Origin of the sequence: Paraburkholderia piptadeniae, assembly GCF_900007165.1 — a bacterium.
GTDB classification, from domain to species: domain Bacteria; phylum Pseudomonadota; class Gammaproteobacteria; order Burkholderiales; family Burkholderiaceae; genus Paraburkholderia; species Paraburkholderia piptadeniae.
Map to the genome: position 1 here is coordinate 1 of NZ_CYGY02000033.1, position 57,671 is coordinate 57,671.

Sequence of the window (57,671 nt, forward strand, 5' to 3'; positions counted from 1 at the left end):
CAAACTGGCTCCACGTCCGAGGGTAGTCGACGCCGGCGGTCGGGGTAGGCTGGAATTCGCTCACACCGACATTTTCTCTCAGGTGGTGCTAAGTGGATAGCCCTTATAAACATACAGTATAGTATTCACCTATCCGGAACCGCGGAAGACAGTTCGAGAACAGGCCGCGCGCCTGTATCCGTCTCGCGGTGCGCAGCCGTGGCCGCAACCCTACGGCCAGCATGCCCCGGCAACTCACTCAGACGGACAGTCAAATTGTCATCTAGCGGAACGATCCGAATTCGAGGCGCACGCCAGCACAACCTGAAGAACGTCGATCTCGACCTGCGCACGGGCGAAATGACCGTCGTGACGGGACCGTCGGGCTCGGGCAAGTCAAGCCTCGTGTTCGATACGCTGTACGCCGAAGGGCAGCGGCGCTACGTCGAAACCTTCAGCGCGTATGCCCGCCAGTTTCTCGACCGGATGGACCGGCCGCAGGTCGACCGCGTCGACGGCGTGCCGCCCGCTATCGCGATCGACCAGACGAACCCGGTGCGTAGCTCGCGTTCGACGGTCGGCACGATGACGGAGCTGAACGACCATCTGAAGCTGCTCTACGCGCGCGCGGCTGAGCTGTTCGATCGCAAGACGGCACAGGCCGTTCGCCACGATTCGCCCGAAACGATTTACGCCGAACTGAGCGCGCGCACGGCGGGCGATGATCCGCGCATCGTCGTCACGTTTCCCGTCGAGCTGCCGGACTCGACGAGCGGAGCGGAAGTCGAGCAATGGCTTTCCGCGAGCGGCTACACGCGCGTCCAGGCACAACGCGAAATTCCGTCGCCGACGGGTATGCGCAAGGTGCTCGACGTCGTCGCCGACCGCTTCCGTCTCCATCAGGTCGAAAAGGCGCGCGTGGTCGAAGCGATCGAGGCGTCGCTGAAGCGCGGCGGCGGGCGCGTGAACATCTATGTGCTGGCGCAGGAAGGTGCGCAAGGCGAGCCGGCTGGGCAGCAAATCTGGCGTTTCTCGACGGGCCTGCACAACCCCGACAGCGACCTTCGCTACGCCGATCCGCAGCCCGCGTTGTTCTCGTTCAACTCGGCCTACGGCGCGTGCGACACCTGCCGGGGCTTCGGGCGCGTGATCGGCGTCGACCTGGGCCTCGTGATTCCCGACGAGCGCAAGACGCTGCGAGGCGGCGCGATCAAGCCGATGCAGACGCCGGCGTGGAAAGAATGCCAGGACGATCTGATGCGCTATTCGGCGAAAGCCGGCATTCGCCGCGACACGCGGTGGTCCGAGCTCACCGAATCCGAGCGCGACTGGGTCATCAACGGCTCGCCGGATTGGGATGGCGATTGGCAGAAGCAGTGGTACGGCGTGAAGCGCTTTTTCGGCTACCTCGAATCGAAAGCGTACAAGATGCACATCCGCGTGCTGCTGTCGAAATATCGCAGCTACACGCCGTGCGAGACATGCGGCGGCGCGCGTCTGAAAACCGAATCGCTGCTGTGGCGCCTCGGCTCGAAACAGAACGCGGACGCCGTGCTTGAACCTGCGCAGCGCTTCATGCCGCGCGGCGTCGACTGGAACCGCGCGCAGCTCGAAGCGTTGCCGGGCCTGACGGTGCATGATCTGATGCTGCTGCCCATAGAGCGTATCCGCCGCTTTTTCGACGAGATCACGCTGCCCAGCGCACTGCTCGACGACGCGCTGAAATTGCTGCTCGCCGAAGTGCGCACACGCCTCAAGTATCTGTGCGATGTGGGGCTGGGCTATCTGACGCTAGATCGCCAGAGCCGCACGCTTTCAGGCGGCGAGGTGCAGCGGATCAACCTGACGACGGCGCTCGGCACGTCGCTGACCAAGACGCTCTTCGTGCTCGACGAGCCGAGTATCGGCCTGCACCCGCGCGACCTGAACCGGATCGTCGAGGCGATGCAACGTCTGCGCGACGCAGGCAATACGCTTGTCGTCGTCGAACACGATCCGTCCGTGATGCTGGCCGCCGATCGCCTGATCGACATGGGACCCGGACCGGGCGAGCGCGGCGGCACGATCATTTACGACGGCACGCCCAACGACATACGCTCGGCCGGAACGCTGACGGGTGAGTATCTGGGCGGTCGGAGGCACGTTGCGGACGCGGCGCACTGGGCGCGGCGACCCGTCGACGAAAGCACGCCGCGCATCGTGCTGGAAGGCGCGCGTCAGCACAATCTGCGCGAAGTGACAGTCGACATTCCGTTGCAGCGTCTTGTGTGCGTGACGGGCGTTTCGGGCTCGGGCAAATCGACGCTGATCCAGGACGTGTTGAATCCGGCGCTGTCGCGGCAACTCGGCAAGGCCACGGAAGCGCCGGGCGCTCACCGAAGCCTGACGGGCATCGAGCAGATCAGCGACGCCGTGTTCGTCGATCAGTCGCCGATCGGCAAGACGACGCGCTCGAACCCGGCAAGCTACGTCGGCGCGTTCGACGAAATCCGCAAGCTGTTCGCGAAGGCGCCGCTTGCGCTGCAACGCGGCTATGGCGCGGGCGTGTTCAGTTTCAATTCGGGCGATGGCCGTTGTCCGACTTGCGGCGGCTCAGGCTTCGAACATATCGAAATGCAGTTCCTGAGCGACGTCTATCTGCGCTGTCCGGACTGCGATGGTAGCCGCTACAGGCCCGAAGTGCTGGAAGTGAAGATCGGGCGCGAAGGGCGTGAGCTAAGCATCGCCGACGTGCTCGAACTGACGGTGCACGAGGCTGTCGGCCTGTTTGCGGGCGACGGCGAAGTGCTGCGCGTGTTGCAGCCCATCGTCGATGTCGGTCTCGAATACGTGAAGCTCGGGCAGCCGGTGCCGACACTCTCGGGCGGCGAGGCGCAGCGGCTCAAGCTCGCTGGCTTTCTCGCGGAAACCGCTCAGGCGCGTACGGGCCGCGGCGGCACGAAGCAGGCGAGCGCGGCGCGTCTCTTCATGTTCGACGAACCGACCACGGGTCTCCATTTCGACGACATCGCCAAGCTGATGCAGGCATTCGGCAAGCTGCTCGCGGGCGGTCATTCGCTGATCGTGATCGAGCACAACCTCGACGTGATTCGCGCGGCCGACTGGCTGATCGATCTCGGACCGGAAGGAGGCGACGGCGGCGGCCTCGTCGTATGCGCGGGCACGCCGGAAGACGTCAAGCGATGCCCCGATTCGCACACGGGCGCAGCGCTCGTGCAATACGACAGCGCGATGGGGCAAACCATCGAGCCGACAGAAGCGGCCGAAAAAGCCGAAGCCGCAACGCAGGGCACGCCGCTGCAAACGGCGCTGAATGCGGCGCGCGCGCGGCGCGCAGTGGAAGGCGAAGACGTCGTGCGCATCGTGAATGCCCGCGAGCACAACCTGAAAGCGCTCGACGTCGACATTCCGCACGGCAAGTTCAACGTGATCACTGGCGTATCGGGTTCCGGCAAGTCGACTCTCGCATTCGACATCCTGTTCCACGAAGGGCAGCGCCGCTATCTGGAGTCGCTGAACGCGTATGCACGCTCGATCGTGCAGCCGGCAGGGCGTCCCGAAGTCGATGCCGTGTACGGCATTCCGCCAACCGTCGCAATCGAGCAGCGTCTGTCGCGCGGCGGCCGCAAGAGCACCGTCGCGACCACATCGGAGGTGTGGCACTTCCTTCGGCTGTTGTATGTGAAGCTCGGCATCCAGCACTGCATCCACGACGGCGCGCCCGTCACGTCGCAAAGCGTCGAATCGATCGTCGCGCAACTGATGCGTGACCACAAAGGCGAACACGTCGGCTTGCTCGCGCCGCTCGTCGTGAACCGCAAGGGCGTCTATACCGACCTCGCGAAGTGGGCGAAGGCGCGCGGCAATACGCATCTGCGCGTCGATGGCGAGTTCGTGCCCGTCGATCCGTGGCCGAAGCTCGACCGCTTCCGCGAACATACGATCGAACTGCCCGTCGGCGACATCGTCGTGTCGGCGGACAAGGAAGCGGAGCTGCGCCGCCTGCTCGACGAATCGCTCGAGGCGGGCAAGGGCGTGATGCATCTGCTCGCGCCGCTCGACGGCCTCGAACATGCGATGACAAGCAACGGCACTACTGCTCACGTCGGCGAAGTGAAGGTGCTCTCCGTCAAGCGGGCGTGCCCGGTGTGCGGCACCAGCTACCCGGAACTCGATCCGCGCATGTTCTCCTATAACAGCAAACACGGGTGGTGCACGACCTGTGTCGGTACGGGGCTCGCGTTGACGCGCGAGCAGCGCGCGGCCTACGACGACACTGTGCTCGTCGACGACAATCGCGGCCGTGAACAGACCTTGCCGTCAGACGAGCAGGAGCCGGAGGGCGTCGGCGAAGAGCCGTGTCCGGATTGCCATGGCACGCGCCTCAATACGTCCGCACGCGCGGTGACTTTCGACGAAACGTCCATCGTCGACGTCGCGCAGTGGACCGTGTCGGACACGCGCCGCTGGATCGATGGGCTCGAACTGGATGGGCGCGGCGCCGAGATTGCGCGCGATGTGATCAGCGAAATCGGCAGCCGGTTGCAGTTTCTCGAAGAAGTGGGCCTTGGCTATCTGAGTCTCGATCGGGCGGCGCCTAGTCTGTCGGGCGGCGAAGCGCAGCGTATCCGTCTCGCCGCGCAACTCGGCAGCAATCTGCAGGGCGTCTGCTATGTGCTCGATGAACCGACAATCGGCTTGCATCCGCGCGACAACCAGATTCTTCTGAACGCGCTGCGCAAGCTTGGCGACAAGGGCAATACGCTCGTCGTCGTCGAGCACGACGAGGACACCATTCGCCGCGCAGATCACATCATCGACATTGGTCCGGGCGCGGGCAAGCGTGGCGGTACGCTGGTCGCGCAGGGGCGTGTCGGCGATCTGTCCGCGCAGTCCAGTTCGCTCACGGGCCAGTTCCTCGCGCAACCGATCCTGCATCCGTTGCAGGCGCGGCGCACTGTATCGGTTGCGACGAAACGCGCGCCCGCCGTGCCCGACAACTGGCTGACCGTGCACGGCGCGACACTGCACAATCTGCGGGACGTGACGGTTGGCATCCCGCTGGGGCGTCTCGTCGCGGTGACGGGTGTGAGCGGATCGGGCAAATCGACGCTCGCTCGCGACGTGCTGATGACGAATCTGCTCGATGCCGTCGGCCGGTCCGTGCTGTCATCGCCGGCGGTGCGGCGCGCCCGCAAGGCCGCGCAAGCCGAACAGACTGAACAGTCCCCCGCGGCGAACCGCCGGTCGAGCGTGCTCGCCCGCAGCGCGCCGAAGCCGTCGCTGAACGTCACGCACGTGTGGCAAGGGTGCGAGGCAATCAGCGGTTTCGAATCGATCGACCGCGTGCTTGAAGTCGATCAGACGCCGATCGGCAAAACGCCGCGCTCGTGTCCCGCCACGTATATCGGCGTGTGGGACACGATCCGGCGTCTCTTTGCCGACACGCTCGAAGCGCGGGCGCGCGGCTATACGGCCTCGCGTTTCTCGTTCAATACGGGCGACGGTCGCTGTCCCGCGTGCGAAGGGCAAGGCGTGCGCACGATCGGCATGAGCTTCCTGCCTGACGTGAAGGTGCCGTGCGACGTATGTCATGGGCAGCGCTTCAACCCGGAAACGCTCGCGGTCACGTGGCGCGGCAAGAACATCGGCGACGTGCTGACGATGGAAATCGACGAGGCGGTCGATTTCTTCGCGTCGATGTCGAACATCTCGCATCCGCTACAGTTGATGAAGGATGTCGGCCTCGGCTATCTGACGCTCGGCCAGCCGTCGCCGACGTTGTCGGGTGGCGAGGCGCAGCGCATCAAGCTCGTTACCGAACTGAGCAAGGTGCGCGACGACATCACCCGGCGCGGACAGAAGGCACCGCATACGCTGTACGTGCTCGACGAGCCGACGGTCGGTCTGCATATGGCCGACGTCGCGAAGCTGATTCGCGTGCTGCACAGGCTGGCCGATGCGGGGCATAGCGTCGTCGTGATCGAGCATGATCTGGACGTGATCGCGGAAGCAGACTGGATCATCGATCTCGGGCCGGAAGGCGGCGTGGGCGGCGGTTCGATCGTCGCGGCGACGGACCCCGAGGGGCTGGTGCGCGTTGCGGCAAGTCATACCGGGCGCGCATTGGAGCCGGTGCTGGCTCGCGCCGCAGTCATGTCCGACCAGGACGCCGACGGCAAGCGAGCCAGTGCAGGGTAAGACGCACAATGGGCAACACGACCATGCACACACGTTACAGCGCGGCTTTCACTGCGATACTGGCGGCCGTCCTCTTCGGCGCGACGACGCCGTTCGCGAAGGCGTTGCTCGGCGCGTTGTCGCCGTTCATGGTGGCGGGGCTGTTCTATCTCGGCAGTGGGGTTGGACTCGCCCTCGCAATCCTCGTCCGGCGATTGTGGCGCGGGAAGGACGTTGATCGTCCAGATGTGCATCCGATGCCTCTGGCAGAAGTGCCCTGGCTGATCGGCGCGATCGCTGCGGGTGGCATGGCCGGACCGGCGCTTCTGATGTTCGGCCTGAACGCGACGCCTGCCGCAACGGCTTCGCTGCTGCTGAACCTCGAGGGCGTGTTCACTGCTCTGATCGCGTGGGTCGTGTTCCGCGAGAACGTCGACGCGCAGGTGTTTCTCGGCATGGTCGCGATCGTCGCGGGCGGCGCGCTGCTATCGTGGGAGCCTGAAGGAGGCGGGCCGGGAGCGGGCGCGACGCTGGTTGCCGGTGCCTGTCTGTGTTGGGCCATCGACAACAATCTGACGCGCAAGGTATCGAACAACGACGCGATGATCATCGCGTGCATCAAGGGGCTGGTCGCGGGCTCCGTCAACACGGGCATCGCGCTGTTGTCGGGCGCGCACGTGCCGGGAGCGGGGCTGATCGTCGCGTCGATGGTAGCGGGGTTTGCGGGCTACGGTGTGAGTCTCGTGCTGTTCGTGGTCGCGCTGCGGCATCTCGGCTCGGCCCGCACGGGCGCGTATTTCTCGGTGGCGCCGTTGTTCGGCGTCGCCATTTCATTTGCGCTGTGGCCCGAGAGGCCGCCTCTATTCTTCTGGATCGCAGCGGCGTTGATGGCGCTTGGCATCTGGCTGCATTTGCGCGAGCGCCATATGCACGAACACACGCACGACGCACTCGAGCACAACCATCGGCATCGGCACGACGAGCATCATCAGCATGCCCACGATTTCGACTGGGACGGCTCGGATCCGCATACACACCCGCACTGTCATGCGCGGATCACGCACACGCACGCTCACTTTCCCGACATCCATCATCGGCATCGGCACTGACTGGAGCTTAACGATGCCGTCGGCACGCACATGTGGGCGGCGAACCGCTGACTGGACACGTCCACGCGGATCCGCGCGCAAGCAAAGACGGCGCAACGCGTCTATATTGACCGTCTGTTTGCCGATCAATGACGAGGACCTTTTATGCCTGACCCATCCGTTTTTCCGATCGCGAAGAAGTGGCCCGCTGAGCATCCCGAGCGCATCCAGCTCTACTCGCTGCCGACGCCCAACGGCGTCAAGGTGTCGATCATGCTGGAGGAGACGGGCCTCGCATACGAGCCGCATCTGGTGCGCTTCGATGCGAGCGATCAGATGTCGACGGAATTCCTGTCGCTCAATCCGAACAACAAGATTCCCGCGATCATCGACCCGAACGGACCCGATGGCGAGCCGCTGCCGCTGTTCGAGTCGGGCGCGATCCTGATCTATCTCGCGGACAAGTCGGGCAAGTTGCTGCCGAAGCGCGCGTCAGCTCGCTACGAGACGATTCAATGGCTGATGTTCCAGATGGCGGGAATCGGGCCGATGTTCGGCCAGGTTGGTTTCTTCCACAAGTTCGCGGGCAAGGAATACGAAGACAAGCGGCCGCGCGACCGCTACATCAATGAATCGAAGCGGCTGCTCAATGTGCTGAACGAGCGGCTCGCGACGCGCAAGTGGATCATGGGCGACGAGTACACGATCGCCGATATCGCGACATTTCCGTGGGTGCGCAATCTGATCGGGTTCTACGAGGCGGCCGATCTCGTCGAGATCGACAACTATCCGCACGTGAAGCGCGCGCTCGATGCGTTCCTCGCGCGTCCCGCTGTCGTGAGGGGGCTGGATATTCCGAAGCGCGGATAAGCACCGATCCGCAAGGATTCGACAAAACAAAGAAGGCCCGCGCCGTTTGCGACGGCACGGGCCTTCTTTTTGAGCTCGGTCCCTGCAGAGCGTTACATGCCGAGCGCCGGATCGCTCATGCTCGCCTTGCCGGTCTCGACGTGACCGGCATAGCGTCGCACGAACGCCGCATCGCTATCGACGGTGATCGTCAGGTCGTACCAGCCGTACACGTGACGCAGATCGAGATACACGGTGTCGCTATCGCCGCCGAGAACCGTGTGCGTGACTGGACTGCCCGCATCGTACGCATTGACGATGGTGAACTGGCAGCGCGCATTGCCGTCGTTCTTCAAGCGCAACTGCAGATTGCCGTTCGCGACATCGTAGCCCTCGACGACTTCCGGCTTCGCCTGATCGTGGCTGTTCCAGAAGTGCTGTGTCGTCTGCTTGCCGGCGAAGCGGCGCAGAAACCCGTTCGGCCCATGCACCGTGAAGTCATATGTACCGTCGGCATTCACGGTGAGCTGATCGACGAGGCGCTTGTTCGCTTCGACCGTGTACGTGCGCGGCGCATTCGCGCTCATCGCCGCGAACACGAGGAAGTTTACGCCGGCCTTGCCCGTGTTGACGAAGCGCATCGAGAGCTTGCCGCTGCTGCTGTCGTCGATGCGCACGAACAGCTCGTACGGCACGGCGCGTGCGGGGCGCACGCCCGATTCCTGCTTCGGCGCCGAGCCGACGAGGGGCGGCACCGGAATATAGTCCGCGTGACGGTTCTGGTCCTGCGGCTTGTATGAGGTCGTCGACGGCAGCGTCGGGAATGTATCGTTCGGATTGTCGAAGTTGAGCGCCGACGTCAGATCGCCGCACACAACGCGACGCCACGGCGTGATGTTCGACTCCGACAGGTTGTGCCCGTGCGCGAAGCGCTTCTCGATGAAGCGGATCACCGACGTGTGATCGAACACCTCCGAGCACACCCAGCCGCCCTTCGACCACGGCGACACGACGAGCATCGGCACGCGCGGCCCGAATCCGTACGGACCGGGCGCGTACTTGCCGCTGTTGCCGCCCGGATAGATTTCGTTTGTCGTATCGACGGTCGAGAGGCCATCCGCATTCGACGACGGCGCGAACGGCGGCGACACGTGATCGAAGAAGCCGTCATTCTCGTCATAGTTGATGAGCAGCACGGTCTTGCTCCACACGTCGGGGTTCGACGTGAGAATCTGCAAGACCTGATCGACGTACCACGCGCCGTAATTCGCCGGCCAGTTCGGATGCTCGGAATACGCCTCGGGCGCGACGATCCACGACACCTGCGGCAACTGGCTGCTCTGCACGTCCTGACGCAGCACGTCGAAATACGTGCCGCCCGCCGACACGTTGGTGCCCGTGCGCGCCTTTTCGTACAGCGGACTTCCGGGCTGCGCGTTGCGATACTGGTTGAAGTAGAGCAGCGAGTTGTCGCCTTAGTTGCCGATGTACGGATTCTGCGTCCAGCCCCACGAGCCGTTCGCGTCCAGACCCGTACCGATGTCCTGATAGATCTTCCACGAGATCCCCGCGGCTTGCAGCACTTCCGGATAGGTCGACCAGCCGTAGCCCAGTTCCGAATTATCGACGACGGGGCCGCCGCCCGAGCCGTCGTTGCCGACCCAGCCGGTCCACATGTAGTAGCGGTTCGGATCGGTCGCGCCCATCAGCGAGCAGTGGTATGCGTCGCAGATCGTGAACGAATCGGCAAGCTGATAGTGGAACGGGATGTCGTCGCGCGTGAGATACGCCATCGTCGTCGTGCCCTTGTTCGGCACCCACTGGTCGTTGCGACCGCCGTTCCATGCACCGTGCGTCGTGGGCCAGTCGTGCGGCAGGTCTTGCAGGAACTGCAAGCCGAGATTCGGCGCAGTCGGACGGAACGGCAGCACCTCGCCGACTCCGCCGACCCCCGGTTGATGCCACACCGGCTTGCCGTTCGGCAGATTGATCGCGCGCGTATCGCCAAAGCCGCGCACGCCTTTGAGCGTGCCGAAGTAGTGGTCGAACGAACGGTTTTCCTGCATCAGCACGACGATGTGCTCGACATCGCGAATGCTGCCCGTCTTGTTGTTGGCGGGAATCGCAAGCGCATTGCGGATGCCGAGGGGCAGCATGCTCAGTGCAGTCGCGCTGCCGGCTGCGTGGGCGGTGGTGCGCAGGAAATCACGGCGGTTCTTTGAGGTCATGTTGGCTTCGATCGTGAAGAAGGAAACGGAAAGGGGCGGCTTCCATGCGGGGGCGGGAGCCGCGCGCTGGGCAGAACTCAATCGACAGTGTGAATCACGGGTGATGCGAGTACGACGGAATCGGTTGCTCTGTTGCCGCGGGGGGATGCGGCCTGTGACTGCGCGGATGTTGACTGCGGGGCTTGAAGCGAGGGATTCGAGGGTGAAGCTGACTGCGATGGGGCGGAGTTGAAAGTCGTCGCGAGGGGCGGTTGCGGCTGACTCTGCGTCTGTTGCTGTTGCTGCGGTTGCTGTGCTTGCGATGCGTTGCTGGAGGTGCCGTCACTGCATGCCGCAACCGCGATCGATGCCGCGACGACGGCGAGCGCAGGACGCAAACGCTTGCGTCGTTGGCGACGTGCGGCGGCGTGCAGAACGGGCATCGTCATCCTCCGGCATCAGGGTGAGAGAGCCGCGAAAGGATAGCCAGTGCGTATGTAGGTATTGTGAAGCGGGAGGTGCGGAAAGAAGCGGGGAAAAAGAAGCAGGAAAGAAGCAGGAAAGAAGCAGGAAAGAAGCAGGAAAGGAGGTGGAGAAAACGGTGGGCGACGTAAAAGTGGGAACGCGCCGAGCGCCACGCGCTGCATGCGATGCAGCGCATATTCCGTGTGACGGCTCAATAACTTGTGTGCGTTATCGGCGTGTTGTCCACAGGGTTGGTCACGGATTCTGTGGAGAACTTCAATGCATGCTGCTATTCGACGGCGCGAAAAGGAAAGGCCTGCTGCCGGACGAAACCATCGGGAACATAGTCGCCGACAACGCCATACTTCTCCGGAAAGTGGCGGCCGGTCGTGACCGCCGTGCCGAACAGATAGTCGATAAACGCGAAGTGTGCAGCATAGTTCCGGTCGATCGCTTCATCCTCGGATGAGTGGTGCCAGTGATGGAAGCACGGCGTGACGAAGATGTAGCGCAGCGGGCCCCACGGGAGACTGACGTTCGCGTGATTGAACACGGCCTGGAAGCCGACGACGATGATATACGCATCGATGACCGCCTTGTCGAAGCCGAGCGCGAATAATGGACCGAGCACGACGACGCGCGTGGCGATCAGTTCGAAAATGTGCTGGCGCGAACCCGCGAGCCAGTCCATCGACTTCACACTGTGATGTACCGCGTGGAAGCGCCAGAGGAACGGTACTTCATGATAAGCGCGGTGCGCGGCATATTCGGCAAGGTCGGCGACGAGCATGCAGAGCAGCAACTGCGGAACGAATGCAATCTGCTGCACCACGTGTTGGAAACCTGCATTGACCATCCAGCCGAACGCACGATGAATCATGAAGTTCACAATCAGCAGTGCAAGGCCGATGATGAAGTGATTGACAGCGAAATGCACCATGTCCGTTTGCCATTCGGCGCGAAACACGGGTTGTTCTCGATGCAAGGGAAAGACTTTTTCGAGCAGCACGAAGATCGTGGTCGAGCCGAGCAGATCGAGAATGAACCAGTCGGCACCCATATACGGCGTGTGATCCGGAAAATCGCCGACGGGCACGCGCGAACCGCCGAACGCGACAGCCGCGATCACGAACATGAACGCGAGTGCGTTGATGTGTCGCCGGTTGCCGACCACGATGCTGCCGAGCGCAAGCCCTCCCGATACGATCAGTGCACTTAATAGTACGTGCCGCATCACATCCACCGAGTAGACATGGCGCAGTTCAGGTGTCGTCAGATACTGCGGGAAGTGAAATGCAAGCACGCCGAGTAGTGACAGGAAGCTCAGTACGAGCGCGAGAATTGTCGCGATGAGGCCATTACCGAACGCGAGCGCCCCGTGGCTCGCGAGCAGCTTTCGGGTGGAGCCGACGACGGCAGGCGCTGCCGCGCGGGGAGATTCGGCTTGTCCGGAGTCTTGATTCTGGTCGCGATTCATGTTTTCGATGACACGTTAATGTGCGCATCAAAGGTGAGCGGAGAGAAGGCCGTGACGCGCAAATGGTCAGGCATCCTATACCTTTATGACGGAGTGCGGACGGGGCGACTGTAAACATTGGTCAAGGCGGCCGACGGTACTTCTGATGAAGTGCCGTCGATCCCTTCATCTCAACGTGGTGAGCCTGCGCGTCTTTCGATGTGGCCTGTGTTGCGCGCGGCGTCAGGTCTGTACAGGGCGGTTGTGCTTGTTGACGAATGCGACGATCGCATCGTTGAGGGCTTGCGGCGCGTCGCGATGAGGCGAATGCCCGCACTTGTCGAGCTTCGTCAGTTGCGTCTGCGACGCGTGTTGCGCGATGGTGTCGATCTGCATCATCGTGCCGTAGTGATCGTCCTGACCCTGCACGGCGAGCAAGGGGCCGCGAATGCGCTTTAGTTCATCGACGATGCTCCACGACCGGAACGCCGCGCTCAGCCACACATCGTTCCAGCCATAGAACGCCGAATCGATATCGTCGTGATAGCGGGCGAGCTTGCTCCGCAGGTCGGATTGCTCATACGCCGTCTTCGCGTCGGCAATGCTCGCGACGGAAATGTCCTCGACGAAGACGTGCGGTGCAATGACGACGGCGCCCGCAAGTGCATCGGGAAAGGCGGCAGCATAAAGCAGTGTGATCGATCCGCCGTCGCTGTGGCCGATCAGCCACATGCATTGCCGTTCCTGAGCGCTGACACCGAGTGCATCGAGCAGCGCGGGCAGTACATCGCGGGCCTGCACCGACATGAAATCGACGGGCAGCTTGACATCGTGCGGACGCGGCGTCGAACGGCCGTAGCCGGGGCGTGAGTACATGAGACCACGCATGCCGAGCCTGTCGCACAGAATCTGTGGCCAGTCTTTCCACATCGCGACCGAGCCCAGCCCTTCGTGCAGGAACACGGCCAGCGGCGCATCGACCAGATGCGCGTTGAGCCAGCGATATTCGATCTCCAACGCGCCCCGGCGCGCATTGGCCGGCAATGCAATCGACGCACTCTTCGCGTCGTCGCGCAAGGTCGTGACAGGTTCGGACATTCCGTTCATCAGCTGATTGGCTGTTCTCGCAGTTTGAAGCGTTGAATCTTACCCGTTGCCGTCTTCGGCAGATCGCCGACGAAGACGATATCACGCGGATACTTGTGCGGCGCCAGCTTGCCCTTGACGAACGACTTCAGTTCATCAGCGAGTGCATCACATGCATCCGCACTTTGCTTCAGCACGACGAACGCGCGCGTTTTCACGAGACCACCATGATCGACGCCGACGACGGCCGCTTCGAGGACGGAAGGATGTTGCACGAGCACCATCTCGACCTCGACGGGCGATACATACTGTCCACTGACTTTCAGCATGTCGTCGCTGCGGCCCGCGTACCGATAGCAGCCGTTCGGCAGACGGCAATACTTGTCGCCGCTGCGTATCCATTCACCCAAAAACGTCGCGCGAGACTTCTCGCGATTGGACCAGTACATCAGCGCCGCGCTCGGTCCTTTGATGAACAGATCGCCTACTTCACCGTCGGGCACGGGATGACCTGCTTCGTCACGCAACTCCACTTCATATCCGGGCACGGGACGGCCCGTCGTTCCATATTCCACTTCACCTGCGCGATTCGACAGGAAGATATGCAGCATCTCCGTCGAGCCGATGCCGTCGAGAATCTCGCAGCCGAAATGCGCGGTGAACCGTTCGCCGATCTCGCGCGGCAACGCTTCACCGGCCGACGCGCAGATGCGCATGGCGACCTGCTCGCGCGGCGGCAGATTGGGCGAGACCAGCATGTTCGCGTACAGCGTCGGCACGCCGTAGAAGATCGTCGGCCGATGTTCGACGAGGCGCCTGAAGATCGCGTCGGGCGTCGGCCGCTCGGCCATCAGCACGGCCGTCGCGCCGACCGAAAGCGGAAACGTCAGCGCGTTGCCGAGGCCATACGCGAAGAACAGCTTGGCGGCCGAGAACACGACGTCCTGTTCGCTGATGCCGAGTACCGGTTTCGCGTAAAGCTCGGCAGTCCAGTACAGGTTGGCGTGCGTGTGCACCGTGCCTTTCGGCTTCCCCGTCGAGCCCGATGAGTACAGCCAGAACGCGATGTCGTCGCCGCTACATGCATTCGGTTTCAGCATGGGTTCGGCGCCGTCGATCAACCGGTTCAACATGTATTCAGGTGGCGGATCGACCTGCACTGGCTGCGCGGCGATTAGCAGGCAGCCATCGTGTTCCGCTTCGCGCATCGCCTTCTCGACGTTCGGCAGCAGTGCTCCAGATGCGATCACGGCGCGCGCGTGGCTGTGCGTGAGCATGTACAGATAGTCTGCGGCCGTGAGCAGCGTGTTCGCGACGACGGGCACGATGCCCGCGTACAGCGCGCCGAGAAATGCGATCGGCAGTTCGGCGGTGTCGAGCATCACGAGCAGGACGCGCTCTTCGGGATGCACGCCGAGCGAGCGCAACGCGGTGGCGAAGCGGCGCGCGCGGTCTTCGAGTTGCGCATAGGTGACGACGCTCGCGTCGTCGATGTAGGCGGGCTTGTCGGGGCGCGCGTCGTTGAGGCGGAACAGATGCGACGCGAAGTTGAATTGCGCGGGCGGCGCTTCGACTCTTGGCGCGGGCTCGCTCGGGCGCGATTCCAGCAAGGCTTCCATGTGTCCTCCGACGAATTGAGGCGGCGTGCGTATTAGTGCAGGTGGGGCGCGGCTGGATACGTTCTCAGGCGCTCGACGCGTCCTGTGTGAATTCGATTGCACCTTGCGGCAGCAGATACAGCACGAGCGCCTGTCCGTTCGCGACGGTCGGCCGATGCGCGCTGCCGGGCGCATAGACGCACCAGCCGGCCGGGTGTCCGTCGAATGTCGCGCTGTCGGTGAGCGGCATGATCAGATCGATTTCGCCATTCGGATGCATGTGATGCGGACCGGCAATGTCCTGCATGTCGACGACGTCAACGGAAAAGCCATGCGTGTCGGCTGTCGGCTTGATGATGCGGCCGTAGCGGATGCCGCCGTGCTCGCGGTTGCACAGCCAGCCTTCGGAGACGCCCGTGCGGCATGCGTCCGCAAGCTTGCGGTATGTATCGCTACTGGAAGGCCAGTTCGCATTGAGCCACGCAGCCAGCGACGCGTCGAGCGGACGGCCCGCGAGTTGCGCGGTGACGTCCGCAATCAGACGCTGAAACTCTTGAGGGAACATGCTTGCCTCCTGTGTCGACCGGAGTTAGCGCTTTAGCGCTTACTCCGGTCCCATGCAGAGCGGTCGACCGGAGTTAGCGCTTTAGCGCTGACTCCCGCCACATGCACAGCATCGACAGGAGCTCACGCTCTCTCGCCTCGCTCCAGTCCCACTTGCACCTGCGGTCGACCAGAGTCGGCGTTTCAACCGGGTTCGCACGCTGGTACGTATTCCGGTCCGATGCCTCCTCTGGTCACATGCAAGATAGTTGCTGCCTATCGACACGCACCTTAGTTCATGTGGCGTGCGACCGATCGTCTCCGATTTCGCCTATGCCATCAGGACGAGGGCTCGCGGCGTTGTTATTGCGTCAATATGCGGCGAAAATTAACCGTTCACCTTGCGTGTGTCAAGCACTATAGTACATATACCTATGCGATGAGGGCTCGCGACATGAATCAAACTTACTCTGCCGTAGCGGCCGGTGCGGCGCCGTCTCAGGGCGCCGACGACGAAGCGCCGAAAGCCGAGCGCGAAGAGCGCGACCCGTTTCTGACCGCGATGGGCGAGCGCGTGCGCCTGCTGCGCGCGCGGCGCGGCATGACGCGCAAGACCCTGGCGGCGGACACGGGCCTGTCCGAGCGGCATCTGGCGAATCTCGAATCGGGTCTGGGCAACGCGTCGGTGCTGGTGCTGCGGCAGATCGCGGCTACGCTGAACTGCCCGCTCGCCGAAGTCATCGGCGACGAAACCACGTCCTCCGCCGAATGGCTGCTGATCCGCGAACTGCTGCAGGGGCGCGACCAGGCGGCATTGCAGCGTGCCCGCGTCGCGCTGTCGGAGATGTTCGCGCAGGCGCCGCGCGACCCGCACCGGAAGGACCGCATCGCGTTGATCGGATTGCGCGGCGCGGGCAAGTCGACGCTCGGCCGCATGCTCGCGCAGGAGCGCAAGGTGCCGTTCATCGAGATCACGCGCGTGATCGAGCAGATGGCCGGCTGTCCGCCGTCGGAGATCCATTCGCTGTACGGAGCGAGCGCTTATCGACGTTACGAACAGCGCGCGCTGGAAGCCGTCATCGGCGAGCATGAGCGGGCCGTGATCGCGTCGCCGGGCGGGCTCGTGTCCGAGCCCGCCACGTTCAACATGCTGCTCGCACACTGCTTCACCGTGTGGCTTCAGGCCAGCCCCGAGGAGCACATGCGCCGCGTCGTCGCGCAAGGCGACCTGCGGCCGATGGCGGGAAGCAAGGAGGCGATGGAGGACCTGAAGCGCATTCTCGCGGGCCGCAGCGAACTGTACGGACGCGCCGACATGAGCTTCGACACCAGCGAGCGCACACTGGCCGACGCCTATTTGCAGTTGCGCGACCGGCTTGCGGCGCGGCTCGCGGCCGAACTAGGCGATGAAGCGTGATGCACTTGGGCGCCATCAGGCGGCGCCCGCCCGCCAGGGATAACCCGCGAACATGAAGTAAAGTGCTTTACATGGCTGTGCTGGTGCACTATTGTGCTTTCAAACAATCTGCATCCGCCTCAGGAGACGCCCCATGTCCTCAGCCATGTCTTCAGCAGACGCCGCGGTCGCGCGAGTCGACTACCGCACCGATCCCTCGCAGTACAAGCATTGGAAGCTTTCGTTCAATGGCCCGGTGGCGACGCTCGGCATCGACATCGCCGAAGACGGCGGCATCCGCGACGGCTACAAGCTGAAGCTCAATTCATACGATCTGGGCGTCGACATCGAACTGCACGATGCGCTTCAGCGCATCCGCTTCGAGCATCCCGAAGTGCGCACGGTCGTCCTCACGAGCCTGAAGGACCGCGTGTTCTGCTCGGGTGCGAACATCTTCATGCTGGGTCTGTCGTCGCATGCATGGAAAGTCAACTTCTGCAAGTTCACGAACGAAACGCGCAACGGCATCGAAGACTCGTCGCGTCATTCCGGCCTGAAGTTTCTTGCAGCCGTCAACGGTGCATGTGCAGGTGGCGGATATGAACTGGCACTCGCATGCGATGAGATCTATCTGGTCGACGACCGCTCGTCGTCGGTCGCGCTGCCGGAAGTGCCGCTGCTCGGCGTGCTGCCCGGCACGGGCGGCCTGACGCGTGTCACCGACAAGCGCAAGGTCCGACACGACCGCGCCGACATTTTCTGCACGCTGGTCGAAGGCATTCGTGGCGCGCGGGCGAAAGAGTGGCGGCTTGTCGATGAAGTCGTGAAGCCGAACCAGTTCGAGCAGACGATCTCGGCACGTGCACTGGAGCTCGCGCAGCAAAGCGATCGTCCGGCGGATGCCAAGGGCGTGGCGCTCACGCGCATCGAGCGCACGGAACGTGAGGACGGCCTCACGTATGTGACGCTCGACGTCACGATCGACCGAGCGAAACGCACAGCCACTTTCACCGCGAAAGCGCCTACGACTGATCAGCCGACCGATATCGAAGCGATCGTCGCGAAGGGCACGAACTGGTGGCCGCTGCAGTTCGCGCGCGAACTCGACGATGCGATCCTGTCGATGCGCACGAACGAGCTGGAGATCGGCACGTGGATTCTGAAGACGGAAGGCGACGCGCGCGCGGTGCTCGCCGCCGATGCAACGCTGCTTCAGCACAAGGACCATTGGTTCGTGCGCGAAACGATTGGCCTCTTGCGCCGCACGCTTGCGCGCATCGACGTATCGTCGCGGTCGCTGTTCGCACTGATCGAGCCGGGTTCGTGCTTTGCCGGCACGTTCGCGGAATTCGCATTCGCCGCCGATCGCACGTATATGGCGGCGCTGCCCGCGAATGAGGACGAAGAGCCTGCAATCACGCTGTCGGAAGTCAATTTCGGCCTGTATCCGATGGTTACGCATCAGTCGCGCCTCGCGCGGCGCTTCTACGAAGAAGCCGAGCCGCTCGATGCCGCGCGCGCGAAGATCGGCCAGCCCGTGAAAGCGGTTGAAGCCGAGCGCCTGGGTCTTGTGACGGCCTCGCCGGACGATATCGACTGGGCCGACGAAATCCGCATTGCGCTCGAAGAGCGCGCGGCGATGTCGCCCGATGCGCTGACGGGCATGGAAGCGAATCTGCGCTTCAACGGACCCGAGACGATGGAGTCGCGCATCTTCGGCCGCCTGACGGCATGGCAGAACTGGATTTTCAACCGGCCGAACGCGGTGGGCGAGAAGGGCGCGCTCAAGGTGTACGGCAAGGGCAGCAAGGCGCAATTCGACGTGTCGCGTGTTTAAGCGCTTTAGCCACGTCATCGCACGCACATCGGCACAACGACACGACGCGTCTCGCCGGACAACACGCACTGCGCTCAAGGAACCGACATGTCCACGATCAACTACAGCGACAAGATTCCCAACAACGTCAACCTCGCCGACGACCGCGCGCTGCAACGCGCGCTCGAGCAATGGCAGCCGAACTTCCTGTCATGGTGGAGCGACATGGGACCGGACGGCTCGCACAACTTCGACGTTTATCTGCGTACCGCGACCAGCGTCGACCCGGGCGGCTGGGCGCACTTCGATTACGTGAAGATGCCCGACTATCGCTGGGGCATCTTTCTGTCGCCCGGCGAGCAGGACCGCAAGATCCATTTCGGCGAGCACAAGGGCGAAGCCGCGTGGCAGGACGTGCCGGGCGAGCATCGGGCGAACCTGCGCCGCATCATCGTCACGCAAGGCGATACGGAGCCCGCTTCCGTCGAGCAGCAGCGTCACCTCGGCCTGACGGCGCCATCGCTTTACGATCTGCGCAACCTGTTCCAGGTGAATGTCGAAGAGGGACGTCACCTGTGGGCGATGGTGTATCTGCTGCATCGCTATTTCGGCCGCGATGGCCGCGAGGAAGCGGAAGCGCTGCTCGGCCGACGCTCGGGCGACGACGACAATCCGCGCATTCTCGGCGCGTTCAACGAGAAGACGCCAGACTGGCTCGCGTTCTACATGTTCACGTATTTCACTGACCGCGACGGCAAGTTCCAGTTGAGCGCGCTCGCCGAATCGGGCTTCGATCCGCTCGCGCGCACGACGAAGTTCATGCTGACGGAAGAGGCGCATCATATGTTCGTTGGCGAATCGGGCGTGTCGCGTGTCGTGCAGCGCACCGCTCAGGTGATGAACGAACTGAAGACCGACGACGTCGGCAAGCTTCGCGCAGCGGGCGTAATCGATCTGCCGACCATCCAGCGCTATCTGAACTTCCACTACTCGGTGACGATCGATCTGTTCGGCGCGGACCAGTCGTCGAATGCGGCGACGTTCTATAGCTCGGGTCTCAAGGGCCGCTATGAAGAAACGAAGCGCGACGACGATCATCAGTTGGGCGGCCTCAACTACAAGCTGCTCGACGTCGAAGACGGCAAGCTCATCGAGCGCGAAGTGCCGATGCTCAACGCGATGAACGAAGTGCTGCGCGACGACTACATCAAGGATTCGATGGCGGGCGTCGGGCGCTGGAACAAGGTGTTGGAAAAGGCCGGTATCGACTTTCGTCTGAGCGTGCCGCACAAGGCGTTCAACCGCCAGATCGGCACGTTCGCGGGCACGCATCTTTCGCCTGATGGCCGCGTGATCGGCGAGGCCGAATGGGCCGCGAACGAATCGAAATGGCTGCCGACCGTGGAAGACCGCGCGTTCGTCGCATCGCTGATGGGGCGCGTCGTCGAGCCGGGCAAGTTCGCGAACTGGATCGCGCCGCCCGTGATGGGCATCAACCGCCAGCCCGTCGACTTTGAATACGTGCGCTTCAACTGAGCAGCACCATGGCAAGAGGGCAGGAGACAGCAATCATGAACGCGCCTGTGTCGATCGAAATCCTGAAGCAGCATCTGATCGATCCGGAGATCTGCATTCGCTGCAACACGTGCGAAGAGACCTGCCCGATCGATGCGATCACGCACGACGGCACGAACTATGTCGTGAAGCCGGACGTGTGCAACGCCTGCATGGCGTGTGTGCCGCCGTGTCCGACGGGCGCAATCGACAACTGGCGCTCGGTGCTCAAGGCCGACGCGTACAGCATCGACGAGCAGTTCACATGGGACGTGTTGCCCGAGCAGGGAACGATGGTGCCGCCGCCGCCCGTCGAGTCGCAAAACGCGCCATCCGCGAGCAGCGACCCTACCGATGAAGCGGACGGCATCGAGGTCGATACGGTGCGCGGCGCCGTGGTGCCGCCGTGGTCAGCGGCGCGTCCGTATGTGAATCTCTACACGCACAAGAATCCGACGACGGCGACCGTCGTCGGCAACTATCGGCTGACGGACGAAGCGACGCAGAGCGACATCCATCATATTGTGATCGATTTCGGTTCGATGCCGTTCCCGGTGCTCGAAGGGCAGTCGATCGGCATTCTGCCGCCCGGCGGCACCGCGGATGGGCGCACGCACCATGCGCGGCAATATTCGATCGCGAGTCCGCGCGATGGCGAACGCCCCGGCTACAACAACGTGTCGCTGACCGTGAAGCGCGTGACGCAGGACTACCAGGGCAATGCGACGAACGGTGTGTGCTCGAACTATCTGTGCGATCTGAAGAAAGGCGATGTCGTCAATGTGATCGGTCCGTTCGGCAGCACGTTCCTGATGCCGAATCATCCGAACTCGCATCTGCTGATGATCTGCACGGGCACGGGTTCCGCACCGATGCGCGCGATGACGGAGTATCGCCGCCGGCGCAGGCTAAAGGGCGCGACGGGCAAGCTGATGCTGTTCTTCGGCGCTCGCACGAAAGAAGAACTGCCTTACTTCGGCCCATTGACGAACCTGCCGAAAGATTTCATCGACACGAACCTCGCGTTTTCACGCACGCCAGGCGAGCCGAAGCGCTACGTGCAAGACGCGATGGGCGAGCGTGCCGCCGACGTCGCGCAGATGCTCAAGGACGACAACACGTACATCTACGTGTGCGGATTGAAGGGCATGGAAGACGGCGTGCTGCAGTCGCTGCAGGATATCGCCGGGCAGCATGGCCTCGAATGGGATGCGCTGTGGCAGAAGCTCAAGCGCGAAGGGCGCCTGCATCTGGAAACGTATTGAACGTGTGAAAAAAGTGATTCAAAGCGCTCAGGTCCTGGCAGATGGAGACCTGGCGCCGCACGCGCGAATCACAAGCTTCACGACCTGCTCAGTCGCCGCATCGAAGGCCTTTTGTGACAATGCCCGTTTGCCGCCCAGCGCGCGTATCTGCGCATCGAAATCCGCGTAGTGCTGCGTCGTCGCCCAGATCATGTACATCAGCGTCTGCGCATCGACGTTCGCGAGCAGTCCGCGCGCGATCCAGTCGTCGATGACCTTCACGCGCGTGTCGAGCCACGGCTTCACGCGTTGATCGAGGATGTCCTGCATGTGCTCGGCGCCGTGGATGATCTCGTTCGCCCACACCTTCGAGCCGAGCGGCCTCCGCCTCGACAACTCCATCTTCGCGCGCACATAGCCGCCGATCGCTTCGACGGGGTCGTCGCTGCCTTCGAACGTATTCGCCGCGCGATGCCAGTCTTCGAACAGGTCTTCGAGCACGCGCCGGTAGAGCGCGAGCTTGGTCGGGAAGTAGTAGTGGACGTTGGCTTTCGGTAAGCCTGCGCGCTCCGCGATCATCGCCGTGCTTGCGCCTTCGAAGCCTCTTTCCGCGAACACCGCCTCGGCGCACGCCAGCAGATGCGCTTCGTTGCTCTCGCGAATATGAGCCTTGCGCCGCCGCAAAGGTCGCGCCGCTTCGTCGTGATCCGTCTCGCTCACCGCTGCGTTTTCCACTGGCTTGTCGTCTCTCATCGTTGGCCTCGCGCGGTCCCGGTGCCGCGTCGCGCTTCATTCTAGCCGCTTGCGCTCACGTCGACATCGACATTCGCACCGTTTCGCAGCGCAAGCGAAAGCGCGTTGCTGCGTTGCAATGGGCATGTTTCTCGCTATGTTCCTGTCCGCACGAAAGAGATTGATTTGCGGATTTTGATCGACTACAACCTGTCCAATCGGACAGGATTCGCAAAGCGCCCCGTGCCCTCAACCGGGCGGGACACGAACGCATTCGCGCGATGCACGTGATGCGTGCATCAATGCCCCAAAACGAATCCGATGACGTAGCCGATGCACCAGTTTCACGTCGTCGCGAGGCATCGCAAGACCGCTCGCGCTTGAACTGCAACGCGTGTTGATCCAGAGGAGCAAGACGAATGAATGCGGTATCCGAAGCGTTGAAACAAGGGCTCGATACGTCGATCGCCGTCAACGGAAAGCGGCTGTGGGACAGCCTGATGACGATGGCGAAAATCGGCGCGACACCGAAGAGCGGCGTCTGCCGTCTTGCGCTCACCGACCTCGACAAGCAGGGACGCGACCTGATCGTCAGCTGGGCGAAGGAGGCCGGCTGCACGGTGAGCGTCGACCAGATGGGCAATGTGTTCATGCGGCGCGCGGGCACGAACCCGAATGCGTTGCCCGTGATGACGGGCTCGCATGCCGACTCGCAACCGACGGGCGGCCGCTTCGACGGCATCTACGGCGTGCTCGGCGGGCTCGAAGTGATCCGCAGCCTCAACGATCGCAACATTCAAACCGGGCACCCCATCGAAGTCGTGATCTGGACCAACGAGGAAGGTTCGCGTTTCGCGCCCGCGATGGTGGCGTCGGGCGTGTTCGCGGGTGTCTTCACGCTCGACTATGGCCTTTCGCGCAAGGACGTCGACGGCAAGACGATCGGCGAAGAACTGCAGCGGATCGGCTATGCGGGCGACGTGCCGTGCGGCGGCCGTCCGCTGCATGCCGCGTTCGAACTGCACATCGAGCAGGGGCCGATACTCGAAGCCGAGCAGAAGACGATCGGCGTCGTCACCGATGCGCAAGGGCAGCGCTGGTACGAAATCACGCTGACTGGGCAGGAAGCGCACGCGGGCCCGACGCCGATGCCGCGCCGCAAGGATGCATTGCTGGGTGCCGCACGCGTCGTCGATCTCGTCAACCGCATCGGCCTCGATCACGCGCCGCTCGCGTGCGCGACGGTCGGCATGATGCAGGTGCATCCGAACTCGCGCAACGTGATTCCCGGCCGCGTGTTCTTCACTGTCGATTTCCGTCATCCCGACGATGCCGTGCTCGCGAAGATGGACGCCGCGCTGCGTGAAGGCGTCGCGAAGATCGCGGGTGCAATCGGCCTCGAAACACAGCTCGAACAGATCTTCTACTACGAACCCGTCAGGTTCGACGCGGCGTGCGTGAAGTCCGTGCGCGCCGCCGCCGAACGCTTCGGCTATTCGCATCGCGAGATCGTGTCGGGTGCGGGGCATGACGCGTGCTATCTCGCGCAAGTCGCGCCTACGTCGATGGTGTTCGTGCCGTGTGTCGACGGGATCAGTCACAACGAAATCGAGGACGCGACGCCCGAATGGATCGAGGCGGGCGCGAACGTGTTGCTGCACGCGATGCTGGAGCGCGCTTGCGAGCCTGCATCGTAAAGCCATGACGCCTTAACGCCTCACCGTTTTACCGATAAAACACATGCCGTCCCGGCTTCGTTGAAGCGAAGCCGGCAGGCACGGCTACGTCCTCACTTTGACGAAGGAACGCGTATGGCCATCAAGCAAACCGGCGACATTGCGGCACAGCGTTTGTCGTCCGAACAGCTTTCGTGCGAGTTCGCCGACATCGCGCCGTTGCTCGATCCCACGGCCGCCGCCGCGGCCGCGAGCCTCTGTCACTACTGCTACGACGCGCCATGCGTGCAGGCGTGTCCGACGCAAATCGACATACCCCGCTTCATCCGCAAGATCGGCAACGGCAATCTGAAGGGCGCCGCCACCGACATTCTTTCGGCCAATCCATTGGGCGGCATGTGCGCGCGCGTCTGTCCGACCGAGATCCTTTGCGAAGGCGCGTGCGTGCGCAATCACCAGGACGCGAAACCCGTGGCGATCGGCGCGTTGCAACGTCATGCGACGGATTGGGCGGTCGCGCGCGACGCCGTGCAGTTCAGGCGCGCTCCCGACAGCGGGCGTCATGTGGCCGTGGTCGGCGCGGGGCCGGCCGGGCTCGCGTGCGCGCATCGTCTTGCCGTGGCGGGCCATCGCGTAACGATTTACGACGCGCGCGATAAAGGCGGCGGGCTCAACGAATACGGGATCGCCGCATACAAGACCGTCGATGACTTTGCGCAGCGCGAAGTGCAATGGCTGCTGTCGGTGGGCGGCATCGAATTGAAGACGGGTGTTGCGTTGGGTCGCGACGTGACGCTCGACGCGTTGCGTCAACAGCACGACGCCGTATTTCTCGCTGTTGGGCTCGCGGGCGTGCGCGCGCTCGAACTCGAAGGAGAGTCGTTGAGCGGCGTGATGAACGCCGTCGATTTCATCGAGCAGGTACGTCAGGCGAAAGACCTGTCGACGGTGCCCGTCGGGCGCCGCGTGGTCGTGATCGGCGGCGGCAATACGGCCGTCGATGCCGCCGTGCAAAGCCGCAAGCTCGGCGCGACGAGCGTGACGATGGTGTATCGGCGCGGCGTCGAATCGATGAGCGCGACATGGGCCGAGCGCGAGTTCGCGCAGACTCAGGGCGTGACGCTCGTCACGCATGCAAGGCCCGTGCGTTTGATCGGCAGCGATGGAACGGTGACGGGCGTCGAATTCGAACGCGTCGCAAACGACGACCGCGCGGAGCGCTTCACCGTCGATGCCGACATGGTGCTCAAGGCGATCGGTCAAACGCTCGTCGCCGTCGGTCTCGATCACGAACTGCTGACACTCAATGGAGGCCGCATTGCCGTCGATGCGGACATGCGCGCGTCGCTCGACAAAGTCTGGGCTGGCGGCGATTGCGCCGCATCGGGTGGCGTCGATCTGACCGTGCAGGCCGTGCAGGACGGCAAGCTCGCGGCGGCGTCGATCGACGCGGCGTTCGCGCTCGCAGTCGTCAAGGCGGCCTGAAACGCGAACACACGCAACGTCACAACACAATCGAATCCCCACGGAGCCGATCATGGCCGATCTACGCTGCACGATTGCCGGCATCAACTCACCGAATCCTTTCTGGCTCGCATCCGCGCCGCCGACCGACAAGGCGTACAACGTGAACCGCGCATTCGAGGCGGGCTGGGGTGGCGTCGTGTGGAAGACGCTCGGGCTCGATCCGCATGTGGTCAACGTCAGCTCGCGTTACGGCGCGGTGCAATGGAACGGCCAGCGCATCGCGGGCCTGAACAACATCGAGCTGATCACGGACCGGCCGCTCGATGTCAACCTGCGCGAAATCACGCAGGTCAAGCGCGACTGGCCTGACCGCGCGCTGATCGTATCGTTGATGGTGCCGTGCAACGAGAGCGACTGGAAATGGATTCTTCCGCTCGTCGAAGACACGGGTGCGGATGCCGTCGAACTGAACTTCGGCTGTCCGCATGGGATGAGCGAACGCGGGATGGGTTCGGCCGTCGGCCAGGTGCCCGAGTATGTCGAGATGGTCACGCGCTGGGTCAAGGAGGGCACGAAGCTGCCGTGTCTCGTGAAGCTCACGCCGAACATCAGCGATATTCGCATGGGCTCGCGCGCCGCGTACAAAGGCGGCGCGGATGGCGTGTCGCTGATCAACACGATCAACTCGATCGTCGCCGTCGATCTCGACCAGATGGCGCCGATGCCGACCGTCGACGGCAAGGGCACGCATGGCGGCTATTGCGGACCCGCCGTGAAGCCGATTGCACTGAACATGGTCGCCGAAATCGCGCGCGATCCGCAGACGCCGGGCCTGCCCATCTCGGGCATCGGCGGCATTTCGTCGTGGCGCGACGCGGCCGAATTCATCGTGCTCGGCGCGGGCAGCGTGCAGGTGTGCACGGCGGCGATGCACTATGGCTTTCGCATTGTGTCCGATCTCGCGGACGGCCTGTCGAACTGGATGGACGAAAAGGGCTACGCGACGCTCGACGACATTCGCGGCCGCGCGGTGCCGAACGTCACCGACTGGAAGTACCTGAACCTGAAGTACGACATCAAGGCGCGCATCGATCAGGACAAGTGCATCCAGTGCGGTCTGTGTCACATCGCATGCGAGGACACGTCGCATCAGGCGATCACGCGCGAGAAGGACGGCAAGCGCCATTTCGAAGTGGTCGACGCGGAGTGCGTCGGGTGCAATCTTTGCATGCATGTGTGCCCGGTCGAGCAATGCATCACGATGGAGCGCGTCGATAGCGGCGAGTATGCGAACTGGACCACGCATCCGAACAATCCGGCGCGCGTCGTCGGCGACGCATCCGAATCAGGCCACGCGCAAGCCGATGCGCAGCACGCGGCGAAAGCAGCCTGATTTGCGGGCCATCTTTGCCGGCCACGTTCCGGTGCGATGCGTTTCAGCGAATCACATCGGAGAACGCGCGGGCTTTCGAAGTCAATGAGCAGTCAACGAGCGATCAAGTGGAGATCCATCGATGAAGCAGACAGCGCAATCCGCCGACGCGGCGCACGCGGCCGGCGCGCACGGCAGCAGTCTCTATAACGACGACCTCGCGCCGACGGGCCCCGCGCAGCGCACATGGAAGTGGTATCACTTCGCGGCGCTGTGGGTTGGCATGGTGATGAACATCGCGTCGTACATGCTCGCGGCCGGCTTGACGGAAGAGGGCATGTCGCCGTGGCAAGCGGTGCTGACGGTCCTGCTCGGCAACGTGATCGTGCTGGTGCCGATGCTCCTGATCGGACACGCGGGCGCGAAGCACGGCATTCCGTATGCGGTGCTCGTGCGCTCGTCGTTCGGCACGCAGGGCGCGAAGCTGCCGGCGATGCTGCGCGCGATCGTCGCGTGCGGCTGGTACGGCATCCAGACGTGGCTCGGCGGCAGCGCGATCTACACGCTGCTCAACATTCTGACGGGCAACGCGCTGCACGGCGCGGCGCTGCCGTTTCTCGACATCTCGGTCGCGCAGCTCGCGTGCTTTCTCGCGTTCTGGGCCTTGCAGATCTACTTCATCGTGCACGGCACCGATTCGATCCGCTGGCTCGAAAGCTGGTCCGCGCCGATCAAGGTCGTGATGTGCATCGCGCTCGTGTCGTGGGCGACGTCGAAGGCGGGCGGCGTCGGCTCGATGCTGTCTGCGCCTTCGCAGTTCGCGCCGGGCGGCAAGAAAGAAGGGCTCTTCTGGGTCACGTTCTGGCCGGGCCTCACGGCGATGGTCGGCTTCTGGGCGACGCTCGCGCTGAATATCCCGGACTTCACGCGCTTCGCGAAAACGCAGCGCGACCAGATCGTCGGGCAGTCGATCGGCCTGCCTGTGCCAATGGCGTTGCTGTCCGTGATCTCGGTCGTCGTCACGTCGGCGACGGTCGTGATCTACGGCAAGGCGATCTGGGACCCGATCGACCTGACGAGCCGCATGACGGGCATCGGCGTCGGCATCGCGCTCATCATCCTCACGCTCGATACGATGTGCTGCAACCTCGCCGCGAATCTCGTCGGGCCCGCGTATGACTTTTCGAGCCTGTGGCCGAAGGGCATTTCGTATCGTACGGGCGGCCTGATTACAGCGACCATCGCGATCGTGATGATGCCGTGGAAAATTCTCGCGACCACTCAGGGCTACATCTTCACGTGGCTCGTCGGTTACTCCGCATTGCTCGGACCCGTTGCGGGCATCCTGATGGTCGATTACTTCCTGATTCGCGGCACGCGGCTCGATCAGCGCGAGCTGTTCGACGAAAACGGCGAATACAGCTACACGGGCGGCTGGAACATGGCCGCCGTCGTCGCGCTCGCGATCGGCGTGCTGCCGAATCTGCCCGGCTTTCTGCACACGGCGTTTCCCGCGTCGTTCCCCAACGTGCCCGGGTTCCTCAATACGCTCTACACGTATGCATGGTTCGTGGGGCTCGCACTCGCGTCGATCGTGTACGGCACGTGGATGAAGCTGCGCGGCAGTCCTGGAGCGAGCATGGCGAATGCATGAACACGCGATTTAACGGAGGAGGCAACCGATGACAACCCTGATTCGCGGCGGCACCGTGATCGACGCCGACCGCACGCACAGAGCCGACGTGTTGATCGCGGACCCGCAGGACGGCGGCACGATCCTGCAGATCGACCGCACGATCGATCCGCCCGAGGGCGCGAAGATCGTCGATGCGCACGATCAGTACGTGATGCCCGGCGGCATCGATCCGCACACGCACATGGAACTGCCCTTCATGGGCACGACGGCGAGCGACGACTTCTATACGGGCACGGCGGCGGGGCTGTCGGGCGGCACGACGAGCATCATCGACTTCGTGATTCCGAGCCCGAAGCAGCCGCTCATGGATGCGTTCAAGGAATGGCGTGGCTGGGCCGAAAAGGCATCGGCGGATTACGGCTTTCACGTGGCCGTCACGTGGTGGGACGAGTCGGTGCATCGCGACATGGGCACGCTCGTGCACGAGCACGGCGTGTCGAGCTTCAAGCACTTCATGGCCTACAAGAACGCGATCATGGCCGACGACGAAGTGCTCGTGAACAGCTTCTCGCGTTCGCTCGAACTCGGCGCGCTGCCGACTGTGCACGCGGAAAACGGCGAACTCGTGTTCCAGTTGCAGAAGCAACTGCTCGCGAAGGGATTCAAGGGACCGGAGGCGCATCCGCTATCGCGTCCGCCCGAAGTGGAAGGCGAGGCCGCGAATCGCGCGATCCGCATTGCGCAGGTGCTCGGCGTGCCCGTGTATATCGTGCATGTGTCCGCGAAAGAGGCTGTCGAAGCGATTTCGCGCGCGCGCAACGAAGGGCAGCGCGTGTTCGGCGAAGTGTTGCCCGGGCATCTCGTGATCGACGAATCCGTGTATCGCGACCGCGACTGGACGCGGGCCGCCGCGCATGTGATGAGCCCGCCGTTTCGCACGAGCGAGCATCGCGAGGCGTTGTGGCGCGGCCTGCAGTCGGGCCAGCTGCATACGACGGCCACCGACCATTGCGTGTTCTGCGCGTCGCAGAAGGCGATGGGCCGCGAGGACTTCACGAAGATTCCGAACGGCTGCGGCGGCGTCGAGGACCGGATGTCGGTGCTGTGGCACGAGGGCGTGAACCGCGGGCGCATTACGCCGAACGAGTTCGTGCGCATCACGTCGACGAACGCCGCGCAGATCTTCAACCTGTATCCGCGCAAAGGCGCGGTGGAGGTCGGCGCGGATGCCGACCTCGTCATCTGGGACCCCGCCGCGACGAAGACGATTTCGGTGAAGACGCATCATCAGAAGGTCGACTTCAACGTGTTCGAAGGGATGACGGTGCAGGGCGTCGCGATGCACACGTTCACGCGCGGCGCGCATGCATGGGCCGACGGCGATCTGCGCGCGCAGCGCGGCGCGGGCCAGTATCTGAAGCGCCCGCCCAACGCGGCGTACTACGACGCGGTGCGGATCGCCAACAAGCTGAAGGAGCCGCATCCCGTCGAACGCTGAACCGCGTCTGTCCATCGACTCGTCCAGTCTGAACCTGGCTGCGCGACACGAACGGCCGCTTCGCCTCGCAGGGCAGGAGCGGCCGCTGCTATTTTCGGGTATGCTTCCGGCCTCGCTGCGGGAGCGGCTTTCAACGCGCCACGGCGCGCGGGCAAGGAGCAGGAAAGGGAGCGGCGAACGGGCGCCGAAGCCATCGCGAAGCAATGACAACGCGACGACAAAGCGAAGCGACGAACTGCACGCCATTGCCCCATGCACCACAAGGATTCGCGCGCGTCCGTATACTTGCGCATTGCCAACCCCTCTGTTTCGGTCTAGTTTATTCCGCCGCGGCATATATATAAGCCTTCAAATGCGTTGTGGAAATAAAGACCGTTTGCTACAGTCCGCCCACGCTGCCGGACGGGTGTTCCGGCGGACGCACGCACAACCGGATAAAACGAACCACGGAGCACACATCATGAAGTCGATTCGATCCCTCCTGCTGATCGGCCTGCTGCAAGTCGCGACGGCCACGGCCGCGTTCGCCGCAGACGACCTCTCAAAGATCAAGTCCGCCGGCGAGATCAAGTTCGGCACGGAAGGCACCTATGCGCCGTTCACGTTCCACGACGCGTCGAACCAGCTGACCGGCTTCGACGTCGAAATCGGCCGCGCAATCGCGCAGAAGCTGGGCGTGAAGCCGGTGTTCGTCGAAGGCAAGTGGGACGGCCTGATCGCCGGTCTCGACGCGAACCGCTACGACGCCGTGATCAACGAAGTGGCCGTCACCGATGCGCGCAAGCAGAAGTACGACTTCTCGACGCCGTACATCACGTCGCACGCGGCGCTGATCGTGCGTGCGGACAACAGCGCGATCAAGACTTTTGACGACCTGAAGGGCAAGAAGTCGGCCAATACGCTGACCAGCAACTTCGGCAAGATCGCCGCCGCGCACGGCGCTGAAGTGGTCCCCGTACAGGGCTTCAACGAATCGATCGACCTGCTGACGTCGGGCCGCGTCGATGCGACGGTCAACGACTCGCTGTCGTTCCTCGACTTCAAGAAGCACAAGCCGGATGCGAAGGTGAAGATCGCCGCGATCGACACGTCGTCGGATAGCTCGGACAAGTCGGCCGTGCTGATCCGCAAGGGCAATCCGGAGCTGCAGGCCGCGATCAACAAGGCGCTCGCCGATATCAAGGCCGACGGTACGTACGAGAAGATCTCGAACAAGTACTTCGGCAAAGACGTTTCGCAATAAGCAAGAAGGGCGAGCCTGAATCATGCCTGCATGGTTGCACCTGATGGGGGAGTCGCTGTGGCCGCTGCTGTACGCGGGCCTCGTGTTCACCGTGCCGTTGACGCTCGTGTCGTTTGCGATCGGACTCGCGCTGGCGTTCATCGTGGCGCTGCTGCGGCTGTTCGGGCCGCCGTGGTCGGTGGCCGTCGTGCGCTTCTACGTGTGGCTGTTTCGCGGCTCGCCGCTGCTCGTTCAGCTGTTCGTGATCTTCTATGGCCTGCCGAACGTCGGCATCGTGCTCGATCCGTTGACGGCCGCGATCATCGGTTTCTCGCTGAACGTCGGCGCATATAACTCGGAAGTGATTCGCGGCGTGATCGAGTCGATCCCGAAAGGGCAGTGGGAAGCCGCGTACTCGATGGGCATGACGCGCGCGCAGGCGCTGCGCCGCGCGATCCTGCCTCAGGCGGCGCGTGTCGCGTTGCCGCCGCTGTCGAACTCGTTCATCGCGCTCGTCAAGGACACGTCGCTCGCTGCCGTGCTGACCGTGCCGGAGATTTTCCAGGCCGCGCAGCGCATCGCATCGGTGACGTACGAGCCGCTGATTCTCTATACGGAAGCTGCGCTGATCTATCTCGTGTTCAGCTCGGTGCTGTCCTCCGCGCAGGTGCGCCTCGAACGCCGCTTCGGACGCCACGCGCTTTTCACGTCGGGTAGCTGAACCATGATTCGCCTCGAAAAAATCGAAAAGTATTTCGGCGATCATCGCGTGCTGAACAGCGTCGATCTCGCGCTCGAACAGGGCAACGTGACGGCGCTGATCGGCCCGTCGGGCAGCGGCAAGAGCACGCTGCTGCGCTGCGTGAACCTGCTCGAAATTCCCGAAGCCGGTTCGCTCGAGCTCGGCGATCAGCGCATCCCGTTCAGCCGCACGGAAAAGCCGTCGAAGGAAGCGGTGCTCGCGATTCGCCGCCGCACGGGGATGGTGTTCCAGAACTTCCAGCTGTTCCCGCATCGCACGGTGATCGAGAATGTGATGGAAGGGCTCATCACGGTGCAGAAGTGGGACCGCGAAAGGGCGCGCGCGCGGGCGCTCGAACTGCTGGAAAAGGTCGGCATTGCGCACAAGGCCGATGCGTGGCCCGTCACGCTGTCGGGCGGCCAGCAGCAGCGCGTGGCGATCGCGCGGGCGCTCGCGCCGTCGCCGGAAGTGCTGCTGTGCGACGAGCCGACTTCCGCGCTCGATCCGGGCCTCGCCGCCGAAGTGGTCGAAGTGCTGCGCCAGCTCGCGAAAGAAGGCATGACGATGCTGATGGCCACGCACGATCTGCGGCTCGCCGCATCGATTGCGCGCAATGTCGTGTTTCTGAGCAACGGGTCGATCGTCGAGCAGGGTCATTCGCGCGACATCTTCACGCGGCCGAAGCAGCCGGAAACCGCGAGCTTCGTGTCGACGCTCACGCAGACGCTGCCGGATGGCTGGGAAGACTGATCGCCGGTTCGTGAATGACAGCGAGGGCGCCTGCGGGCGCCCTTGTCGTTTCGCGAGGCCCGTGCTTCGGGCGAGCTTCACGCCGGCATCCGGCGGCTACGCTACAATGGCCGTCGCCTTGAACCACGGAACATCGATGAAGACACGCACTCCGCTGATCGCATGCTGCACGGTTGCCGCCGCTTTGTTCGCGGGATGCGCGTCCGTGTACAAAAACACGAGCGCATGCGAGCAGATGATGCGGCAATCGGCGAGCGAGCTTTCGGCCGCCGATACGTTGAAGATCGTTCACACGGGCACGGGCATCCATGGCAGCCGCGTCGTCGTGGAAGGCACGCTCGAGCATCCGCAGACGGCGTCGGAAGCGGCCGCCGCCAGGCCGCCGGATACGAACATCAACGAAGCCGGGCTGCTCGCGCCCGTCGCGGCCGCGATCGCAAAGACCAAGCCGCGCAAGACCGTGGTGCCCGCGGCCGTCGAATGCACTTACGACGCCAACGGCCTGAGCGCATTCCGCTGGCTCGCGCCCGCGCGCCTCGCGAAGACGGGCACGCCCGCCGAAGCCGGAGAGCAAACGGACGAGTGACGCGAGCGGCGCGGCATGCTGCGGCGCACCTGCCACATCCAGGCCGACATGCTAGGATTTCTGCGTAATGCGGGCACGTTATGCAGGGTTCAGGAGGGCAGCATGGACGGCTTCGTCAGACATCAGATAGAGGGCGCATCCGTCGATATCGACGTGGTGCCCGTCACGCCGCGCGGCTACTGCGCGCGTTTCCGTATCTTCCGCGACGCGGCTGACAAACCCGAATGGCATCAGGTCCACGTGTCGGGCAGCGTGTTCGATACCGCTGAAGAGGCCGAGGAGGCGGCGCGTTCGATGGCGCTCGAAAGGGTGCTCGCGGGCGGCGGCTCCTAGCCTCGCCTTTGCGGGCTTGTCGCCTGCATTTCCTTTTCTTTCCGTTCAGTGTCGTTTGCGTGGCGCGCTAGCGTCGCACGCGTTCCCTTTGTTCGCCTTCGATCTGCTCGATGCGTTGCGCATGCTCATGCGCGGCATGTTGAGCGGCGTCGCCTGCGAAGATCGAAGAAATCCGACTTTGGGAGTTTTCTTGTATTGAGGAATTCCCCGTCTCCGTAGGATTTACCCGTCGTAACCGACATCGAAGAAGTGGCGGTACGTAGGAGGCATCTTGCGGAATGTCGGTTCCGTCGTTCGTCGAATACCTTATCCATATTGATTCGGTATCCAAAGTGATGGAGGCAAGAGCAAATCGTTCGATGCTGCATTTTGGGGAGATTATCCGTATCAAGGTTCTAGATGAGCAATGTGCAAAGCTTAGTGCGTGATGAACGCAAGCCGGTTTCTTCGTTGTCGGTTGGTGGGCGGGCCCGCATTAGCCTGATTGGCCACCGCGTCGCTCCTTATGTTGCAGGTGGGCGCTTGGGCTGCTTCGATCGCTGCGGGCGCGCGGGCATGACCGTCGCGGTGTTAGGGGCGATCGCGTGGTTGCCAGCGGCGCGCGCGACGCCCGTCACCGATTACATCGCCGTCAGCGACAACGTAATGACGGGTGCTCCGACCACGGTGTCGAACAACCTGAATGCAATGGCTATTGGCCCGTCGGCGAACGCGTCGGGAGACTATGCGCTTGCCGTGGGGGCTGGCGCAGGCGCGGCTCGCGCTGGCTCGACGGCCATCGGTTCGCGCGTTGCGGCGTTGGGCCTCGACACGACGGTGATTGGCTATAGCGCATCGACGGGTTTCGACGCGGATAGGGCCGTTTCGATCGGCTACATGTCGGCCGCGGACGGCGCTGATTCACTCGCGTTCGGTTCGATGTCGATGGCGCGCGGTCAGCGTTCGACGGCGATCGGCGTGAATGCGCTGGCGGGTGACGCAGCCGCCGACGGGTTGGCACTGGGCTCGAACAGTTCGGTCGTCGCAAGCGGTGCCGTGGCGTTGGGCGCGAATTCAAAAGCCGATCGCGCGAACGTCGTCTCCGTAGGCAATGCGACGCTGCAGCGGCAGATCGTCAACGTCGCGGCGGGCACGGCCGATACCGATGCCGTCAACGTCAGCCAACTGCGGGCTGCCGTATCGGCTGGTGTGCCGGACGCGGTCACGTATGACTCGGCGGCCCATGACGCCGTCACTTTGGGTGGTGCAGCAGCGAGTGCGTCCGTCAGGCTCGGCAACGTGGCAAACGGTATCGTCGATGCAAGCAGCCACGACGCGATCAACGGGAGCCAGTTGCATGCTTTAAGCGCGAGCGTGGCGTCCGCGTTGGGCGGCGACGCAGCGGTTGCAGCAGACGGAACAGTCGTCGCGCCGTCGTATCGTGTCGGTGACAGCGTGTTTCGCAATGTCGGCGATGCGCTTGGCAATATCGATAGTCGCGTTGCCAGCAATACGAGCGCAATCAACGATCTCAACGTCGCGCTCGGCAACGTAATGAACAACGGTGTCGAGCCGCGCTATTTCCATGCGAATTCGACGCTCGCCGATTCGCTGGCGACGGGCGCCAATTCAGTGGCGATCGGCGGTGGCGCACAGGCCGCATTTGAGAACTCGGTCGCGCTCGGCGCAAATGCGGTCGCAGATCGGGCCAATTCGGTATCGATTGGGACGACGGGCGGTGAACGGCAGATTACGCATGTTGCGGCGGGCACGGCCGATACGGATGCCGTCAACGTCGCCCAGTTGAAGCAGGCGGGGCTGGTCGACGGAAACGGCCGCGCAACGAGCGCCGTCGTGTACGACCATGTGGGCGATCAAGTGGACTATGCGAGCGTGACTTTGGGCCAGGGCGTGGCCGGCGGCACGGTCCTTCACAATCTGGGCAACGGCGTTCTGGCCAGCGATGCGGTCAATCTCGGTCAGTTGAACGATGCCGTGAATCAGATCGTCAACGCGCAGACGCAAGGTGCAGCGAATCCCTTCGTGAGCGTGAATGGCGACGCCAGCATGGAAGCAGCGGCTGCGACGGGCACACATGCGACTGCCGTGGGCGCGAGCGCGGTCGCAAACGGCGATCAGGCCACCGCGCTCGGCGCCAATGCACAAGCGAGCGGCCTGACGGCGACGGCTGTGGGCTCGCAAGCTGTCGCGAACGGCGCGAATGCTTCGGCATTCGGCGCAGGCAGCCAGGCCGTCGCCAATGGCGCGGTTGCATTGGGCGCCGGTTCGATCGCGGATCGCGCGAACGCTGTGTCTGTGGGCCAGGCAGGCGGTGAGCGGCAGATCGTCAATGTCGCGCCAGGCACTCGCGGCACGGACGCGGTTAACCTGAACCAGTTGAACGCTGCGATCGATCAGACCCATCAGTCGCTTCACGATCTCGACACGAGCACCCGGAAGGGGATCGCCGCCGCGTCGGCGTTGCAGATCGTCACGCCGTACCTGCCGGGGCGTACGACACTCAATGCTGGTATCGCTGGCTATCGAGGGCAGGCGGCGCTCGGTCTAGGCGTGTCGCGCTGGAATGAGAAGGGGACGATCAACTTCAATGCGGGCGTCGCGTCGTCGGGTAGTAACAGCACAATCGTGCGTGCCGGCATTGGCATCGTGCTCGGCGACTGATCCGGCTTGCGTATGACTGGCGCAGGCGCTGTGGTCCCGCCATGGTCCCAAACGGGGCCATGCCGTGGTTCCGTTCCAGCAGCGCTTGCGTCGGCGATAGAGGCGAGCGGTCCAGAGTCTGGTACGCAACCCGTCGCTTGCTCAAAACGCGTAGTACGGTCCGTTGCCTGCCGAGGTCAAGCGCGACTCGATCGCGGTGTAGATGCGTCGTCCGAAGAAGAACGGGAGTCCCCAATCGAATGCGCTCGACGGGCCGCCCAGGTTGTTGAATGCGTAGTTGTTGGTGGCAAACAGCGTTTGCGCGTTGGCGATGGAAAAATCCGGCGACGCCGTTGAGCCATTGACGCCCGTCAGTGTCGCCGACAGCGATTGCGTCGACGCGGGGCACCACCAGGCACCGCAGCGCGCAAGCGTCGTGCTGGGGAAAAACAGGCCGTTCGAACCACTATCGATAAAGCTTTGCGAGTACGGTTGTCCGTTCAGGGAGGTGGTCACATAGCCCGTGGTGGTATTGGCCTTCAGCACGGTTGCGCTGCCGAGCATGTTGTTGGCCTGTGTGCCGATGCCAAAGATCATCGATCCGTAGACAGTCGCCGCACCGCCAGGACCGACCGTCGGCAGGTCGATCACGATGCCGTTGTTGTCGAGCGCGAACCGGCTGATCGGGTTGGTCACTTGCTGGTCGAGCGGCTGCGTGCTCGGCACGCACGAGCCTGTCGTGTCGCATGCGTAGTACCAGCGCGGCAGGGCAGCCGCGATGCAGCCGCCGCCGCAATCGGCGGAGAACAGGCCAACGCCGAGAATGCCGTTCACGCGCAGCGCCGTGGGCGTCATCATCGGCAGGCCGGAGGCCGCACAGTCGGACGGGGCGGTCGGCACGGACGGATCGGCGATCACCTGGATCGACAGGCTCGGCGCGAGCTGGCCTGCCATTCGGACATCTGCGGTACGTACGGTGCCCCATGTGTAGCCGGTGCCGAACACGCCGCATTCTCCACTGATGCCATTTGGCGTACCGGAAGGCGCGGTGGCTGGCACGATGGGCAACGCGAGCGTCGCGGGCAATTGCGATGCGAGTACGCGCAGCCCCTGTGAACCCGTATCGACTTGCACGTTGTCGATCGTCACGCAGTTCGACGTGCCCGGCGCGCACACCGTCACGCTCGTCGTGAGCATGTTGCGTGTTTGCGTGGGAGTCGACGTGACGACGATCGGCTGGACATTGGGTATCGTCGATTGAGGAATGGTTGCGACGGGCGCACTGGCCGGGATGGGGGCACTGGCCGTCGGCGGGCTGCTGGCGCCGCTGCCTGGCGAAGCGGGGATCGTCGGAGACGAATTGCCCGCCGTGTCCGAACTGCCTGAATTCCCGCCACCGCCGCCGCAACCGGGCAATGCGACGAGTACCCCCACGGCGAAGCCAAGCGCGAGAAGCCGTTTCTTTGTCATTACGTGTCCTGTCAGCGCAGATCAGCAAGCGAAATGCCAGATGGAACTGCGGCCGGCAGCCAGGCGCGGCCGACGTAGCTGCGCATCTGCCCACCCGACTCGACGATGACTTCCGGTTGCTCGACGCGCGAAGCATGAAGGTGACTGAATTCGCTCAGTTGCGCGGCCGCTTTCGCGCGGTAGGGGGCCGCATACCGTCCGAGCATCCGCGTGAGATCGGGCATCGTGGGGCCTTGCCATGCGTACGCGAAGATCAGACCGTCGCTGGTCGCGTACTCGTTGATGGTCGTGCCACTAGCGTCGACGGTCGAGCGTATCTGGACCGCACTGCCTGGCAACACGCGTTGCGTCGAGCCATCGTCCGCTCGCGGTGCGGATATCGTGCCGCCGAGTTCCGCATGTGCTGGGCCGGCGAGCAATGCACTGACGCCTGCCGCCAGAACGGTGAATGCGGCAAAGATCGTCGTCCGATGGTTTTCGATACGCGTCATGGTTTTGCTCCCCGAAGTCCCTCGGACATTATTGAGATCGTTATTTCAAGATATCACCGGGGTTTAGAGGCGCGATTCACGCACACAAAAGGGTCGGATACCCGTAGCGGGCGAAAGGGCGCGATCGATACACGTTTAGACCAAAGAAATCAAAGGCATAGCTCGGCGTCTGAAGCAGTCCCGATTGCGCTGAAAATTGTCGCGGAATGTTAAATTTCGGCGTGAAATGGGCTTTGGCGCGCCGCCTTTTCAAGTGATTATGAGATGATGCGGGCGGCTTTTGCGTTGCGGGCAGTGATGCCCAGGCTCGGCATTTCGAACCTCGACGGCATGTCGGCAGCGCATGGGCGGAAACACGGCCGAAAGCGCATCCACGCGAGGCAAACCCCGCTTTTTGCACTTCGCGACGCCGGACCGGTAAAATGATGGGTTACCACGGACTTGCCGTGGCGTAGCGGAAGGATTTCCAGAACATGACAGATCTTCGTCTCACCAAGCGGTTCGCAGCATTGCTGATGGCAGGCGGTCTGGTCGCAGGCTGCGGCACGTCGTCGCCGACCAAAATCGACTACAAGAGCGACTCGAAATCGAAGGAAGCGTCCCTCGCTGTTCCGCCGAACATGACGGAAGAAACGGCAGACCAGCGTTCGCTGCCGCCGCAAAGCGGTCAGACGTCGCTGTCCACGTTGCAGCAGGTGCAAACGGATGCGCCGTCCACCACGGCTGTCGCGCCTGTCGTCAGCGGCATGCACATCCAGCGCGACGGCACCGAAAGCTGGCTCGTGCTCGACAACAAGACGCCGGATCAGGCGTGGCCGCAAATCCGCCGCTTCTGGCAGGAGCAGGGCTTCCTGCTCGTCGTCGACCAGCGCGACAAGGGCGTGATGGAGACGGACTGGAACGAGACGCATCCGTCCATCAACGATGGTTTCATCCGCAGCACGCTGTCGAAGGCGATGGGCAATTCGTACGTGACGGCGGAGCGCAACAAATACCGCACGCGTCTCGAAGCGGCGCCGAACGGCGGCACGTATGTGTTCGTCAGCCAGAAGGGCCTGCGTGAGGCGCTGAGCGGCGCGAACAACGACACCAGCAAGTGGGAGCCGAAGCCGAACGATCCGGCGCTCGAAACCGAATACCTGAAACGTCTGATGGCGTCGCTCGCGCAGACCGATTCGGGTGCGCGCGTGGCCGGTTCTCCGGCTGCGCCGGCTACGCCGCCCGCCAGTTCGCAACTCGCGCCGAATGCCGCGACGAATGGCGCGAAGTCGGCGGCTGCCGCGACGGCTGCGCAAAACGTCTCGCTGTCCGCGCAGACGCCGGTGCCGGATGCTTCGTCGGGTGACACGTCGGCGCAGGCTTCGTCGACCGAACTGACGCTCGGCGAGCCGTACGACCGCGCATGGCTGCGCGTCGGCCTCGCGCTCGATCGCAGCAACTTCACCGTCGACGACCGCGACCGTGCGCGTGGCCTGTACTTTGTCCGCTACGTCGATCCGAAGGATTTGTCGTCGGAGGAACAGGGCTTCTGGAGCCAGGTGTTCCACGGCCGCAAGGAGAAGGTCGCCAAGCAATATCGCGTGAACGTGCGCGAGGTGACGCCGAATCAGACGCGTATCGCAGTCGTTGACGACAAGGGCAACATCGACGCATCGTCGCAAGCGAAGCAGATCATGTCGCTGATGGTCGATCAGTTGCACTGAGCACGGAACACGGTCGCGCTTTTCGCGCGGTCTCGCATCAAGCCCGCGTGACGCTCGCCGTCATGCGGGCTTTTTTGTTGTCGTCGGGTTCATATCGGGCGACCGTTTCCGGCTGAAGCAGCATCGTCACGCCGGGTGAGTCTCCGCAAGCCCCTACGTAACGTGACGTTACTCCGTAACGCCGCGCATCGGCGCCCCGCGCGAAACCCCGTCTTTCGTCATTTCTGTCGTCAGATCAACGGCTTGCGCGGCGCACGACGCCATGTAAGCGCCTGGCACACTAGCTGCTTTTAACAGCCGCGTCCGCATGAAACTTTGCCGCGAAGCCTCATGCTGTCTGCGTTTGCGGGATGCGTTCGTGCGAGTTGCGGAAGCGCCGCTCGCGCAAACGCTCGATGAGTGGGATCTCGCTGGATAACGACGGGTCGCTGAAAGCGCCCGTCCCGGTGGCCCCGTCGCCTATCCTCGTAGGGCGACGGTTTCGCCCGCGCTCCACGGTTGGAGCGCGGGTTATTTTTCCTGCTGTCGCTTCATGTCGCGACGACGAATCAGCAGCGTTCGCTGACGCTGCGCCCGCGGAAGCCCGGAATGCGTTTGACCACGCCCGTGGCGAGCGCAGTCCCGATCAGGATCACCGCGCAGCCTTCGAGCATGCCGACCGAGACGCGTTCGCCGAGGAACAGCGCGCCCCACAGAATGCCGAAGATCGGGATGACGAACGTGACGGTGATCGCGCGAGCGGGGCCGGCGACGGCGATCAGATGGAAGAACAGCATGTACGCGATGCCCGTGCACGCGACGCCCAGCGCGATCACCGAGCCCCACGCCTTGAGCGACGGCGCGGCTGCCGGCCAGGAGGCCAGCGCGAGCGGCAGCAGCACGATGGTCGCGCCGATCATCGTGCCCGTTGCGACGGTGAGCGCATCGACGCCCATCAGGTGCTTTTTCGTGTAGCTGGCGGCGATGCCGTAAAGCAGCGTCGCGCCGAGCGCGGCAGCCGCGGCGAGAGCCGTCGTCGTCGGCGATACGTTCGATCCGCTTGGTGCGGCGATCTGATCCCACACGAGCGTCAGCACGCCCGCGAAGCCGATCACGAGGCCCACGCTGCGCAGCGCGCTCAGCCGGTCCTTGAGCCACACGAAGGCGACGAGCGCGCCCCACAGCGGCGTCGTCGCGTTGATCACCGACGTGACGCCCGCCGACAGCGTGATCTCCGCATAGGCGAACAGGCAGAACGGCGCGGCCGAATTCAGAATGCCGACGACCAGCAGCGGCAGCGCGCGCGTGCGCAAGGTCGCGGCGGATTCGCGCAGCGGGCGCCGCGCGGCCAGCACGATCAGCAGGAACAGCGCGCCGATGCCGACACGCAGCGCCATCAGCGGCGCAACGCCGAAGTCGGTCACGCCGACGCGGATGAACAGAAACGACGCGCCCCATAGCGCGGCGAGAATCAGAAGCTGGAAGACGTTGACTGGATTCATCGTGAGGGTGTCGCGCGCAGTTGAGTCGCGATGCGTACGCATGCTAACACCGGCCATGAACCTGTCGTTTCACGATGGAATGAAATAGCAAGAATCGGCAACCGGGCGGACGGGAAGCGGACTATGAGGTGAACAAAGAGAGGCAAACAAAACGCGGCAAAACAAAGCGGGCGCCGTGCATACGGCGCCCGCTCCCGTTTCCAGTGGCCGAAGCCCCTGGCTAGCTCAATGCGGAATCATCACTTGCAGCACGTTCTGCTGCAGCCACACGAGAATGCCGAGCACGATCGTGAGCAGGATCGAATGCTTGAAGGTCTTCGCGAACACGTAGCCTTCCTTGCCTTTGAGGTCGGTCGTCGCGACGCCCGTCGAGATGTTCTGCGGCGAGATCATCTTGCCCATCACGCCGCCCGACGAGTTGGTCGCGGCCATCAGCACGGGGTTCAGGTTCAACTGATGCGCGGCCACGACTTGCAGGTTACCGAACAGCGCGTTACCCGACGTATCGCTGCCCGACAGGAACACGGCCACCCAGCCGAGGAACGCCGACACCAGCGGGAAGAACGCGCCCACCGACGCGACGCCCAGACCGAGCGTGTAGTTCATCCCCGAGTAGTTCATCAGGTACGCGAGGCCGACGATCGTTGCGACGGTCAGAATGGCGATGCGCGTCTGCACCCACGTATCGACGATCGCGCGTCCGAAGTCGGCCACCGACAGCCGCACGACCACGGCCGTGATGATGGCCGCGACGAGAATCGCGGTGCCCGTCGCGAGCGGCTGGAAGTCCCAGATCGCGCCATAGGGCGTGTTGTACAGCGTGATGTAGACGGCCTTGTCGAGGCCCGGCCACGACACCTTCACGTCGCCGATCATGAAGATCTTCGCGATCGTCCAGATGATCACGACAGCCGACACGATCAGCCACGGATACCAGCCTTCCGCGCCCGAGACCTTGCCGCGCGTCTCGTTCACGCGATCGACGTTGATCGCGAAGGCCGGGTCCGCGGCGGGACGCCAGACACGCAGGAATACGATCGTGAGAATCAGCGAAACGAGCGACGACAGCACGTCCGTCAGGCTGTAGTTGATGTAGTTCGACGTGACGAACTGCGTCAGCGCGAAGCTGCCGCCCGACACGAGCAGCACCGGCCACACGCGCAGCATGTTGCGAAAGCCCGCATACACGCCGATCACGTAGAACGGCAGCAGCAGCGCGAAGAACGGCAACTGGCGGCCGACCATCTTGGCGAGCGCATCGGTGGGCAGGTGCGTGACGGCGCCGAGCACGGTGATCGGCACGCCGAGCGCGCCGAACGCGACGGGCGCCGTGTTGAAGATCAGCGTGAAGGTCAGCGCTTCGAGCGTCGGGAAGCCGAGCAGGATCAGGAGCGAACTCGTGATCGCGATCGGCGTGCCGAAGCCCGAGATGCCTTCGAACAGCGCGCCGAACGAAAAGCCGATCACCACGAGCACGATCCGCCGGTCGTTCGGCAGATTGTCGATCATCCACATGCGGAAGGCGGCGAAGCGTCCCGAATACTGCGCGATGTTGTAGAGCAGGATCGCGGTGAAGACGATCCACATCACGGGCCAGCAGGCGAATACGACGCCCGCCGCGACCGAGTTGAACGCGAGCCCGACGGGGAATTGCCAGCCGAAGATCGCGATCACGATGCCGACGATCAGGCCCGCCAGCGACGCCTGCCACGCCGGCCGCCGTGCCCAGCCGAGCAGCGCAAGCACGACGACGATGGGTAGCACCGCGATGAGAAACGACGGCAGCAGCGAGTTGCCGATGGGGGTCAATAGCTGATGGAACATCACGTCTCCTTCGTTGTTGTTCGATTCGACGCGAAGACTGCGCCTACGCGGCGAAGCGGCAGGGCTGGACGGATGAAGACGGCGACGGGCGCTGGGTGTCGACGAAAAAACGCGCGGGGCGCCGGATCACGCAATTAAACAGGCGTTGCACTGGCTCCCGCCAGCATAGATAGCGCTGGCGAATCCAGTCAAGCAGGGAAAACGAAGGAACGCATCGCGGGAATAGATGTGGGTGCTGCTTCGTAGCGGGCCCTGCGGCGTATCTGCGGCGCGGTCTGCTGTGCTTTCGGCGCTGCGCAAACCGCCATCGGCGCGCGGGACGGCGCGCGCCGCTCAGTGCGAACGGCCGTGTCCGCCACCGCCGCCCCAATAGTGGCCGCCGCCACCGCCCCAGCCAGCGCGCATGCCGCCCCAGGACCCATGGCCGCCGCCCCAGCCGCCGTGACTGCCGCCCCAGTATCCATGACCGCCCCAATAGCCGTGATGCCCCCAGTAGCCGTAATGACCGTGGCCGCAACATCCTCCCCAGTACGCGAAGCTGAGCGACACCGACGGCCACCAATAGCCCGGCCAGCCGTAGCCGTATCCGTAGTACGGGTAGGGGTACGGATAGGCATACGGATACGCATACGGATACGCGATCGGATAGTACGCAGGCGCGCCATAGACGGAAGCCGGCGCGACGTCATAGGCGGGCGGCGGCGCGTCGGGCAACGAGCCGTCGGGCATCGCGAACTGCGCCGGTGCCGGCGCCTGCGATGCGTCGCCAGGGGAAACGGGGATGTCGGACAGCGTGGCTGCCGTCGGAACAGTGGAATAGGGGGGATACGCGGGGTAATACCCGTAGCCCGGGTAGTAGCCGTACGGTGCGTAGTAGTAACAGCCGGACAGCGCCCCGGACAACGCCAGCACTGCAACGGCGCTGCCGACACGCAACGTTGCATCGAGCGGTTTCATGACGTGCTCCTCGTTATTGCGCGGCATCACAGGCGGCGCGCGCTTTATCTATTGAGCTTACGTCAGGGCTACATGCTGCACGTCACAAAGTGGTAACGGCGTATTTCACCGCGAGCGTGTTGCAGGACATGTCCGGCGCGTACGTGCGCGCCGGACTCTGTCCATCTCCCTTCGGCTTTCGAGCGTCACGCGTAAAGCAGATGCGTGGGTTCGAGGCCGTTTGCCCGCATCGCCTTCGATGGCGATTTGTCGTATTCCGGATCACGCTTCGCTGGGGCCAACCGATCGCGATGGCACGCCAGCTAAACGCTCAGGTTCGATACAGTCCTGCCGAGCGCGTGCGGCTTATTTGCCGACCTGGTTGCCGATCACGCCGCCGACGGCCGCGCCACCCAGCGTCGACAGCGCGTTGCCGCCGATCACCGCGCCTGCTGCGCCGCCCACGCCCGCGCCGATCGCGGTATCGCGTTGTCGCCGGGTCATGCCGTCGCATGCGGAAAGACTCGCCACCACGGCTACCAGCGTGGCCAGTGCACCGATTCGATGGAACGTTCTCATGATTGCGACTCCTTCTCTTCTATCGACGGGACACGCAAGTTGCGCTCCCGCCCAGTTGATTCGTTGGATTCGATGGTATCGCCGCGTGCCGTTTCTGTTTGTATGGGCTTGTCAGCAAAGTGTCCGTTTCGTAATCAAATGTTTCCCCAAATGTTTTCCCTCGCTGGTGGCCCCTTGACGCATGGAACTTCCCTACGCCGCCGCGCCCGTATGAAGAACAGGCGGCGCAGCAGCGCGCGATAAGAACGGACGAAAAAAAGCCCGCCGTCGACGAGGCGGGCTTTGCTCTCCGGGAAGCGCCGCGACGCGGCGCCCCACAGCTGCTGCGCTGAAGGCAGCGCGCGGCTACTGCCGCTGATAGATCTCCGCGCCGCTCTTCATGAACTCGACGGCCTTCACTTCCATGCCTTTCTTCAGCGCGTCGCTGTCGCTCATGCCTTCCTTCGCCGCGTAGTCGCGCACGTCCTGCGTGATCTTCATCGAGCAGAAGTGCGGGCCGCACATCGAGCAGAAGTGAGCGACCTTCGCCGAGTCCTTCGGCAAGGTCTCGTCGTGGAATTCGCGTGCCTTGTCGGGATCGAGGCCGAGGTTGAACTGGTCTTCCCAGCGGAACTCGAAGCGCGCCTTCGACAGCGCGTTGTCGCGCACCTGCGCGCCCGGATGGCCCTTCGCCAGATCGGCGGCGTGCGCGGCGAGCTTGTACGTGATGATGCCCGTCTTCACGTCGTCCTTGTTCGGCAGGCCGAGGTGTTCCTTCGGCGTCACGTAGCAGAGCATCGCCGTGCCGAACCAGCCGATCATCGCCGCGCCGATGCCCGACGTGATGTGGTCGTAGCCCGGCGCGATGTCCGTCGTCAGCGGCCCGAGCGTGTAGAACGGCGCTTCGTCGCACCAGTCCAGCTGCAGGTCCATGTTCTCCTTGATCAACTGCATCGGGACGTGGCCCGGGCCTTCGATCATCGTCTGCACGTCATGCTTCCACGCGATCTGCGTCAGCTCGCCGAGCGTCTTCAGTTCGCCGAGCTGCGCTTCGTCGTTCGCATCGTAGATCGAGCCGGGACGCAGGCCGTCGCCGAGCGAGAAGCTCACGTCGTACGCCTTCATGATTTCGCAGATGTCTTCGAAGTGCTCGTACAGGAAGCTCTCCTTGTGATGCGCGAGACACCACTTCGCCATGATCGAGCCGCCGCGCGACACGATGCCCGTCATCCGGTTCGCGGTGAGCGGCACGTACTGCAGACGCACGCCCGCATGGATCGTGAAGTAGTCGACGCCCTGTTCGGCCTGCTCGATCAGCGTGTCGCGGAAGATTTCCCACGTAAGGTCCTCGGCCTTGCCGTTGACCTTTTCGAGCGCCTGATAGATGGGCACCGTGCCGATCGGGACGGGCGAATTGCGGATGATCCATTCGCGCGTCTCGTGGATGTGCTTGCCCGTCGACAGGTCCATCACCGTGTCGCCGCCCCAGCGGATCGCCCAGGTCATCTTGTCGACTTCCTCGCCGATCGACGACGTCACGGCCGAGTTGCCGATATTCGCGTTGACCTTCACGAGGAAGTTGCGGCCGATGATCATCGGCTCGCTTTCCGGGTGATTGATGTTCGCGGGGATGATCGCGCGGCCACGCGCGATTTCTTCGCGCACGAATTCCGGCGTGATCTCCTTCAGCGCGTTCGCGCCGAATGCGGCGGCCCCGAACGCCTGGCCGGGATGCTGGCGGCCCATCATCTGCGCGAGCTTCGCGCCGTTCGGGCCGCTCGCCTTCAGGCTTTCCAGATACTCGGCGCGGCGCTGGTTTTCGCGGATCGCGATGTATTCCATTTCCGGCGTGATGATGCCCTGCTTCGCGTAGTGCATCTGCGACACGTTCTTGCCAGCGATAGCGCGGCGCGGCGTGCGATGCAGGCCGGGAAAGCGAAGTTGCGCGGTCGCGGGATCGGCGGCGCGCTCGCGGCCGTATTCGCTCGACAGGCCTTTCAGCGATTCCGTGTCGCCGCGCGCTTCGATCCAGCGCTGGCGCAGCGCGGGCAGGCCCGCGCGGATGTCGATCTTCGCGTCCGGGTCGGTGTACGGGCCCGACGTGTCGTACACGTAGATGGGCGGATTCTTTTCGCCGCCGAAGCCCGTCGGCGTGTCCGACTGCGTGATCTCACGCATCGGCACGCGGATATCGGGTTGCGAGCCGGTCACGTAGACCTTGCGCGAGTTCGGCAGCGGCGCAACGGCGGCCTCGTCGACGTGCGCGTTCGCGGAAATGAATTTCGGGTTGGCGTTCATGCATCTCTCCTGTCTCAACGTGGGGCAACACAGCTACGCAGGAGAACGAGATGGAGGGGAAGTTGGCCGGGTTCGCGCGAGGAGGGTGATACATCAGGTGAAGCGGCGAGCCCGAACGCTTCCCTGCGCTGGCATTATCCAGATCAGGTTCAAAGGGTATTTCTCACCCACGCCGTACGCCCCCCGTTTTGCTCCCCGGCGACGCACAACGCAGGACCCCCGCGTTAGCAGCGCACACGATAACCTGGCGGGGCGGGGTTTGGCAACACATCTCAAAAATTGTCGACGCGTGCAAAAGCGCAAGGCTTTCGATCAGCTGAAAGCCGCGCCACGCCCGGCTTTCGCCGGGTTCATGCTACGCGTGCGCGGCACGCATCGAATCAGTCTCTAATCTCATAAATACGGGAAAGACCTCATCCCCGGGCAAATTTCCATCGCCCATATTCAAGATTGCCCGAAGCGAGCCGTTAGACTGGTTCACGGCGGGCAATTGATCAGTCTGCCTAACAAAAATCAATTCAAACGGAGAGTGCAATGAAAACATCGAGGCTGGCAGTCGATCTGCTCGGCGTATGCGTTGTCGCGGCAGGGCTGGCCGCGCCGCTGGCGGCCGCTGCCGCGCAGTTTTCCACGGGCGGGACCATCACGTTCACAGGCGCGATCGTTGCGCCGTCGTACGGTATCGCGACTTCCGTATCAGAACATTCTCAAGGATTCCGTACTGATATGCCGTCAAATAGGAGTGCGTCGACGGTCGATGTGAAGTTCACGCCCGCGCCGCATACGTCGACGACAGCGCATGTCTACGTGCTGGTCAACACGGCATCGGGCGTCACGGCTCCGCGCACGTTGACCACGCGTTTCATTGACAACGCAAAGCGCGACGCGCCGCAGACGGGCGCGCAATTCAGCATGAGTCGGGCGGGCGGCACGCTGTCGATCGCGAGCGGTGCAGTGAGTGAAAGCGCGGCGACGGTGGTGGTGAGCTACGACTGAGCGCGCATCGCGGCATGCTCGACATCACACGGGCGGCGACGGATGCCGCCCGTGTCGTTTCCATATCGGCCTTCGGCACGTGGACAAAGCGGAATAAACCGTCGCGCAAAGCACTCGCGTTCTTTCGATTACCGGTTTCGTCTCGCTTGCAACGAAAGTTACGATTCTCTTGCCGAAGGGTCGTCCGGATACTGCATAATGCACGGCGGCGCGTCTGCTCGCGCCCGTTGGCCGCTGCCGATGCATTCCGCATCACGAAGGCCATCAATTCGCGCCATTGAAATGGTGCTTCCATTGCCGATCGACGGCTTTCGACTGCCGCTTACCGTTCTACTGCCATGCCCGCCCGCTTTGCCCTTCATGCCGTGTCGCTGACGCGGCGTCCGCCGTCCTGTTCGTGGCTGTTCTGCGGGGCTGTGGCGCCATCACCGGCATGGGCGGGTTGAACGTGGCGCTGAATCTCCCCGACCGTTTTCCGTTTCGCCTGCCTCAGTCCCACGGTGGCCAGATTGCGCTCGCGCTCGGCGTCGTCTATATCGTCTGGGGCTCGACCTATCTGGCCGTGCACGTTGCGCTCGGCTCGTTCCCGCCGCTGCTGATGTCGGGACTGCGCAACTTCTTCGCGGGCGTTGGGCTCTTCATCTTCGCGATGCGGCGCAAGCCCGTCTGGCCGCCCGTCGCGGAAATCCGCAATGCGGGCCTCGTCGGCACGATGCTCGTCGGGCTGTCGAGCGGCATGCTCGCGTACGGGATGCGCACCGTCGGCACCGGCACGGCGGCCGTGATGGTCGCGACCGTGCCGCTCTTCGCGACCGTCATCGCGGCGATCGCGGGGCGCAAGATCGCGAGGGTCGAATGGTTCGCCGTCGGGCTGGGGCTCGTCGGCATCGCGATCCTCAGTCACGGCGACCAGACGGCGGGCTCGGCGGGCGGCAGTCTCGCGATTCTGTGCGGCGCGCTCTTCTGGGCGGGCGGCGCACATCTCGCGTCGCGCCTGAAGCTGCCGTCCGATCTCTTTCTGTCGACCGCGCTGCAGATCGGCCTCGGCGGCGCGATGTCGACGATGGTCGCGTGGCTGTCCGGCGAGCGGATGATGGACATTCACTTCCTGCCCGTGCTGGCGTTCGTGTATCTGATGCTGATCGGCACGATGGCCGCCTACGTCGCGTACGGCTTTCTGATCCGCCATACGAGCCCGATCATCGCGAGCAGCTGCATGTATGTGAACCCTGTCGTCGCCGTGGCGCTGGGCGCGCTGCTGCTCGGCGAGCCGGTGACGCGCTCGACGGTCATCGCGACGGCCGTGATTCTGGCGAGCGTCGGCCTGTCGTTCTGGTTCGACTACCGGCGGCGCGGGACGGCCCGAAGCGGCGCGGCGTAAAACGGCGCGCGACGTCATGTGACGCGCGCGCCACGCCATGCAGCCGTGGCAAGCGCACGCCGGCAACGCACGAGGTTCCGGCAAGTGCCTCGGGTAAGACGTGCAAGGCACCATGTAAAGATGGATCGCGCATGAGCCACACACGCCGGAGCACGCCAAGCCCTGAGAAAAATTCCAGTCGCCTCGCACTCCACAAAGCGCCAGATCCTTTATTCGCCCGCCGCGAGCAATAAGCGGTGCGGCACGGCGATTGCTAACGATATTCGTCCAATCGATGCCGGCGTGCGAGCGTAACGCACTGTCCGGCCTCCGGGACAAGCGGGCGCGCCGCAATGGCGAACGCGCCGGCGCGCGGCATCGGTGAACAACGGCGACACTGCAGCGATACCAAACGAGGACGCCAACGACACGGCAGCGTCGTCAACGAATGGCCGCATCGGCGCAGGCGGCAAGCCACGGATCAACGGGATCAAACCCAATCAGGGAGAGGTGGCAAATGAAGGTTATCCGGACCATGGCCGCGCTGGCGGGCGCGGCTGCGCTGATGACGGCGTGCGGAGGCGGCTCCAGCGATGTCGGCAAGGAAGTCGGCTTGCAGAACCCGTTGATCCATTTCGTGCACGCGATTCCGAGCGGGCCGACCGTCGACTTTCTCGTGAACGGCGGCGCGTTGCAGAAGGGCATTTCGTACAAGAACGTGACGAACTTCGCGAACATCAACACGGGGCAGACGTCGGTTGCGTATGCGCTGACGGGCACGACGACGCCGCTCGCGAGCGGCTCTTTCCCCGATGTCGCGAAAGGCCACGAATACACGGTGATTGCCGTGCCCGGCTCGACGGGGGCGGACATGGGCCTGATCGATGATCCGTTCGACAAGGGGCTGCTGTCGAACAGCGCGCGCGTGCGGGCATTCAACGCATCGGTGAATGCGAGCAATCTCGACCTGTATCTGGTGCCGTCGAACAGCACCAACATTGCGAACGTGAGCCCGTCGATGGCGGGCGTGTCGTTCAAGAACGCGGTGCCGCCAAGCCGCCAGGACTCGATCTACGTATCGGGCGGCTCATACGTGCTGATCGCGACGCCGGCGGGCACCAAGACGGCGATCTTCCAGTCGAGCACGTTCGATCTCGCGAACAACGCGGACTGGCTGGTGACGTCCGTGCCCATCGGCGGCGCAGTGACCCAGTTGCTGCCGAATCAGATTCACCTGCTGGTGGCGCAAGGAGGGAACACGTCGCAGCCGGCGCTCGAGCTGACGAACACGTTGAACGGCCAGTAGATCAACGGTGGTTCAACGGACACAGCGCGCCTTTGACGAAGCGATAGAAGCAAAAACAGCACGGCGGCTCATGCGAATGAGCCGCCGTTCCGTTTGTTGTGCTGTCGTGCGGTTGCGCCGCGCGCAGCGTGGGGCAGCGCGTTTAATCCGAATGCTTCTCCGCTGAGTTCGTGATCGCGTGGCCACCCTTCGAGATGTCCTGGCCTGCGCCGGCGACGGTATTGCAGGCCGCGAGCGTCGCCGTGCCGGCGAGCAACAAGAGTGCGATGAGTCGTCGAGTCATGGGTTCTCTCTCCCTATCAGGTACGCGCAGGAACGCGTCGAGGTGCACGCGCGAACGCGTCGGTCGATTCGCGCTTGCCGGCCTGTGCCGATTCGACAACCGGCCGTGCCAGGCGTGCGCGCGTTGTTGTCGACCGGGGCATCACACCAGCCGAGCCGGTCTGATTCCATGGTAAGGGACGCACGCCCGTGCTGCTGTCAGTCTCGCGACGAATTTCGTGTCGGCGTAGTCCTACGCAGCCGGGCGCTAGCGAGGCGCTGACGCGATGCATCACGAGCGCAGTGCGTCAGCCGTCTTCAAAGCTTGCATGTCCCGCCGGCGTGTCCGTGCGAGCCGCATCCTGTGTCTGCGCTGTGCCGACGTTCGCGACGGGCAGCACGACGCGGATATCGGTGCCGCGCAAATCGCCGCGCCGGATATCGAAGCGCCCGCCGCGCGCGGCCACCCGCTGACGCATGCCCATCAGCCCATGCGTATGCGTGCGCTTCAGGTCCGCGGGCAGGATGCCGATGCCGTTGTCCGCGATGTGCAGCGACACTTCGCCGTCGCCCGCGGTCAGGACGATCGTGACCTGCGTCGCGCGCGCGTATTTGGCCGCGTTGGTCAGCGACTCCTGCGCGACGCGAAAGAGCGCGATCTCGGTCTGTTCGTCGAGCTGGATCTCGTCGGCGGGCAGTTGCAGGTCGAGCAGCCAGCCGTTGCGCTGCGCGGCTTCGTCGGCGAGCGTCCGCAGCGCGGTGACGAGCCCGAAGTTCGCGAGCACGGTTGGCCGCATGTCCTCGATGATGCGGCGCTTCAACGCGATGCCCTGATCGAGCGTCGCAAGCGCGCGCGCCAGTTTCTCCGCGATGACGGGATCGGCGTCCTGCAGCTTGCGCCTTGCCCACGCGACGTCCATCTTGCTCGCCGTGAGGATCGCGCCGAGTTCGTCGTGCAGTTCGCGCGCAAGCTGCGTCTTTTCGTTTTCGCTGACGGCCTGCAGGTGCCAGCCGAGTGCTTCGAGCTGTCGCGTGCGTTCGTTGACGAGCTGATCGAGTTCTTCCTGCTGCGTGATTAACTGCTTCTGCACGCGCGCCTGACTGTCGATCTGAATGCCGAGATTGCGAAACAGCAGGATGAACAACACGATGTTGAGCGCCGACAGTCCCGCTGCGGCGAAGGTGGACACGCGCTGATCGGCGCGGCTCGCGTCGAGCGCGCGTTGCGCGCGGCGCTCTTCGTTGTCGCGCAGCAAGGCCAGCGTGCTCGTCACGAGCGACGCATCGACGGCGCCTTCGGCATCCACAGTGCCGCACGCCGAGAGATCGAGTGGATGAGGCGCAGCGCGTTGCATCGCCCGCGCGCCGCCGCCGATGCGTTCGTCGATCAGCGCGGCGATCTGCGTGAAGCTGGCGAGCTCGGCGCTGTCCGCGGCGCGCCTGAAATAGCTGTCGAGCGAGCCGACGGCGCGGCGGATGTCGATCGCGCTTGCGCAGTAGCTGCGCGCGTCGCTATCGCTGCTGGTCAGAAGATAGCGGCTCTCGTGCGCGCTCATCTGCGCGAGATGACGGTCGAGATCGCTCAGTTGCACGGTCGCGCTGCGTGCTTCGAGCGCCGCTTCGTATTCCGATGCGATGCGCTGCCGCGCCGTCTCCAGAATGACGAGGCCGCCACACGTGATGACGATCGCGACCGTCATCGCGATGGCCCAGCTGCGCGTGCGCATCCAGTCAGTCAGCCTTGTCGTGAGTCCCGCTTCGGCTACGCCCGACACCGCTGTCTCCATGAGATCCCGTCATCGACAGTGTAGCGTCGCCGGCGCTTTGGCGTTCCCGCTTCTGCTACCCGCAATGCGCACGGCCCGTACGCCGAAAGCCGATGTCGGCGGATTCCCACATGAAAAACAGCGGGCCTCCGAATGCGGGTACGCAACGTGCTCCCTACGATAGGTGTTAGCGATCGTTTATCGAGGGAGGTTGCCACCATGCTGAAGTGGGCGTTGTTCTTCGCCGTGATTGCCGTGATCGCGGGACTGCTCGGCTTCACGGGCATTGCGGCGGGCGCGGCGGCCATCGCGAAGTTCCTGTTCGTGGTGTTCCTGATCCTGTGTGTCGTGTTTCTCGTGCTCGGCTTCATCGTCACGAAAAAGATGATCGATTAGCGAAGCCCGGCCCGATTCAACGCAACAGCAAAGAGAAGCACGCACCACTCGTCGGACCGCAATAACAACATCGCTTAAACAGGAAGGAGCGTCGTCATGCTGCACTACGCACTCGTTTTCTTCGTGATCGCGATCATCGCCGCCATATTCGGCTTCACCGGCATTGCCGCCGGCGCCGCCGAAATCGCGAAGATTCTGTTCTACATCTTCTTGGTTGTGTTCGTCGTCACGCTGCTGCTTGGCGTGTTCCGAGCGTAGCCCTGGCATCACTTCCCCAACGCGCACGGGCCGCTGCAGCGCATCGCAGACGTCGGCCCGGCGCGCATTTCCCACGATACCCGTACAAGGAGTCAGTCAATGTCGAAGTCATCGAAAGGCGAGTTCGTGATGGACCTCCAGAAAATTCGCGAGCAGGCCCGCAAGGACATGGATGAAGGCCCCGTCACGCAAAGCTATGGCGCGGACCGCGAGACGGTGCTCAAGCTGCTGAACGGCGCGCTCGCGACGGAGTTGATCTGCACGCTGCGCTACAAGCGTCACTATTTCATGGCGAAGGGCATCAATTCGGAAGCCGTCGCGCAGGAGTTCCTGGAGCATGCGACGCAAGAGCAGGAGCATGCCGACCAGCTCGCCGCGCGCATCGTGCAACTGGGCGGCGAACCCGATTTCGCGCCCGACAGCCTGACGGCGCGCTCGCACTCCGAATACAAGGAAGGCACGGACCTGACCGACATGATCCGCGAGAACCTGGTCGCGGAACGCATCGCGATCGATACGTATCGCGAGATCGTCCGCTACCTCGGCGACGGCGATGTCACGACGCGCCGAATCTTCGAGGAGATTCTCTCCGTCGAGGAAGAGCACGCGGACGACATGGTCGATCTGCTGGCGGGCCGCGGGTAGCGCGAGCGCATCGCGCGCACGCGGCTCGTGCCCTTGCGCCGTGTTCCCGTGTGTCGCGCTGCATGGACATCTACGTGGGCAACCGCGTGCATAGCTGGATGGACAGCGAATGATGATTCGAGTGTTGATAGCCGACGATCACGCGATCGTCAGAGGCGGGTTCAGACAGTTCGTCGCCGACGAGCCGGACATGTGCGTCGCAGCGGAAGCGTCGACGGGCGACGAGACGATTCGCCTCGTGCGCGAGCAGCCGTTCGACGTCGTGCTGCTCGATATCGCGATGCCCGACAAGAATGGCATCGACACGTTGCGCGTGATCCGCCAGGTGCGCCCGGAGCAGGGCGTGCTGATCCTTTCAGGCTATCCCGAGAGCCTGTACGCGATCAACCTGTTGCGCGCGGGCGCGAACGGCTATCTGAACAAGGACTGCGAGCCCGACGAGATCGTGCGCGCGATACGTTCGGTGGCGCGTGGGCACCGCTATCTGTCGGAGGCCATTGCCGATACGCTCGCGAACAGTCTCGACCGGCCCGCCGCCGCGCATCCGCACGAACTGCTGTCCGAGCGCGAGTTCCAGATTTTCTGCAAGCTCGCGTCCGGGCGGATTCCGACCGATATCGCCGAAGAGTTGAACCTGTCCGTGAAGACGGTCAGCACGTATCGCGCGCGCGTGCTCGACAAGATGCACATGACGAATAACGCGGACATGACCTACTACGCGATCAAGAACGGACTGATCGAATGAAGCCGCGATGAACTGAGAGCATGGAACGCCACCGATGAACGCCGACTCCGCCACTGCACACAACGAATCCGGCCACGCGCCGCTGCGTGTGCTGCTGATCGAGGATTCGCCGCTGATTCGCCGCAGCATCGTCGAGGCGATCGACGCGTCGGGCGTGATGCAGGTGGCCGCGCAGGCCGAGTCCGCCGACGAGGCGATTGCGCTGCTGGACGGCGAAGCGTTCGACGCCGTGCTCGTCGATCTGCAACTGAAGGGCGGATCGAGCGTGCCCGTGCTCGCGTACATGCAGAAGGAAGGGCTGATCGACTCGACTTTCGCCGCCGTGCTGACCAATCATGCGCTGCCTGCCTATCGCGAGCGATGCGAGCAATACGGCGTGCGGCACTTCTACGACAAGTCGTTCGAATTCGATCGCGTGATTGACGCGCTGCACGAGTATGCGCAGGCGCGTCTCGATGAGCGCTAGCGTGACGCTGCTTCCGCAGTGGCTGCTGGCGACAAACGATAACGGAACGCTAGCCGGCGACAGCAGAGTTCACTCGGCCGTGCCGGAAGCCGCCATCGACTCGGGGCGGCCGCGCATGTGATTGAACCCGGCAGCGGCCGTGAACAGCAAGCCGGCGATGCTCACGCCGACCCATCCGAACAGCGGCCACACGAACGCGCCGACCGCCGACCCCGCCGCGCCGCCGATGAAATAGCAGACCATGAACACCGTGTTGACGCGGCTGCGCGCTTCGGGCTTGAGCGCGTAGATGCGCGACTGGTTCGAGATCTGCGCGGCCTGCACGCCGATGTCGAGCACGATCACGCCGATCACGAGGCCGATGAGGCTCGTGCCCGACAGCGCGAACACGACGAACGAGATGGCCGCCAGCGCGATCGACAGCGAAACGATCGCGCGCGGCCCGCGCCGGTCGGCGAACTTGCCCGCGAGCGGCGCGGCCATCGCGCCCGCCGCGCCGACGATCCCGAAGAGCCCCGCTGCTTGCGGCCCGTAGTGAAACGGCGCGCCCGCCAGCAGCAGCGCCAGCGTCGACCAGAAGAGGCTGAACGCGGCGAAAAGCGCCGCGCCCGTCAGCGACGCTTCACGCAGGCCGCGCAACTCGATGACGAGATGCCACATCGAGCCGATCAGCTTGCCGTATGCAAGCGTCGAGGTTGGCTTGCTGTGTGGCAGCTTCGAGATGATGACGGCCGCGAGCGCGATCAGCGCGATGATCGACGCGCCGAAGACCGCGCGCCAGCCGAAGTACTGGCCGACGAAACCGGCTGCCGTGCGCGCGAGCAGAATGCCGAGCAGCAGGCCGCTCATCACCGTGCCGACGGCCTGGCCGCGGCCCGAGGGCGGCGCGAGCTCGGCGGAAAACGGCACCGCTTGCTGCGCGATCGTTGCAAGCACGCCGATCGCGAGGCTTGCGAACACGAGCACGACGAGATTCGGCGCGGCGGCCGCGAACAGCAACGCGATGCACATGCCCGCGATCTGCAGCAGGATCAGCCTGCGTCGATCGAAGCGGTCGCCGAGCGGCGCGAGCAGCAGCATGCCTGCGGCGTAGCCGAGTTGCGTCATCGACGGCACCACGCCGATCCACGCTGCGCTCTGCGGAAACGACTTGCGGAAGTCGTCGAGCAGCGGCTGGTTGTAGTAGATGTTCGCGACGGAGACGCCCGCGATCGTCGCAAGCAGCAGCAAAAGGCCGTGCAGCGAGCGTTCGGACGTGACGGTGTCGGAGGAGGATGTGGACATGTTGCGGCGGCCGGCAAGCCGCCGGCGCAAGAGAGAGTCGAGCGTGCCGATCATACCGGAGCGGGGCGGAATTTGCTGGAGGCGTTCCGCCCGCGAACGCACGCCCCTCAATCGATCAACGTCCCTTCCGGCTCATAAAACGGATACGGCCCATCTGCCGCATCGACATACGCATGATGCGTGATCAGTCCGTTCACGCTGTCATAGCGGTGCAGCGCGAACGCAGGCGGCTCCATCATGAACGCCGACGGCGCGTCGTCGCGCAGATCGAGCGCCACCTGGTGCGCGGGCGCGGGCACGGCTGAAGCGATCGTGCCGCCGAAGCGCACGAACATCGGGCGATGCACGTGTCCGCAGATCACGCGCTCGACGTTCGGATGACGCGCAACGAGTGCCGCGAACTTGTCCGCCGATGTCGGCTCGAGCCGCAGCGCGTCCATATGGCCGATGCCCGTCACGAACGGCGGATGATGCAGCGCGACGATCACGGGCTTGCCGCGTGCCGCGTCGAGCTGTTCTTCGAGCCACGCGAGGCGCACGTCGCACAGTAGCCCCGCGCTTTCGCCCGGCACCATCGAGTCGAGCGCGATCAGGCGCAGCGGACCGCGCTTGGGGCCGATATCGACGGCGTATTGCACGAACTCGCCGCCCGTCCGCAATTCTTCGCGTTCGCTGAACGCGTCGCGCAGCGCCTCGCGGTCATCGTGGTTGCCGACCAGCAGGTAATACGGAATCTCGAGCGTCGCAAGCAGCGACTTCAGATGCGCGTACTGTTCAGGTTCGCCCTGGTCGACGAGATCGCCCGTCATCACGACGGCGTCGGGACGCGGATCGAGCGCGTTCAGGCGCTCGATGCAGCGTGCCAGATACGCGGCCGTGTCGACGCGCCGGTAGGCGAGCGCGCCGGGGCGTTTGATGTGCAGATCGCTGATCTGGGCTAGCAGCATGAGTCATCCTCGGCAACGGTATTCAGTAGCGGCGCGCGTGGGGTTGCGCGTCGAGCAGGCATGTTCACGATAGCGCAATCAGCGCCTCCTGCGCGATCGAAATGCCGACGCGCGTACCGCGTGCCAACTCAACGCGGCCCGGCACATCGACGATCAGCGCATCGGGTGCCGCATCGCGGATCGTCAGACGCGTGCGTTCGCCGAGAAACGCGGAAGCGTCGACGGTGCCGCGCAATTGCGCGCTCTGCGGATCGGCGAGCCACGCGTCTTCGGGGCGGAAGAACACTTCGTCGCCGTGGTTCGCGATCTGCGGCGCGCGCGTCGCGTGCATCGGCGGCAGCGGGATCATGCCGCCCGTCGTCGCG

43 protein-coding genes and 2 pseudogenes (1 of these 45 running past the window's edge) are annotated in these 57,671 nt (G+C 63.8%); 27 read left to right on the top strand and 18 right to left on the bottom strand.

Features of this window, described 5'->3' with window-relative positions; all coding sequences use genetic code 11:
- Positions 1-255 precede the first annotated feature (255 nt).
- From uvrA to BN2476_RS18050, 3 genes are all read left to right on the top strand, one after another.
- Positions 256-6,180, top strand: coding sequence for an excinuclease ABC subunit UvrA (gene uvrA, locus BN2476_RS18040; RefSeq protein WP_087735537.1), 5,925 nt, complete (start codon positions 256-258; stop codon positions 6,178-6,180).
- Positions 6,181-6,203: 23 nt separating this feature from the next.
- On the top strand, positions 6,204-7,268 hold the full coding sequence (locus tag BN2476_RS18045; RefSeq protein WP_087735585.1) for a DMT family transporter: 1,065 nt from the start codon (positions 6,204-6,206) through the stop codon (positions 7,266-7,268).
- Positions 7,269-7,412: 144 nt separating this feature from the next.
- Positions 7,413-8,117: a glutathione binding-like protein gene (locus BN2476_RS18050; RefSeq protein WP_087735538.1), complete on the top strand. Its 705-nt coding sequence runs from the start codon at positions 7,413-7,415 to the stop codon at positions 8,115-8,117.
- A gap of 92 nt (positions 8,118-8,209) precedes the next feature.
- Here BN2476_RS18050 and BN2476_RS18055 read toward each other — a convergent pair.
- The 5 genes and pseudogenes from BN2476_RS18055 to BN2476_RS18080 all read right to left on the bottom strand — a co-directional run bounded on the left by BN2476_RS18055 (position 8,210) and on the right by BN2476_RS18080 (position 15,473).
- Positions 8,210-10,324, bottom strand: a pseudogene (locus BN2476_RS18055) (phosphocholine-specific phospholipase C).
- Between the two features lie 733 nt (positions 10,325-11,057).
- A complete protein-coding gene (locus tag BN2476_RS18065; RefSeq protein WP_087735539.1) occupies positions 11,058-12,245 on the bottom strand; it encodes a sterol desaturase family protein in 1,188 nt (395 codons plus the stop codon).
- Between the two features lie 222 nt (positions 12,246-12,467).
- Positions 12,468-13,322 carry an alpha/beta fold hydrolase gene (locus tag BN2476_RS18070; protein WP_235850869.1) on the bottom strand — a complete coding sequence of 285 codons (855 nt, stop codon included), beginning with the start codon at positions 13,320-13,322 and terminating at the stop codon, positions 12,468-12,470.
- Positions 13,323-13,330: 8 nt separating this feature from the next.
- Complete coding sequence (locus BN2476_RS18075; protein ID WP_087735541.1) at positions 13,331-14,929, bottom strand: benzoate-CoA ligase family protein; 1,599 nt, start codon at positions 14,927-14,929, stop codon at positions 13,331-13,333.
- A 64-nt stretch (positions 14,930-14,993) separates the two neighbouring features.
- Positions 14,994-15,473 (bottom strand): DUF4863 family protein, encoded by a 480-nt coding sequence (locus tag BN2476_RS18080; RefSeq protein ID WP_087735542.1) that lies wholly within the window; start codon positions 15,471-15,473, stop codon positions 14,994-14,996.
- A 432-nt stretch (positions 15,474-15,905) separates the two neighbouring features.
- On the opposite strand from BN2476_RS18080, the gene BN2476_RS18085 reads away from it, so the two are divergent.
- The 4 genes from BN2476_RS18085 to boxA all read left to right on the top strand — a co-directional run bounded on the left by BN2476_RS18085 (position 15,906) and on the right by boxA (position 21,482).
- Entirely contained in the window at positions 15,906-16,868 is a 963-nt protein-coding gene (locus tag BN2476_RS18085; RefSeq protein ID WP_087735543.1) for a helix-turn-helix transcriptional regulator, read from the top strand.
- Positions 16,869-17,013: 145 nt separating this feature from the next.
- Positions 17,014-18,684 (top strand): 2,3-epoxybenzoyl-CoA dihydrolase, encoded by a 1,671-nt coding sequence (gene boxC / locus BN2476_RS18090; RefSeq protein WP_173819639.1) that lies wholly within the window; start codon positions 17,014-17,016, stop codon positions 18,682-18,684.
- Between the two features lie 87 nt (positions 18,685-18,771).
- On the top strand, positions 18,772-20,199 hold the full coding sequence (gene boxB, locus BN2476_RS18095) for a benzoyl-CoA 2,3-epoxidase subunit BoxB (RefSeq protein WP_087735545.1): 1,428 nt from the start codon (positions 18,772-18,774) through the stop codon (positions 20,197-20,199).
- A 35-nt stretch (positions 20,200-20,234) separates the two neighbouring features.
- Positions 20,235-21,482, top strand: coding sequence for a benzoyl-CoA 2,3-epoxidase subunit BoxA (gene boxA / locus BN2476_RS18100; RefSeq protein WP_087735587.1), 1,248 nt, complete (start codon positions 20,235-20,237; stop codon positions 21,480-21,482).
- 27 nt (positions 21,483-21,509) lie between these two features.
- Here the strand turns inward: boxA and BN2476_RS18105 are convergent.
- Positions 21,510-22,254, bottom strand: a pseudogene (locus BN2476_RS18105) (TetR/AcrR family transcriptional regulator).
- A gap of 358 nt (positions 22,255-22,612) precedes the next feature.
- Between BN2476_RS18105 and BN2476_RS18110 the strand changes: the two are divergent.
- From BN2476_RS18110 to BN2476_RS18160, 11 genes are all read left to right on the top strand, one after another.
- Positions 22,613-23,890, top strand: coding sequence for a Zn-dependent hydrolase (locus BN2476_RS18110; RefSeq protein ID WP_087735547.1), 1,278 nt, complete (start codon positions 22,613-22,615; stop codon positions 23,888-23,890).
- Positions 23,891-24,004: 114 nt separating this feature from the next.
- Positions 24,005-25,354, top strand: a complete 1,350-nt coding sequence (locus BN2476_RS18115; protein ID WP_087735548.1) for an NAD(P)-dependent oxidoreductase — start codon at positions 24,005-24,007, stop codon at positions 25,352-25,354.
- 52 nt (positions 25,355-25,406) lie between these two features.
- Positions 25,407-26,729 carry an NAD-dependent dihydropyrimidine dehydrogenase subunit PreA gene (preA, locus tag BN2476_RS18120; RefSeq protein ID WP_087735549.1) on the top strand — a complete coding sequence of 441 codons (1,323 nt, stop codon included), beginning with the start codon at positions 25,407-25,409 and terminating at the stop codon, positions 26,727-26,729.
- 121 nt (positions 26,730-26,850) lie between these two features.
- On the top strand, positions 26,851-28,362 hold the full coding sequence (locus BN2476_RS18125) for an NCS1 family nucleobase:cation symporter-1 (RefSeq protein ID WP_087735550.1): 1,512 nt from the start codon (positions 26,851-26,853) through the stop codon (positions 28,360-28,362).
- Between the two features lie 28 nt (positions 28,363-28,390).
- Positions 28,391-29,842 (top strand): dihydropyrimidinase, encoded by a 1,452-nt coding sequence (gene hydA / locus BN2476_RS18130; RefSeq protein ID WP_087735551.1) that lies wholly within the window; start codon positions 28,391-28,393, stop codon positions 29,840-29,842.
- Positions 29,843-30,302: 460 nt separating this feature from the next.
- Positions 30,303-31,085, top strand: a complete 783-nt coding sequence (locus BN2476_RS18135) for an amino acid ABC transporter substrate-binding protein (protein ID WP_162497881.1) — start codon at positions 30,303-30,305, stop codon at positions 31,083-31,085.
- Positions 31,086-31,107: 22 nt separating this feature from the next.
- Positions 31,108-31,785 (top strand): amino acid ABC transporter permease, encoded by a 678-nt coding sequence (locus BN2476_RS18140; protein WP_087735552.1) that lies wholly within the window; start codon positions 31,108-31,110, stop codon positions 31,783-31,785.
- 3 nt (positions 31,786-31,788) lie between these two features.
- A complete protein-coding gene (locus tag BN2476_RS18145) occupies positions 31,789-32,556 on the top strand; it encodes an amino acid ABC transporter ATP-binding protein (protein ID WP_087735553.1) in 768 nt (255 codons plus the stop codon).
- Between the two features lie 136 nt (positions 32,557-32,692).
- Positions 32,693-33,142, top strand: a complete 450-nt coding sequence (locus tag BN2476_RS18150) for a hypothetical protein (protein WP_087735589.1) — start codon at positions 32,693-32,695, stop codon at positions 33,140-33,142.
- A gap of 102 nt (positions 33,143-33,244) precedes the next feature.
- Positions 33,245-33,475 carry a hypothetical protein gene (locus BN2476_RS18155; protein WP_087735554.1) on the top strand — a complete coding sequence of 77 codons (231 nt, stop codon included), beginning with the start codon at positions 33,245-33,247 and terminating at the stop codon, positions 33,473-33,475.
- A gap of 555 nt (positions 33,476-34,030) precedes the next feature.
- Positions 34,031-36,136 (top strand): YadA family autotransporter adhesin, encoded by a 2,106-nt coding sequence (locus BN2476_RS18160; protein WP_087735555.1) that lies wholly within the window; start codon positions 34,031-34,033, stop codon positions 36,134-36,136.
- A 141-nt stretch (positions 36,137-36,277) separates the two neighbouring features.
- Here the strand turns inward: BN2476_RS18160 and BN2476_RS18165 are convergent, their stop codons facing one another.
- Together BN2476_RS18165 and BN2476_RS18170 are read right to left on the bottom strand one after the other, a co-directional pair.
- A complete protein-coding gene (locus BN2476_RS18165; protein ID WP_087735556.1) occupies positions 36,278-37,585 on the bottom strand; it encodes a DUF3443 domain-containing protein in 1,308 nt (435 codons plus the stop codon).
- Between the two features lie 11 nt (positions 37,586-37,596).
- Complete coding sequence (locus BN2476_RS18170) at positions 37,597-38,076, bottom strand: DUF2844 domain-containing protein (protein WP_087735557.1); 480 nt, start codon at positions 38,074-38,076, stop codon at positions 37,597-37,599.
- A 473-nt stretch (positions 38,077-38,549) separates the two neighbouring features.
- On the opposite strand from BN2476_RS18170, the gene bamC reads away from it, so the two are divergent.
- Positions 38,550-39,779, top strand: a complete 1,230-nt coding sequence (bamC, locus tag BN2476_RS18175) for an NlpB/DapX family lipoprotein (RefSeq protein WP_087735558.1) — start codon at positions 38,550-38,552, stop codon at positions 39,777-39,779.
- Between the two features lie 548 nt (positions 39,780-40,327).
- On the opposite strand, the gene BN2476_RS18180 is transcribed toward bamC, so the two are convergent.
- From BN2476_RS18180 to thiC, 5 genes are all read right to left on the bottom strand, one after another.
- Complete coding sequence (locus tag BN2476_RS18180) at positions 40,328-41,302, bottom strand: DMT family transporter (protein ID WP_087735559.1); 975 nt, start codon at positions 41,300-41,302, stop codon at positions 40,328-40,330.
- A 183-nt stretch (positions 41,303-41,485) separates the two neighbouring features.
- Entirely contained in the window at positions 41,486-43,084 is a 1,599-nt protein-coding gene (locus BN2476_RS18185) for an L-lactate permease (protein ID WP_087735560.1), read from the bottom strand.
- Positions 43,085-43,417: 333 nt separating this feature from the next.
- A complete protein-coding gene (locus tag BN2476_RS18190) occupies positions 43,418-44,041 on the bottom strand; it encodes a hypothetical protein (RefSeq protein ID WP_087735590.1) in 624 nt (207 codons plus the stop codon).
- Positions 44,042-44,386: 345 nt separating this feature from the next.
- A complete protein-coding gene (locus BN2476_RS18195; RefSeq protein WP_087735561.1) occupies positions 44,387-44,599 on the bottom strand; it encodes a YMGG-like glycine zipper-containing protein in 213 nt (70 codons plus the stop codon).
- Between the two features lie 345 nt (positions 44,600-44,944).
- Complete coding sequence (gene thiC, locus BN2476_RS18200) at positions 44,945-46,876, bottom strand: phosphomethylpyrimidine synthase ThiC (RefSeq protein ID WP_087735562.1); 1,932 nt, start codon at positions 46,874-46,876, stop codon at positions 44,945-44,947.
- Positions 46,877-47,410: 534 nt separating this feature from the next.
- Here thiC and BN2476_RS18205 point away from each other — a divergent pair.
- The 3 genes from BN2476_RS18205 (at position 47,411) to BN2476_RS18215 (ending at position 50,538) form a co-directional block, all read left to right on the top strand.
- Positions 47,411-47,872, top strand: coding sequence for a hypothetical protein (locus tag BN2476_RS18205; protein ID WP_087735563.1), 462 nt, complete (start codon positions 47,411-47,413; stop codon positions 47,870-47,872).
- A 433-nt stretch (positions 47,873-48,305) separates the two neighbouring features.
- Positions 48,306-49,253, top strand: coding sequence for an EamA family transporter (locus BN2476_RS18210; protein WP_173819638.1), 948 nt, complete (start codon positions 48,306-48,308; stop codon positions 49,251-49,253).
- A 496-nt stretch (positions 49,254-49,749) separates the two neighbouring features.
- Positions 49,750-50,538 (top strand): DUF4397 domain-containing protein, encoded by a 789-nt coding sequence (locus BN2476_RS18215; RefSeq protein WP_087735565.1) that lies wholly within the window; start codon positions 49,750-49,752, stop codon positions 50,536-50,538.
- Between the two features lie 142 nt (positions 50,539-50,680).
- On the opposite strand, the gene BN2476_RS18220 is transcribed toward BN2476_RS18215, so the two are convergent.
- The gene (locus BN2476_RS18220; protein ID WP_087735566.1) at positions 50,681-50,821 is read right to left on the bottom strand and encodes an entericidin A/B family lipoprotein; all 141 of its coding nucleotides are present in this window, start codon (positions 50,819-50,821) and stop codon (positions 50,681-50,683) included.
- Positions 50,822-51,107: 286 nt separating this feature from the next.
- Positions 51,108-52,586: a sensor histidine kinase gene (locus BN2476_RS18225; protein WP_087735567.1), complete on the bottom strand. Its 1,479-nt coding sequence runs from the start codon at positions 52,584-52,586 to the stop codon at positions 51,108-51,110.
- A 198-nt stretch (positions 52,587-52,784) separates the two neighbouring features.
- Between BN2476_RS18225 and BN2476_RS18230 the strand changes: the two genes are divergently transcribed.
- The 5 genes from BN2476_RS18230 to BN2476_RS18250 all read left to right on the top strand — a co-directional run bounded on the left by BN2476_RS18230 (position 52,785) and on the right by BN2476_RS18250 (position 55,075).
- The gene (locus tag BN2476_RS18230; protein WP_087735568.1) at positions 52,785-52,961 is read left to right on the top strand and encodes a DUF1328 domain-containing protein; all 177 of its coding nucleotides are present in this window, start codon (positions 52,785-52,787) and stop codon (positions 52,959-52,961) included.
- A gap of 96 nt (positions 52,962-53,057) precedes the next feature.
- Positions 53,058-53,219 carry a DUF1328 domain-containing protein gene (locus BN2476_RS18235; RefSeq protein ID WP_087735569.1) on the top strand — a complete coding sequence of 54 codons (162 nt, stop codon included), beginning with the start codon at positions 53,058-53,060 and terminating at the stop codon, positions 53,217-53,219.
- 99 nt (positions 53,220-53,318) lie between these two features.
- Positions 53,319-53,864: a ferritin-like domain-containing protein gene (locus BN2476_RS18240; RefSeq protein ID WP_087735570.1), complete on the top strand. Its 546-nt coding sequence runs from the start codon at positions 53,319-53,321 to the stop codon at positions 53,862-53,864.
- Between the two features lie 112 nt (positions 53,865-53,976).
- Complete coding sequence (locus BN2476_RS18245) at positions 53,977-54,609, top strand: response regulator (RefSeq protein WP_087735591.1); 633 nt, start codon at positions 53,977-53,979, stop codon at positions 54,607-54,609.
- A 34-nt stretch (positions 54,610-54,643) separates the two neighbouring features.
- Positions 54,644-55,075 carry a response regulator gene (locus tag BN2476_RS18250; protein WP_087735571.1) on the top strand — a complete coding sequence of 144 codons (432 nt, stop codon included), beginning with the start codon at positions 54,644-54,646 and terminating at the stop codon, positions 55,073-55,075.
- A 69-nt stretch (positions 55,076-55,144) separates the two neighbouring features.
- On the opposite strand, the gene BN2476_RS18255 is transcribed toward BN2476_RS18250, so the two are convergent.
- The 3 genes from BN2476_RS18255 to BN2476_RS18265 all read right to left on the bottom strand — a co-directional run.
- Complete coding sequence (locus BN2476_RS18255) at positions 55,145-56,359, bottom strand: MFS transporter (protein ID WP_087735592.1); 1,215 nt, start codon at positions 56,357-56,359, stop codon at positions 55,145-55,147.
- Between the two features lie 107 nt (positions 56,360-56,466).
- On the bottom strand, positions 56,467-57,306 hold the full coding sequence (locus BN2476_RS18260) for a phosphodiesterase (protein ID WP_087735572.1): 840 nt from the start codon (positions 57,304-57,306) through the stop codon (positions 56,467-56,469).
- 64 nt (positions 57,307-57,370) lie between these two features.
- Positions 57,371-57,671, bottom strand: the 3' portion of a protein-coding gene (locus tag BN2476_RS18265) for an ABC transporter ATP-binding protein (RefSeq protein WP_087735573.1). Its footprint extends 761 nt past the window's final position; the window shows 301 of its 1,062 coding nt (coding positions 762-1,062); its start codon lies beyond the right edge, outside the window — the gene reads right to left on this strand; its stop codon occupies positions 57,371-57,373.

Coding starts and splice junctions, on each gene's coding strand:
- BN2476_RS18045 (WP_087735585.1), top strand. CDS start 6,204: ATGCACACACGTTACAGCGCGGCTTTCACTGCGATACTGGCGGCCGTC.
- BN2476_RS18050 (WP_087735538.1), top strand. CDS start 7,413: ATGCCTGACCCATCCGTTTTTCCGATCGCGAAGAAGTGGCCCGCTGAG.
- BN2476_RS18065 (WP_087735539.1), bottom strand. CDS start 12,245: ATGAATCGCGACCAGAATCAAGACTCCGGACAAGCCGAATCTCCCCGC.
- BN2476_RS18070 (WP_235850869.1), bottom strand. CDS start 13,322: ATGTCCGAACCTGTCACGACCTTGCGCGACGACGCGAAGAGTGCGTCG.
- BN2476_RS18075 (WP_087735541.1), bottom strand. CDS start 14,929: ATGGAAGCCTTGCTGGAATCGCGCCCGAGCGAGCCCGCGCCAAGAGTC.
- BN2476_RS18080 (WP_087735542.1), bottom strand. CDS start 15,473: ATGTTCCCTCAAGAGTTTCAGCGTCTGATTGCGGACGTCACCGCGCAA.
- BN2476_RS18085 (WP_087735543.1), top strand. CDS start 15,906: ATGAATCAAACTTACTCTGCCGTAGCGGCCGGTGCGGCGCCGTCTCAG.
- boxC (WP_173819639.1), top strand. CDS start 17,014: ATGTCTTCAGCAGACGCCGCGGTCGCGCGAGTCGACTACCGCACCGAT.
- boxB (WP_087735545.1), top strand. CDS start 18,772: ATGTCCACGATCAACTACAGCGACAAGATTCCCAACAACGTCAACCTC.
- boxA (WP_087735587.1), top strand. CDS start 20,235: ATGAACGCGCCTGTGTCGATCGAAATCCTGAAGCAGCATCTGATCGAT.
- BN2476_RS18110 (WP_087735547.1), top strand. CDS start 22,613: ATGAATGCGGTATCCGAAGCGTTGAAACAAGGGCTCGATACGTCGATC.
- BN2476_RS18115 (WP_087735548.1), top strand. CDS start 24,005: ATGGCCATCAAGCAAACCGGCGACATTGCGGCACAGCGTTTGTCGTCC.
- preA (WP_087735549.1), top strand. CDS start 25,407: ATGGCCGATCTACGCTGCACGATTGCCGGCATCAACTCACCGAATCCT.
- BN2476_RS18125 (WP_087735550.1), top strand. CDS start 26,851: ATGAAGCAGACAGCGCAATCCGCCGACGCGGCGCACGCGGCCGGCGCG.
- hydA (WP_087735551.1), top strand. CDS start 28,391: ATGACAACCCTGATTCGCGGCGGCACCGTGATCGACGCCGACCGCACG.
- BN2476_RS18135 (WP_162497881.1), top strand. CDS start 30,303: ATGAAGTCGATTCGATCCCTCCTGCTGATCGGCCTGCTGCAAGTCGCG.
- BN2476_RS18140 (WP_087735552.1), top strand. CDS start 31,108: ATGCCTGCATGGTTGCACCTGATGGGGGAGTCGCTGTGGCCGCTGCTG.
- BN2476_RS18145 (WP_087735553.1), top strand. CDS start 31,789: ATGATTCGCCTCGAAAAAATCGAAAAGTATTTCGGCGATCATCGCGTG.
- BN2476_RS18150 (WP_087735589.1), top strand. CDS start 32,693: ATGAAGACACGCACTCCGCTGATCGCATGCTGCACGGTTGCCGCCGCT.
- BN2476_RS18155 (WP_087735554.1), top strand. CDS start 33,245: ATGGACGGCTTCGTCAGACATCAGATAGAGGGCGCATCCGTCGATATC.
- BN2476_RS18160 (WP_087735555.1), top strand. CDS start 34,031: ATGACCGTCGCGGTGTTAGGGGCGATCGCGTGGTTGCCAGCGGCGCGC.
- BN2476_RS18165 (WP_087735556.1), bottom strand. CDS start 37,585: ATGACAAAGAAACGGCTTCTCGCGCTTGGCTTCGCCGTGGGGGTACTC.
- BN2476_RS18170 (WP_087735557.1), bottom strand. CDS start 38,076: ATGACGCGTATCGAAAACCATCGGACGACGATCTTTGCCGCATTCACC.
- bamC (WP_087735558.1), top strand. CDS start 38,550: ATGACAGATCTTCGTCTCACCAAGCGGTTCGCAGCATTGCTGATGGCA.
- BN2476_RS18180 (WP_087735559.1), bottom strand. CDS start 41,302: ATGCGTACGCATCGCGACTCAACTGCGCGCGACACCCTCACGATGAAT.
- BN2476_RS18185 (WP_087735560.1), bottom strand. CDS start 43,084: ATGTTCCATCAGCTATTGACCCCCATCGGCAACTCGCTGCTGCCGTCG.
- BN2476_RS18190 (WP_087735590.1), bottom strand. CDS start 44,041: ATGAAACCGCTCGATGCAACGTTGCGTGTCGGCAGCGCCGTTGCAGTG.
- BN2476_RS18195 (WP_087735561.1), bottom strand. CDS start 44,599: ATGAGAACGTTCCATCGAATCGGTGCACTGGCCACGCTGGTAGCCGTG.
- thiC (WP_087735562.1), bottom strand. CDS start 46,876: ATGAACGCCAACCCGAAATTCATTTCCGCGAACGCGCACGTCGACGAG.
- BN2476_RS18205 (WP_087735563.1), top strand. CDS start 47,411: ATGAAAACATCGAGGCTGGCAGTCGATCTGCTCGGCGTATGCGTTGTC.
- BN2476_RS18210 (WP_173819638.1), top strand. CDS start 48,306: ATGGGCGGGTTGAACGTGGCGCTGAATCTCCCCGACCGTTTTCCGTTT.
- BN2476_RS18215 (WP_087735565.1), top strand. CDS start 49,750: ATGAAGGTTATCCGGACCATGGCCGCGCTGGCGGGCGCGGCTGCGCTG.
- BN2476_RS18220 (WP_087735566.1), bottom strand. CDS start 50,821: ATGACTCGACGACTCATCGCACTCTTGTTGCTCGCCGGCACGGCGACG.
- BN2476_RS18225 (WP_087735567.1), bottom strand. CDS start 52,586: ATGGAGACAGCGGTGTCGGGCGTAGCCGAAGCGGGACTCACGACAAGG.
- BN2476_RS18230 (WP_087735568.1), top strand. CDS start 52,785: ATGCTGAAGTGGGCGTTGTTCTTCGCCGTGATTGCCGTGATCGCGGGA.
- BN2476_RS18235 (WP_087735569.1), top strand. CDS start 53,058: ATGCTGCACTACGCACTCGTTTTCTTCGTGATCGCGATCATCGCCGCC.
- BN2476_RS18240 (WP_087735570.1), top strand. CDS start 53,319: ATGTCGAAGTCATCGAAAGGCGAGTTCGTGATGGACCTCCAGAAAATT.
- BN2476_RS18245 (WP_087735591.1), top strand. CDS start 53,977: ATGATTCGAGTGTTGATAGCCGACGATCACGCGATCGTCAGAGGCGGG.
- BN2476_RS18250 (WP_087735571.1), top strand. CDS start 54,644: ATGAACGCCGACTCCGCCACTGCACACAACGAATCCGGCCACGCGCCG.
- BN2476_RS18255 (WP_087735592.1), bottom strand. CDS start 56,359: ATGTCCACATCCTCCTCCGACACCGTCACGTCCGAACGCTCGCTGCAC.
- BN2476_RS18260 (WP_087735572.1), bottom strand. CDS start 57,306: ATGCTGCTAGCCCAGATCAGCGATCTGCACATCAAACGCCCCGGCGCG.